Raw genomic sequence first — 57,671 nt, 5'->3', positions numbered from 1 at the left:
CTGATCGTCAGCGCGGATTCGGCGATCGTGGCGGATACGCTGGCGCGCGATCTGGGTTGGTCCGCGCCGCGGGGGGACGGGATCGTGGTGCTGGGGCCGGCACCGGCGCCGATGTCGCTGCTGCGCGGGCGGCACCGGCGGCGGCTGTTGCTGAAGGTGCGGCGGGATGTGGCGGTGCAGCCGATCCTGCGGGCCTGGCTGGGGACGGTGAAGGTGCCTCGGGGCGGACGGGTGGACGTGGATGTGGACCCGATTTCGTTTCTGTAAGCTGTTCGTATGTAGTGACCGAGATACGCGGGGGATATTCGCTGTTCTGGTATTTGGGGAACGGCGGAGGGCAGCGCCGGGCAGGCGACAGGCACGTCGTCTGCCCGGCCAGTATCAGGCCGCGCGCGTCAGTTCATTGATCGTTGCCAAACCGACAAGCGCATCGAGACAAGCTGTCGCCACCTCGGCGCCTTTGATCAGAAAGTGCTGGATGAAAAAATTGCGATGGTCCGCGTGCTCGTGGAACTGTTGTGGCGTCAGCACGCAGGAGAATACCGGGACCTCGGTTTCAAGCTGCACGGACATCAGGGCGTTGATGACCGCGCTCGCAACGAATTCATGGCGGTAAATCCCGCCATCGACAATGAAACCGCAGGCGACGATGGCGGCGTACCGTCCGGTTTTGGCCAGCAGCTTGGCGTGGAGAGGAATTTCGAACGCCCCCGGAACAGTGTAGATGTCGACGCTGGTGCGCGGCACGCTACGCCGAGCGATTTCCGCCAGGAAAGCGTCGCGGCCCTGATTGACGATGTCCTGGTGCCAGCCGGATTGGACGAACGCAATACGTTGCGTCTTCCGGTCGACATGGGTGGTTGTGGTGGTGGTGTCAGACTGATTCATGGCTTCCTCGTCAGCGGTTGAGACCAGAATCAGGGCGCACGATTCCCCGTCCGGCCCCTCGCGCGGGCGAGCGGGCATGGCGAAGCCTCGCGCTCTCTTCCATCCGGACTGTGACCGTCGGCCTCGGGATCGCACCGAGTCTGCTGACCCCGCATTCCCGAGGGAACGCGGGCGCTCGCGGGCTGATGCGATCGCTCGCAATCACCGCCGGTGGGGACTTTCACCCCGCCCTGAGAACGCTTGCCCCGGGACCATCCCAAGGCATCCCGACTATCCGTCCCGCTGTGGAAATATGCAAATCCGGTGCGGCTTTTTCGTCCCCGGAAAGGAGCGATTTCCTCCGGAGCTTGATTTTCCGACCGTCAGGCGCGGCGCCGCGCGTAAGGCCTTGGGCCGGAGGGCTTGCCGCGGAAGGGCGGCCGAGCGGGCATCGGACCGTCGCCGGCCTGGGTAATCCGCGGCTCATTCGACGGCAGATTGGCGGTCGCCGCGGCGAATGCGGCGCTCATGTCCCGGCTGATTTCGAACCGCGTATCGGTGTCGAAGACCCGGATGGCACCGATGTCGCGCTTGGTGACGCTGCCCAGCCGGCACAGCAGCGGCAGGATCCATTTCGGGTCCGCCCTGTTGTTGCGTCCGACCGAGATGCGAAACTGCACGAACTCGCCAGCCGGGACACCCGCCCGAGGCGCCGACCTTCTGACCGGATCCCGCTCGGCAACCGGCTGTGGCGGCGGACTGATCGTTTCGGGCGGGGGCAATTGCCGCCGATACAGCCGCAGCAACGCGGCGGCGATGGTAACCGGATCATGGGCGGCCAGCAGCGCCTCGGCATCCGCACGCTCCTGGTCCCGCGGCGCCTCCAGCATCGGGTCGGTCAGCAGACGTTCCCTGTCGCGGCCGTTGATGTCTTCGGCATTGGGTGCACCGGACCAGGCGACCCGCACGCGCGCCGCGCTCGTCACCTGTTCGGCCCGGCGGCGCTTGGCGTGCGGCACAATCAGCACGGACACCCCCTTGCGGCCCGCCCGTCCAGTGCGCCCACTGCGATGCAGCAGCGTTTCCGGGTTGGTGGGCAGGTCGGCGTGCACCACCAGGTCCAATGCGGGCAAGTCGAGCCCGCGTGCCGCCACATCCGTGCATACACCCACGCGGGCGCGCCCGGACCGCAACGAATCCAGCGCCGTGGTGCGTTCATGCTGGCTCAGTTCGCCGGACAGCATCACCGCGGAGAAGCCTCGTTCCACCAACGCGAGGTGCAGGCGGCGGGTGGTGTCGCGGGTCGCGCAGAATACCAGTGCGCCGGGGGCTTCATACCAGCGCAGGATGTTGACCAATGCCGCCTCGCTCTCGTGGCCGGCAGCGGTGATAGCGCGATATTCGATGTCGTCGTGCGGCTGCGTGCGGTCGATCGTGTCGATCCGCAGGGCGTCGCGCTGATATTTCCGAGCGAGCTTGGCGATGTCGTGCGGGATGGTGGCGGAGAACAGCATGGTGCGGCGGTCTTCGGGCGCCGCCTGGAGGATGAACTCCAACTCCTCCTGGAAGCCGAGGTCGAGCATCTCGTCGGCTTCGTCCAGCACCACGACTTTCAGGGCGGCGAGGTTCAGGTTGCCTCGGCGAAGATGGTCGCCCAGGCGGCCGGGGGTGCCGACGACGATGTGGCAGCCGGCGTGGAGTGCGCGCGCTTCCCGCCTGATGTCCATGCCGCCGACGCAGGACGCGATGCGCGCTCGGGCGTAAAGCCAGGCGAGTTCGGTCTGGACCTGCAGCGCGAGTTCACGGGTGGGGGCGACAACCAGGGCGATGGGTGCGCCGGGGGCGGGCATGTCGCCGTCCGGCATCAGGGTCGATGCGGCGGCCAGGCCGAAGGCGACGGTTTTGCCGGATCCGGTGCGGGCGGAGACCAGCAGATCGCGGCCTTCAGCCTCCGGCTGAAGCACCGCCGATTGCACTTCGGTGGGTTCGAGGTAGCCGCGCGTGACGAGTGCCGCGTCGAGCACTGGGTGGACTGGGGGGAATGACATGGGCGGGGCTTAGGCCGATTGCGCCGGGGGCGCCAGGGTTTTGGGGCTTCTGAGTGGCTATCCTCGATGCCGCATTGCACGAGGCGATCCGCGATGCCGCGCGTCTCGGTGCGTAGGACATCATTGATTGGGTCGAGGCGATTCGTGCCCACATCGCGATTGCCGCGACGAAGGAATACGCGCGGTATGATCTCGTGCGCGTAACGGGACCGAATTTGCACACTTCTGATTGAGTTGATCGAGACCCCAACCGCCCGCCGGCCGACCCTCTACCCCAAACTCATCGCCGCCCAACCATCGCCCCGGTATTCCGCCGTTCTTCCTCCGAACGTACCGTATCCAGCAGATATTCGGGCCCGAGCGCCTCGGGGGTCAGGGCGCCGATCTGCCCCATGACCAGGTCGATCTCGCGTTGCAGGATGGAAACCGCCTTCTTTACCCCTTCCAGCCCGCCCGCCGTCGCCCCATACAGCGTCGCCCGTCCGGTCAGCACGAAATCCGCCCCCATGCACAATGCTGCTACGATGTCGGAGCCCCGGCGCACCCCGCTGTCCAGCAGCAGCGGCACATCCGGACCCACAGCGGACCGGATCATCGGCAGCATCTCCAGCGACGACGGCATATTGTCCAACTGCCTGGCGCCGTGGTTGGACACCAGCAGACCGTCCACGCCCATGCCGACGGCGATGCGTGCGTCTTCCGGGTGCATCACGCCCTTCACCAGCAGCTTACCCGGCCAGGCGTTGCGGATCGCCTCCAGGTCCCGCCACGTCTGGCTGGGATCGGGCGTCTGCTTGGCGAACAGGTCGGCCACCTGGTCCGGCGTCGCATTCTGCGCCGCGTAGCGCTGCCAGTTGCCCAGCATCGGCAGCCCACCGGTGCGGTAGTAGTTGATTACCCACGCCGGGTGCAGCATCGCCTCCAGGATCGTCGGCAGCGTCATCTTCAGCGGCCGGACGAACCCGTTGCGGCGGTTGCGTTCCCGGTTCGACGACACCGGCACGTCGCAGGTCACCGCGATCGTGGTCAGTCCCAGGTCGATCGCCCGCTTCACCAGATCGAGCTGAAACGACCGCTCCCGCGACCCATAGATCTGATACCACAGGTTCTTGCCGGCCAGTTTCGCACCGTCTTCCATCGACGCATTGGACGCGCCGGACATCAGGTAGGGGATATCCGCCTCCGCCGCCGCCTGCGACAAATACAGTTCGGCATCCTTGCGGAAGGCCCCGGCCATGCCGGTGGGCGCGATGCCGAACGGGCTGGCATAGGTGCGGCCGAACAGTGTGGTCTTCTGATGACGCTTCGACGTATCGACGTAATAGCGAGGCACCAGGCGCAGATCGCGGAAGGCGTTGGCATTGGTGCGCAACCCGACCTCATCCTCCACGCCGCCTTCGATGAAGTCGTACATGATCTTTGGCAGGCGGCGCTTCGCCAGGCGTTTCAGGTCGTCAATGTTGATCGCGCTGTCGATACGGCTCATCTACGTTTCGTCCCCTCGGGTTGCGCCGAAACTATCATCCGTGCCGACGACTTGCCAAATGAGCGGGCCGATTCCTGGCCTTCGGGCGGCGACGCCGCTTGGATCGCCATGCGGTTGACCGTAAAGTTCCGGGTCGAAGGTCGGATAAAATACCCAACCATCCTGCTTCGCCCCGGGTCCCACGGATGAACATCTCGGCGCCTTTCATTGCGAGGCCAATCGCCACCTGGCTGCTGGCGATCGGAATCCTGCTGTCCGGTGCGCTGGGTTACCGCGCTCTTCCGGTTTCGGCACTGCCTGAGGTCGATTTCCCCACCATCCAGGTCGTCACCCAACTGCCCGGTGCCAGCCCCGAAACGACCGAGACGCTGATCACCGCGTCACTCGAACGCCAGTTCGGTCAAATCCCCGGCCTGCTGCTGATGACCTCCCAAAGCGCCGAGGGCACCAGTCAGATCACCCTGCAATTCGACCTGAACCGATCGATGGATTCAGCCGCACAGGATGTGCAGGCGGCTATCAACGCGGCAGCCGGGACGCTGCCGCTGAACCTGCCGTATCCGCCCACCTATTCGAAGGTGAACCCCGCCGATGCGCCGATCCTGACCCTGGCGCTGACCTCCGACGGCCTGCCGATCGACACCGTCAGCGACGCCGCCGATACCCTGCTGCAACCGAAATTATCCGAAATTGACGGGGTAGGGCGGGTCACCGTCCAGGGCGGCATGCGGCCCGCTGTCCGCGTCCGCGTCGATCCCGCCAGGCTGGCCGCCTACGGCCTGGCGATGGAGGATGTCCGCACCGCCGTCGCCGCTGCCAATGTCAACGGCGCCAAGGGCGGCTTCGACGGACCCCGCCTGGCCTTCGCGCTGGGTGCCAACGACCAGCTTGTCGATGCCGCTTCCTATCGAAACCTCGTCATCGCCTGGCGCAACGGCGCCCCGGTGCGTCTGTCCGCCGTCGGCAGCGTGATCGGCGGCGTCGAGAACGACCGCGTCGCGGCGGTGTATAACGGTACGCCGGCGGTGGTGCTGGACATCCAGCGCCAGCCCGGCGCCAACATCGTGCAGACCGTCCAGGCCATCAAAGAGGCGTTGCCGAGGCTGCGCCAGGCCATTCCGTCCGGGATCAGGATCGCCGTCGTGACCGACCGCACCCAGACGATCAAGGCCTCGGTCGCCGATGTCCAATACACCCTGATCATGTCCGTCGTGCTGGTCGTCCTGGTGATCTTCGTGTTCCTGCGCAGCGCTCGGGCGACGTTCATCCCGGCCGTCGCCCTGCCGCTGTCACTGATCGGCACCTTCGGCGTCATGCAACTACTGGGTTTCGGCCTGGATAACCTGTCGCTGATGGCGCTGACCGTGGCCACCGGCTTCGTCGTCGACGATGCCATCGTCATGATCGAGAACGTCGTGCGCTACATCGAACGCGGCGTGCCGCCGCTGGAGGCCGCCTTCCGAGGCGCTGCGCAGATCGGTTTCACCATCGTTTCGCTGACCGTTTCGCTGATCGCCGTTTTCATCCCGCTGCTGTTCATGACCGGCGTGGTCGGGCGGTTGTTCAAGGAGTTCTCGGTCACGCTCGCCGTGTCGGTGATCGTCTCGGCGATCGTCTCACTGACCCTAACGCCGATGATGTGCGGCCGCTTGCTGCGCCCCGCCAGTGACCGCACGCCCGGCTTGATCGCCCGCACCAGCGAAAGAGGCTTCGACGTGCTGCTGGCCGGCTACCGCCGCACCTTGGACTGGAGTTTCCGCCACCACGCCTTCGTCCTGGCCATCGGCGCCCTGACGTTGGTCGGCACGCTTTATCTTTACACGATCGTTCCCAAAGGCTTCCTGCCGCGCCAGGACACCGGCGTCATCCTGGCGGTGACCGAGGCCGCGCAAAGCGCCTCGATCCCCAAGCTGGTCGCCTTGCAGACCCGCATGGCCGCGATCATCCGCCGCGACCCGGCGGTGACCGGGGTTGTCGCGTTCGCCGGTGCCGGCACCATCAACACGACCCCCAACACCGGCCGGCTGACCCTCGCGCTGAAACCAATCGGCAGGCGCGACCCGATGGACGCCGTCATCGCCCGCATGCAGCGGCAGATCGCCGGCATTCCCGGCATCACCGCCTTCTTCCAGCCGGTCCAGGACATCCAGATCGGCAGCCGGGTCAGCCGGACCCAGTTCCAGTACACCTTGATCGACACCGACGCCGCGGAACTCGCCGCCTGGGCGCCGAAGCTGAAGGCCAAACTCGCCACCCTGCCGGACCTCCGCAATGTCGCCAGCGACCAGCAGGACGATGGTTTCCGAACCTTTATCCATGTCGACCGGGACGCCGCCATGCGCCTCGGCGTCTCCATGCAGGCCATCGAGGACACGCTCTACGACGGTTTCGGCCAGCGCCAGATTTCCACCATCTTCGGCCAGGCCAACCAGTACCGCGTGGTGCTGGAAGCCGATCCGCTGTGGCAAGCCGACCCCGACAGCCTGCGCCTGCTGCGCGTTCCGGGCCTCAACGACGTCCAGGTGCCGTTGTCCGCCATCGCGCGGATCGAGAAAGTCACCGCGCCTCTGGTGATCTCGCATCAAGAGCAATTCCCGGCCGTCACCCTGAGTTTCGACGTGGCGCGTGGTCATTCGCTCGGTCAGGCCGTCAAAGCGGTGGCCCGAGCCGAACAGGCCATCGCCATGCCGGAAACCATCACCGGCGGCTATGCCGGGGACGCGGCCGAGTTTCAGTCGTCGCTGTCCGCTGAACCCTGGCTGATCCTGGCGGCCGTGGTGGTGATCTACATTGTGCTTGGTGTGCTCTACGAAAGCTGGATCCACCCGCTCACCATCCTGTCCACGCTACCGTCGGCCGGGATCGGCGCCTTGCTGGCGCTGCTGGTGTGCGGCATCGACCTGTCGCTGGTCGCCCTGGTCGGCATCGTCCTGCTGATGGGGATCGTCAAGAAAAACGCCATCATGATGGTGGATTTCGCGATCGAGGCCGAACGCACCCGCGGCCTGGCGCCGCAGGACGCGATGCGGGAGGCCTGCCTGCTGCGCTTCCGTCCCATCATGATGACCACCATGGCCGCGCTTCTCGGCGCACTGCCGCTGGTTCTGGAACGCGGCGCCGGTTCGGAACTGCGCTACCCGCTGGGTGTGACCATCATCGGCGGCCTGCTGCTGTCCCAATTCCTGACGCTGTACACCACGCCCGCGATCTATCTGGCGTTCGAGCATCTGCGGGCACGCAAGTCAGGCCCAAGGTCATCTGCACCAGTGGTGGCGGAATAGGCGATGACGATCGCAATAAGCCAGATAATGACGCGGACTTACTCCATTGTGTCGTGGTCGGCTGTACGCACGCCTTGCGTTGCGCGTCCGTGCCGATGATCTGCTTCCCGATCCCGAGGCGTCGTAACGGCCCCGCCGCGATGGCGAACGCCAACGCCCGGCGCCCGCGGCCACCCGACCCATGAACTTCTCCACCCCCTTCATCCGCCGCCCCGTCGCCACCATCCTGCTGTCCGTCGGCCTGATGCTGTCCGGCATCGTCGCCTATCGCTTCCTGCCGGTCGCCGCGCTGCCCAGCATCGACATCCCCACCATCGTCGTCTTCGCCGCCCGCCCCGGCGCCGATCCGGAAACCATGGCCAACTCCATCGCCGCGCCGCTGGAACGCCACCTGGGCGAAATCGCCGGCGTGACGGAGATCACCTCCACCTCGGCGATCGGCAACACCTCCATCATCATCCAGTTCGACATCGACCGCGATATCAACGGCGCCGCGCACGACGTGCAGGCGGCGATCAACGCCGCGACGGTGGACCTGCCGTCCGACCTGCCCACCCGCCCGTTCTACCGCAAGTTCAACCCCGCCGACGCCCCGGTCATGGTGATCGCGCTGTCCTCGGCTACCTTGTCCACGGCGCAGATCTACGACGCCGCCGACACCGTGCTGGCGCAGCGCCTGTCGCAATCCCAGGGAGTCGCCCAGGTCACCGTCAACGGCGCAGAAAAACCCGCCGTCCGCATCCGCCTCGACCCGGTGCGGCTGGCCGCCGCCGGGCTGTCCGGCCAGGACGTCTACACTGCGGTCCGCAATGCCAACGTGCTGGAACCACTGGGCGGTTTCGAGGGCCCCGACCAGGCTGAGACGATCGGCACCAACGGCCAGATCTGGCAGGCCGCGCAATACCGCCCGCTGATCGTCAAATCCGCCAACGGCGCCATCCTGCGGCTATCCGACGTCGCCAGCGTTATCAACGCCACCGCCAACACCCGTCTGGCCGCCTGGGACGGCAAGCAGCCGGCGATCCTGCTGACCATCAGCAAGGAGGCCGGGGCCAACGTCATCCAGACCGCCGACGGTGTGCGCGCGTTGCTGCCGCAACTGATGCGATGGCTGCCGCCCGGCATCCAGGTCTCGGTCATCTCCGACCGCACCACGACGATCCGAGCCAGCGTGGACGATGTGCAATACACCATGCTGATCACCATCGTGCTGGTCCTGATGGTTGTGCTGATCTTCATGCGCCGGCTGATCCCGACCGTCGCCGCCGCCGTCACGGTACCGCTGTCGATCGCGGGCACGCTGGCCGGCATGTGGTTCATGGGTTACGCGATCGACAATTTCTCGCTGATGGCGCTGACGGTGTCGGTCGGCTTCGTGGTCGACGACGCCATCGTGATGATCGAGAACATCGTCCGCCACGCCGAACGCGGCACCCCGCCGCTGCAAGCCGCGATCCTCGGCGCGAGGCAGATCGGCTTCACCGTGATGTCGATCAGCATCTCCCTGGTCGCGGTGTTCATCCCGCTGATCTTCATGGGTGGCATCCTGGGCCGGCTGTTCCACGAGTTCGCCATGACTCTCACCATGGCGATCGCCGTGTCCGCCGTGGTGTCGCTGTCGCTGACGCCGATGCTGTGCGGCCGCTACATGACCGTCGAGCCACCACGGGACGGCCATGGCCTGCTGTGGCGCGCCATCGATCGTGCGCTGACCGGCGTCGAACGGTTCTACGCGCGCACCCTGGACTGGGCGCTGGCGCATCGTGTGTTCATGCTGCTGGTCACCCTGCTGACCGTGGTGCTGACGGTGCGGATGTACGGCCTGGTGCCGAAAGGTTTCATGCCGCAGCAGGACACCGGCATCATTATGGGCGCCACCCAGGCCGATCCGAACGTGTCGTTCCAGACCATGGAAGACCGGCAGCGCCAGGCGGTGGACGTTCTGCTGGCCGATCCGGCGATCGACACCGTGGCCTCCAACGTCGGCGTCGCCTCCGGTTGGTCGTCGATGAACCGTGGCTGGATGACCATCAGCCTGAAGCCGCTGAGCCAGCGCGGCATCGCCTCCGACGCTGTGATCGACCGGCTGCGCGACAAACTGGCCCGGGTGGACGGGATCCAGACCTTTCTGTTCTCCGCCCAGGACCTGCGCGGTGGCGGCCGGCAGGGCGGCTCGCAGTACCAATACGCCCTGGTCGCGCAGGATCTGGGTGAGATGCGGCACTGGGCGCTGGCGCTGGAGGAAAAGCTGAAGCAGACGCCGGGGATCGTCGACGTCGCCTCCGACCAGGACAAAGCCGGCCCGCAGATCAACGTGACGATCGACCGCGACGCTGCTGCTCGGCTGGGGGTGCAGACCACTGATATCGACAATGCACTGAACAACGCGTACTCGCAGCGGCAGGTCTCCACCATCTATGCGCAGCGCAACCAGTACAAGGTCGTGCTGGAAATCGATCCCAAGCTGCAGATCGATCCGTCCCTGCTGGACCGGCTCTACGTCGGCTCCGCCAGCGGCGCCCAGATCCCCCTGTCCGCCGTGGCTCGGTTTGAACGCGCAACGGCCCCGCTGGCGGTGCGCCACCAGGGCCAGTTCGCCGCTGCCACCATCAGCTTCAACCTGGCGCCGGGCATGGCGCTGGGCACTGCCGAAACCGCGGTGGAGGACGCCACCCGCGAGCTGCGCATGCCCGAGGACGTGCGCACCAACTTCGCCGGCAACGCGCAGTTCCTGCAAAAGTCGCTCGCCACCCAGCCGCTGCTGATCGGCGCCGCGCTGATCTCCATCTACATCGTGCTGGGCGTGCTGTACGAGAGCCTGCTGCACCCGTTGACGATCATCTCCACCTTGCCGTCGGCGGGCCTCGGCGCGCTGCTGGCGCTGTGGCTGACCGGTACCGAACTGTCGATCATGGGGATGATCGGCATCATCCTGCTGATGGGGATCGTCAAGAAGAACGCCATCATGATGGTCGATTTCGCGCTGGAGCAGGAGCGGCAGAACGGCCTGTCGCCGTTCGAGGCGATCCACGCCGCCTGCCTGGCGCGTTTCCGCCCGATCACCATGACGACCCTGGCGGCGCTGCTGGGCGCGCTGCCGCTGGCCTTCGCCTTCGGCACCGGGTCGGAGCTGCGACGGCCGCTGGGCATCGCCATCGTGGGCGGGCTGATCGTGTCCCAGATGCTGACGCTGTATACCACGCCGGTGGTCTATCTCGCGCTGGAACGGCTGGCCGGGCGGCGCCTGGCGATCCCGCGTGCGGGTCCGGTCAGCGCGGAATAGGTGCGCTTACATGATTATTTGGTAACTTGACTCTAGCAGCCGAATTCGCACCGAATTTTCGCCCGAGCCAAATCATAAACAAATAGAAACTAGTTTGCGCAATTAGTGCACATTGTAAAAATATCGCCACAAGCATCGAATATCGCGAGGTAAATAGATATTTCAAAGGCTTGGCGCCGCTGGATCGCTTCGCGTCCGATCACGGATCCGTGAGTCGTTCGCCTATGATTTCTTTCAAAAATAGGTGTTGCGACTTCACGTCCGCGTGACGCAGATAATCACATGTCCGTGAGTGCCGGTGATTGACCGTCAGCCGAGATGAGGAGGTTCCAGTGCAACTGCCCCGCGCAACCGTGAAGACTCCGACTGGCCTTTCTTTCGATATCCCCGATCTGCTGATGCTGCAGGGCTGGGCGAACTACCACGATCTTCGCATGTCGATCGAACTCGATATCTGCGTCGACGACGATGAGTATGACGAACTGATCGGCCTCTATGACGGTAACCGGGCGTTTCGCCGCTGGATGATCTGGCGGTCAGGCGATGGCATCGTCGTGCAGCCCGCCATGAAGCGGACGATGCTGTTCGACACCATGGCGGAGGTGCTGGATAGCCTGATTCCGGTGCGGGATTAGCGAGGGAAGGGTATCTCACCGTCACGATGCGCCGCCGCCCTGGGAGCAATCGTGACGGGGCCGCATGGACGTCTTGGCTGGCGTTGTGTCAGCCAATAAAAGGCTCGATCAGCACATCCCGCGTGACATCCACGCCGCCGGCGATGGAACCGAAAGAGCCTGCCATTGCACATCGTTTTGAAGGCGGCTCTCGCGCTGATATTGCCCAGCACGTTCCTGGTCATCTGTTGCGTCGCCGGGGCCGGATTGATCGTCGCGGGGCGGCGGACGCGACGGATACGCCACCTCGGAAAGCTGCTGGGGCCTAATACTCGCTCGCCGGATCATCCCCCTGGCTGCGCTGTGCTGCCGGGCCGGTGTGCGTATCCAGGTTCAACGCGGTGTTGATCAGCGCCAGATGGGAAAACGCCTGCGGAAAATTCCCGAGCTGACGGTGCCCCACCGGATCGTATTCCTCCGCCAGCAGCCCGACATCGTTCGCCAACGCCAGCAGGCGTTCGAACATCGCCCGCGCCTCCTCCTCGTGCCCCTGCAAGGCCAGGTTATCGACATACCAGAAGCTGCACGCCAGGAAGACGCCTTCGCCGCCTGTCAGCCCGTCGTCGGCTTCGTCCGTGTGATAGCGCCGGACCAGCCCGTCTACCATCAGGTCGCTGCCGATCGCCGCCACCGTGCCGATCACCCGCGGATCGGCCGCCGGCAGGAATCCCACAAGCGGGATCAGCAGCAGGCTGGCATCCAGTGTATCGCCTCCGAACGCCTGCACGAAGCTGTTGCGTGCCGCGTTGAACCCCTCGCGGCACACTCTCGCATGAACCTCGGTGCGGAGCGCTCGCCAGCGGTCCAGCGGCGCCGGCAGCCCGAACTGTTCAGCCCCGCGGATCGCCCGGTCCAGCGCCACCCACACCATGACCTTGGAAAAGGTGAAATGCCGAGCGTCGCCACGCACCTCCCAGATACTCTCATCCGGATCGGTCCAGATTTTCTCCAGATGGCCGACCAGGCTGCGTTGCAGCGGCCAACTCGCCGCCGGACGCGCCAGGCCCAGGACGGATTCCTGATACAACGCATCGATCAGTTCGCCGTAGACATCCAATTGTAGCTGGGCGCTGGCGGCGTTGCCGACGCGAACCGGCTTGGCGCCCTGATAACCGGACAGCCACGGCACTTCCCATTCTTGCGCCCAGCGCTCACCGCCCAGGCCATACAGCGTCTGCAACTGATCCGGTGAACCGGCGACGCCGCGGCGCAGCCAGGCACCCCAGGCCTGCGCTTCCTCTCGATACCCGGCATGCATCAGGGCCAGCAGCGTGAACGTCGCGTCCCGCAGCCAGCAAAACCGGTAATCCCAGTTCCGCGATCCGCCCAGCCGCTCGGGCAGGGACGTCGTCGGCGCCGCCACGATGCCGCCGGTGGGGTAGTAGCTCAGCGCCTTCAGCGTCAGCAGCGAGCGTTGCACCGCGTCCCGGTAAGTTCCGCGGTACGCGCCGCGTCCGGTCCAAGACGTCCAGGCGGCATCGGTGTCGTCCAGCGCCTGATCCGCGTGCGGCGGGATCGGCAGCGGCAGATGCGACGCGGCGTGGGTCAGCACGAACCGGGTCCGCTGGCCGGGCTCCGCCGTGAACGATGCCACCGTGGTCATCGACCGGCCGTGCAGCTTGACGTCGGACTGCAGCACCACCTGGTCGGGACCGGCGATCGCCCTGATTCCGCTGCCGTGGTTCAACCGAGTCACCCACGGCACCGCCGACCCGTATTCGAAGCGCATGCATAGGTCGAATTGCATCTCCACCGAACCGGTGCGGCCTTCAACGATGCGGACGACCGAGTCTTTCTCCACCGCCATGAAGTCGATCAACGCGGCCGATCCGGACGCCGTCTCGAACAGAGTTTCCAGGATCAGCGTGCCGGGCCAGTAGCGCCGGGTGACTTTCACCGGCGTCGCCACCGGGGCGATCCGCCAGCGTCCGTTGTCGGGCGACCCCAGCAGGGCGGCGAAACAGGCAGGGCTGTCGAAACGCGGCCAGCACAGCCAATCGATCGAGCCGTCCTTGCTGACCAGCGCCGCGGTACGGCAGTCGCCGATCAGGGCATAATCCTCGATCGCCGAGACGTGGGCCGGCGCCGCATCATCCGCTCGTTCCGGTGTGGAACCATCTGGACTGTTTGTCCGGTGCGGTGAGCGGGAGGGCCGGGCGCGGCCCGCCGGCATCAGTTTGCTCTACCCCATACCCGCGCGCCGCCATTGCCGGAACAATAGCAACTGGCGCCCGTCACGGTCGGACGTTCCATCGGACACACATAAGGACCGGCATAACATGTCTGGCCACTCGGCCCGGGGGCCTGGCTGTAAGCCTGCACCGGTGGTGCATAAACGACGGGTGGCGGCGCATAATAAACCGGCGGCGGCGGATAGTACACCGGCGGCGGATAGTAGGCCGGGCCGTAAAACGGAAAACCGAACCCGACAAACACCCTTGCTTGGGCGGGACTGCCCGCCAAACCAACCATCGCCGCGCACAATGCCACCGCGACCGTCGTCCGGCGCACCATCGATGAGACCGTTGACGATAAGACTGTTGACGTCATGGATGACACTCCACCAGCAGACTGTAACCACATTATGTCGGACGATAGCCGATCCCAATACCAGAATTACGCACGCCGAGGCTTAACAGATCAGAACGTCTCCGGTTTCATGGCCTTGTCCGCCGAACGCCGCCGGAACAGCCGGCCGAGACGCACCGCCAGGCGTGCCAGCGCCGGGGTGGTGGTCGGGCGCAGCAGGCGCAAGTCGTAGCCGGCGAAGCGACGATCGTTTTCGCTGAGGCAGATCACCATCAAATCGAGCGGATTGATGTCCACGTCACTCACAGCCTTGCTGCCGGTCAGGGTGAAGTTGTTGTCGACCGCCGGTTTCTTGGCGCTGCCGCCATCCATGTCCCGCGCCAGGCCGATCCGCTCCCACCCCAGGAAAATCCACGCCCTGGCCACCCGAAGTTCGAAACGGATCCGCCGCAAGGGTCCCAATCGCTTGCGGTGCCAGGCCAGCCAGTTGGCGAACAGCAGGATGTGACGCGCCTCCTCCTGGATCACCGGCTCGAACGTGTCCACCAGGGCAGGGGGGAAGTAGCCGGACCGGCGGGCGACCTCGAACAGGCCGAAGGCGAAGAAGCTGTCGATGCATTCGGAGTAGCCGGTAACCAGGTAGCCCCATTCCGGATCGGCCGGCAGCCGGTCGGGCGGTTCGGGCGCCAGCTTGATGCCGTAGCTGGAAACGAGGTTGGCCAGCACCTCCTTGTGCCGGCCCTCTTCCCAGCCATTGCGGCTGATCGCCTCCCGCCACGCCGCGTCGTCCACCGACTCGCCGTATGCGATCATACGTGCGCGGGCCTTCGTCTCGGTATTCACCGCGATGTCCCAGATCGGCAGGCTGGTCAGCCGTTCCAGCGCCTCCGGCTCCAGTTTCGGCCATTCGATGACTGATGGCTTGTACGGGTTGAACGTGTCGTGGAACATCCGGCAGGCGGCGTCGCGGTGCTGTTGCGTGCCGATGGGCAGCGGTTCCGCCGTTGGCCACTGCCACTCGCGCGCACGCCGATCGGCGGCTTCGATTTCATCGATAGTCGGTGACATGGCGATCCGTGTCGTTGAGGACCCATTAAGTTGGGTCGTGGCCGAGGATATCCAGCATCCTCACAAGAGCGTGGAGCAATGTGCCACGGCTTCGGTTCGGTGGCACTATGCCTTGAGTCGCGCGTGTTTGGCCAAGTCGTTTTCGCGCTGAACGCACCGGCGCCGATAACTGGTCTGGTTTTTGGTGCAGACCAGCCGACGCGGGTGGCCGCGCTTTTCCGTCTTCGTATCGACATCGCAGTGTGCGGAGCGGATTGTCGCCTCCACGTGGCGGCGCACGGGTTCCGCCGCGGCAAAAGTCCAGGCCGGTTGCCTGGCATCGTCCAGAAATCGCGCAAGCGTCCGGCAGTCGCAGTCCAGCGTGTTGTCGCGCCGCCAACCGGCATGTGCCTCCGGCGGCGGCGCGATGCGACCGCCAATCCGGGCGCCATGATCTATTCGATTCCGGCGACGTAGAACGCGCTGGGCCAGCGGACGGTGCCAGGGGTTTCGGCAATGGCGATGGTAATCGACGTCACGACAAGAGCGGCAAGCCCCGGCCTACACCGCCTCCTTGAGCTCCTTCGCCGGCCGGAAGGCGATCTTCTTGCTCGCCTTGATCTGAATGGCTTCACCCGTCGCCGGATTCCGTCCCATCCGCGCCTCCCGGTTCCTGACCTCGAGGACGCCAAGTCCGGTCAGGCGGATCTTGTTCCCCTTCTTGAGATGCTGGGCGGTGAGCGTCACCAATTCACTCAGCAGGCTCTCCGCCTGCTTCTTCGGCAGGTCGCGGCCTTCAGCCAACTCGGCGGCGATCTGCTTCAGCGTGACCGTGATCTGTGGCGCGGCTTTGGCGGCCGTTTTCGCCGCCGCGGCCTTCTTGGCGACAGGCGCGGCCTGTTTGACCGGAGCGGCCTTTTTGGCCGGGACGGCTGCCTTCTTGGCGGAGGCTGCTTTCTTGGCTGGTGGCATGACAATCTCCAGAGGGTACATGACCAGTCTGCGCGCATCGATCGGAGTCGGACAACTCCAACGATTCCATTTGATCGCTGGCTGGGCAATTATTTTGTGCCGATCGTGGTTTCGCCATTGGGGCCATCGAATCCGCGCCGGTGAGGTCATGCGTCAGGCCGAGGGCCGGTGTTCGCTTGCCGGCGGCGATCACTTCGTTTCGCTGCGTGCCCGCCAAGGTGATCGGCGATTGCCGGACATCGTCCGAAGTGATGCCCGTCACGATGCTTTTCCCCGTTTTTCGTGGGAACGTGCAGGTCGACAAGCAATGGAGGAAAATACGATGATCGAGGAGGTTGCGCGGCATTACGGCAAGGGTGGGCTGCTGGAGCGGATACTCGCGGCGCTCGCGCAGGCCGGCAAGGATATCGACCACCTGACAATCGACGACCTGGCGCCGGTGGATGAATTCCACTCCCGCCGCCGCCTTGCGACCGAGGAACTGGCGGGGCTGCTGGCCCCATCTCCCACCGACCGGGTTATCGACGTCGGCTCCGGGTTGGGCGGGCCGTCGCGCTATTTGGCGGCGACCCGATCCTGCCGGGTCAGCGGGGTCGACCTGACGCCGGAATTCGTCGAAACCGCCAAGGCCCTGACCGAGCGCGCCGGGCTGGCCGATCGAGTGGATTTCCGGGTCGGCTCCGCGCTGGATATTCCGTTTCCCGATGCCAGCTTCGATTGCGCATGGTCGCAGAACGTGGCGATGAATATCGCCGACCGGCCGCGCTATTACGCCGAGATGCACCGCGTGCTGCGCTCCGGCGGACGGCTGGCGATCCAGGACGTGGCGGTGGGCAACGGCGATCCGTTGCGGTTTCCGGTGATGTGGGCCGACCGGCCAGAGATCAGTTTTCTTCGTACCCCGGAAGAAACGAAGAGCCTGCTGGTGGCCGCTGGCTTTCAGATCAAGGAATGGGTGGACAACACCGAAACGGCGCTCGCGGAGGCGGCGGCCGAACGGAACCGCGCCGCGAGCAATCCCACCGATCCGCCGATCCTCGGCATTCATGTCGTGGTGGGACCGAGTTTCCGGGAAAAAATCCGGAATGCAGGGCAAGCGATGGCCGAGGGTCGCACCCGGTTGATCAACGCCGTTCTCATCAAGCCATGATATCCGGGCGGTTTGCGTGGACCAAAGCAGCGATCCTCCGGGTGCTATCCTCCGGGTGCTATCCTCCGGGTGCTATCCTCCGGGTGCTATCCTCCGGGTGCTATCCTCCGGGTGCTATCCTCCGGGTGCTATCCTCCGGGTGTTATCCCATCGCGACCAGCACCTCCCGCCGGCCGGTGAAGACTCCTCGGCCGTGTGCGGTCAACATGTTGTCCAACAGCAGCACATCGCCCGCTTCCCACGTGAAACGCACTTCCTCCCGCCTGTATGCCTCGCGCAGTGCCGCCACCGCTGCCTCGGGCACGGCCGAACCGTCACCAAAACGGGTGTCGTTCGGCAGATCCTCGGACGCAAGCCCGGCGAAGGCGGCCTGTGCTTCGGGAGCCAGCGAGGAGGGATGAAAGAACAGCATATGATTGAACCATATCGGTTCGCCGGTTCCAGGATGACGGTCCACCAGCGGCCGTACCGCTTCCGTCCGCAGCGCCCCATCGGCGCGCCACGAAAACCGCAAGCCCCGCGCCACGCATCGCCGTTCGGCTTCGTCGCGATCGGCAGTGCCCAGCACGTCCTGCCACGATAACCCCAATCGTCCGTCGAGGCATCGCCGGTACATCACACCGTGGGCGGCGAACCGGTCGACCAGGTCGGGCGGCAACCGGCCACGGACGCGCCTGGTATCCGCCAGAGGCGTCTCACCGCCGGTCTCCGCCGGAACACGGCAAAGAAACATCAGCAAGGTCGGCCACGATGCCTGATAACTATTCTCGCAATGTAACAGAATATCCGCATGCGCCGGATGCTCAGTGCTGGTGTAAACCCGTCCCCCCAGTTCCCGCCGCGGTGAGGACCGTTCGGTGTAGTCCAGCGGTTCCGCCCCTGTCGCGCGCAGCAGGGTGGCCAGCCCCTTCGCGTCCGCCATGCCGAAGCCGCGGAACAACACCGCGCCGTAGCGGTCGAGCCATAGGCGCGCCTGATCGCGATTTGCGCCGATCCACCCGGCCAGCGCCACATCGGCCGCCGCCGGCCGAACCAGCAGCGGCAACGAACGCCCATCCGCCGGCAGCTCGGCGGCAACCATCTCCCCAACCGGCACAACCCGTCGCCGAGCACCGCTAAGCTGCGACATCGCTCGGCTCCCACATATCCAGCGCTTCCTCGACCAGGTGCACGGCGGTGGCCAGGCCGTCGTCCTCGCGCATCGCCTGTCCCAGCGCCGCCGCCCGGGACCGGATGGCCGGGTCGTCCAGCGCCGCCCGCATCGCACCGGCCAGCCCCGGCGCGGTCAGCAGCATCGGGTCGATCGGCGGCGGCGCGACGCCCAGATCGTGCAGCCGCCAGGCCCAGAACGGTTCGTCCTGCAGGAACGGCACCGGGACATTGGGCGTGCCGGCCGCCAGCGCCGCCATCGCGGTGCCGACGCCACAGTGATGCACCACCGCACCCAGCCGAGGGAACAGCCAGTCGTGCGGCACCCCGTCGATGACCACAACCTTGTCCGGATCGGCGGCACCTTCCGTTTCCCGAGGCCAACGCAAGCCACCCCAGCCGGGCGCGATCACCGCGCGCACCCCGGATTGCCGCACCGCCGCGCCGACCATCTGCGACAGCCAGTTGAAATCGTCGCCCGAGGGCATGCATGGCACCGACCCGAAGCCGATGAACACCGGCGGCTCCCCACCGTCCAGCAGGCGTGCCAGGTCAGGCGGCGGCGTGTATGCTGCGGTCGGGGTCCGCCAAGTGCCGGTGAAGCGTTCGTGCTTGCGGGGCGGCAGCACGTGGTGGCTCAGGCCCACCATCTCCAGGATCGGCGGCACCGGGCGCTTCAGCCGAGCGCGTGCCGCGGGACTCGCCAGGGCCGTCAGGGCGGCGTGATGTCGCTTTTGCAGCCGCAGCAACTCACCGAAGCTGCGCCGTTCCTGCCACAGCAGGCTGATCCGGTCGGAGATCAGCCCGGCATGGCTCGCCAGGTTCAATGCCGCCACCGCGCCGGGCACCCGGCTCATGGCACGCCGCCGTCGCACCATCGCCCCGATGGCGGTGCCGACCGGCACACGCGGCAGGTCGGTCCGAGGCCCCTCACGCGGCAGGTTCGGCGCCAGCACGAACGGGATGTCCAGCAGCCGAGCAGCGTCGCCGATCCAGAGGATGCGGCTGACCACCACGTCGGCGCCGGTCAGCGCCTCGACCAGAGCCGGGTAGGCGGCGAACCAGGCGTCCCACAGCCCGGCGTCGAAAATCCCGGCTTCCTGCGCGTTCTGCCGCCGCTGCCAGGCCATCACGTGATCCAACGGCGGCAGCCCCGGGGTGAACCAGGGCACGCCCAATGCCTCCGCCGTCGCCGCGTAGCCGTCATTGGCGACCAGCCCGGCATCCCAGCCAGCACGAGCGAATGCCGCCGCCAGGACACCGTACGGCCGCACGTCACCCATCGAGCCGGATGCGACGATCGCAATGCGCCGCGGTTTCATGTCGGCACCGTCTCGTCTAGCAGCGCCGCCTCGATGAGCGGGATAAGGGTGGTCAGGCACGGCTCCTCCAGCAGGCTATCGTGAGTGGCGGTGATATCGCGAATACGCAGCCCGCCTTGCGCCAGTCGTCCCCATCCCCTTTCACCATCGCGGGCCTGGGTGCGGATCAGTTCGGCGGACAGGTCGGCAGGGGCGGGGCGCCAGTCGGACAAGGCGCGCTGATTTTCCATCATCACGGCCACCACGCGTTCGACGTCCTGACGTCCGAAACCTTCCGGGACCAGCCCGTCGGCTCGGGCGCGTGCCAGCATCGCCTCCGGTTCGGCCAAGCCCGGCAGGTCCGGACCGACCCGATCGGCCGATCCGTCCAGCAGCAGCAGTGTTCGGACCTGCCGCCCCAGGCGGCGGGCCATTTCGAACGCCACTGCGCAGCCCATCGAGTAGCCCGCCAGCGCCACCGGACCCGTCACCGCAGTGCTCAGGGCCTCACAGTAATCCCTGGCCATTGCATCGATGCCGGCGGCAGGGGCATCGCCCAACAGCCCACGTGCCTGCATGGCGAAGACCGGGCGGTCCAGTCTGGCGGCCAGGCGTAGGAAACAGGCGACGTCGCCGCCGATCGGATGCACCAGCACCAGCGGCAGACCGGTCCCACCACGCAACCGCACCAGCGGGCTGGGCCGCAGCTCCGCACCCATCAGCGCCGCGGCCAGCCCGGCCACGGTGCGAGCGCCATGCAGCGCCGCCAGTGGCGGTGCTGCACCCAGGTCTCGCCGCAGCAGGTTCAGCAGGCGTACCGCACCGAGGGAGTGCAGACCCAGCGCGACCAGATCCTCCAACGGTCCCGGCCGTCGGCCCAGTACCTCCGCCGCCAGCGTGGCGATCCGTGACTCCAGCGCGCCGCGCGGTAGGCTGGGTGTGGCAAGGCCAGCGTCCGGCAGGGTCAGCGTGCGCCGGTCCAGTTTCCCGCTGGCGGTCAGCGGCAGGCTTGGCTGTCCGATCACCCGGGATGGCCGCATCACCGCCGGCAGCCGGTCGGCGAGGAAACCGTCCAGGTCCGCCGGCAGGCCGGGTGCTACCCAGGCGATCAGGCGGTCGTCCAGCAGCCGTACCGCCGCCTCCCGCACCGCCGGATGCGACAGCAGCGCCGCCTCGATCTCGCCGATCTCGATCCGCACGCCGCGCAGCTTCACCTGTGCGTCGGAACGGCCGTGATACAGCAGCGCGCCATCGGCCCGCCATGCTGCCCGGTCGCCGGTGCGATAAAGCCGGGCGCCCGGGGGCCCGAACGGGTCTGGGCGGAACGCGTCGGCGGTCTGCGCCGGCGCGTTCACATAGCCCGAGGCAAGTTGCACGCCGCCCAGCCACAAATCCCCCGCCGGTCGCCGTCGCATCGCACCGTCCAGCACGCGGGTGACCACATTGTCCACCGGGCGGCCGATAGGAACTGTGCCGTCCGTCTCTGCCGCGCCGCAATCCCATGCGGTGACGTCCACCGCGGCCTCTGTCGGGCCATACAGGTTGTGCAATCTGGTCCGGAACCGGTCCCGCCAGGCGGCCACCAGATCGGGAGTCAGCGCCTCGCCACTGGTGAATACCAGGCGGGGATCGCCGCAGCGATGTTCGATGCCTGCCGTGTCGAGAAAGCCTCGCAGCATGGAGGGCACGAAATGCAGCACGCTGACCCGATGCCGCGCCATGACCGCCGCCATCGCATCCGGATCGCGCTGCACGCCGGGTGGTGCGACCAGGACCGAGGCGCCGGTCAGCAGCGGCCAGAACAACTCCCAGATACAGACGTCGAAGCCCAGGGGGGTCTTTTGCAGCACCACATCGCCCGGTCCGATCGGATAGGCCCGCTGCATCCAATCCAGCCGGTTGACGATCGCGCCATGCGGCATCGCGACTCCTTTCGGACGCCCGGTGGACCCCGATGTGAACAGCACATAAGCGGTATCGTCGCCGGTCAGCGCCGGGAAACGATCGTCCACATTCGCCACGGTGGCATCCAACGGCAGCCCGCCATCCCCGGTGACGCCCGGTCCGCACAGCGTCACCCGCACCCGGGCATCGCCGGCCATCGCCGCCAGCCGTTGCGGTGGCTGGTCCGGTTCCAGCGGGCACCAGGCGGCGCCGGCCAGCAACGTCCCCAGCAGGGCCGGCAGTAGGGCCTCGCAACGGTCCGTCTTCAGCCCGACGACGTCCCCACGCCTTATCCCGGCCGCCCGCAGCGCCGCAGCCACACCGCGCGCCCGGCTCACCAGGTCCGCGTAGCTGATGACGACATTGTCCCATAGCACTGCCGGCGCTTCTGGCGTGCGAGAGGCCTGCGCCAGCACCCGTTCGTGCAGCGGCGTTTCCACCGGATGCGCGATCGCCGGACCATTTTCAAAATCGCCGATCGCCGGCGCCGGCAGCACCGCGGCGAGGCGGTGGGCGGTGGTCAGTCCGTCGAGCGCTGCCGTCACACGGTCCAGCCGTTCCGTCGCACTGTTCGCATCGAAGCGCGCCGGATCGAACCGGAGAGACAAGACCATCTCATTTTCGTCCATCCCCGCCAGCAGCGCCAGGGGGGAGGACGATTGTTCCGCCGACTCGACCGCCAGGATTCGCGGTGCATCCGGCCGGGGTGCCGACAGCGCCGGATCGACCGGATAGTTCTCGTAAGTCAGCAGGCTGTTCGCCAGCGGTGTTCCGGGTGGTAGGGCCGCACAGGCCAGCATTGCCTCGGGGGGGTATTGTTCATGCGCCCGCGCCGCCGCCAGTTCCGCCTGCAATCCGCGCAAGAAGCCTGCGGGTTCCGCGTCCGGATCCAGCGTCACCCGCACCGGCAAAGTGGTCAGGAACAGGCCGACCGCCTGCTCCGCACCCGGCATGCCGGCGGATCGGCCGCTGCTTGTCATCGCGAAGACGGACTCCGCCCGCCCGGCATCGTGTGCCAGCACCAGCCCCCAGGACGCCGCCACCAAGGTCGCCGGGGTGACCCCGTTCAGTCGCGCGAACGCCAGCAGTTTGGCCGCATCCACCCGTCTGTCCACCCGAGACGTCGTTCGGATCGGCGTTGCCGGCTCCCGTCCCCCCAGCGGCGTTGGTTCGGCGCCTTTCAGCCGGCCTCGCCAGAATGCCTCGTCGGCCGCAACGTCTTGTGTGGCCAGGAAGTCCGAGGCAGCCACCGGATCGCCCGGCGGCGGCAATGTCCGGCCTTCTGCAAGCGCCAGCAACTCGGTCAGCAGCGGCGACAGCGACCAGCCATCGAGCAGCGCGTGATGCCGGGTCCACAGGAACCACCATTCCGCATCCGCCAGTCGCACCAGGCGGAACCGCAGCGGCGGTTCGGCCTGCGGATCGAACCCGCTCGCCCGGTCTTCGGCGACCAGGGACGCCAGCGCGGTATTCTGGTCCGGCTGCCCACGCCAGTCGGCGTCGATCCAGGCCGGTTCCGCCGAACGCAGCACGATCTGCGCCAGGTCACCGTCCTCGTCCGGACTGAAAAATGTCCGCAGCGCCGCGTGCCGCCGCATCAGCGCGGTCCAGGCCGCGCGCAGTGCCGCCGGGTCCAGCACGCCGTCCACCCGCATCACGGTCTGTTCGACGTAGGCGCCGCCCGCCGGGTCCAGTGCCGAGTGATACAGCATGCCGCGCTGCACCGGTGTTGCCGGCAACACCGCCTGCACCGGGCCGAGGCGCTGTTCGATCGCCTCCAGCGCCCCCGCCGGCAATGCGCGGCGCAGCACCGCCTTGGGGGCCGCGAGCGCCAGCAGATGCCGGTCAAACATCACCGCCAGCCGTTCCGCACTGACAAGACTCAGGCCGGCGACATGCCACGTGCAGTGCAACACATCGCCGATCTGCGCGGTGACCAGCTCGATCGTGTGGCTTGGCGGACGCAGCGGACTGCGGTCCGAACCGGTTGCGCGGCCGATTGACTCGAAATCACCGCCGATCAGGTCCATGCGGCCGAGGTGGTTCAACAGCACCTGGGGCGGTGGCGCGACCGGGGGTGTGAGCATCGCTGCCAGTCCACGTTCCGGCAGGGCGTCCAACGCCGCGCGGACGGTCGCCGGATCGACGTCGCCTCGCACCGGTACCGGCGCCAGGACGGTGAACCAGCCCACCGTTTCCGACATGTCGATACTGATACCCAGTGTGCGGGCGTCGCGACCGTGATGCTCTACCTCGATGGCGAACGGGGTGTCCTGGGGCAGTTCGGCCCAGCCCGGGATCGCCCGCGCCAGTGCCGTCAGTACCTCGGTTTGGGATGCCGGTGCCGGGATTGTCCGATCGAGCCGGCGGGCCGGTGCCTCGGGATCGTCCAGCGGCAGGGTCACCGGGGACACCGTCATGGTCTCGGGTGCCGGCACGGCGGTTCGCAGCGCGGCGACCCAGGTCGCAAACGCCGGCGGCGAAGGGTCGAGCGCTTCCCCGGCCAAAGCCCGCGCCAGGTCGTCCAGCAGCGGGCCCCACGACACCCGGTCGATCACCAGATGATGCGCCGCCAACAGCAGCGCCGGCCCGTCCGCCAGATCCAGCAGTGTCACCCGCCATAGCGGTCCGTGGATCAGGTCGAGGCTGCGTTTCAGCGCGGTCCCGATCCGCTCCAGCGATGCCCCGTCGGGCACGTCGTGCACCTCCAGCCGAGGCGCTTCGGCCGCCGGGTCCAGGTGCTGGTGCCATGTCCCGTCTTCGGTCTGGCCGAACCGGGCACGCAGCATGCCATGCCGGCGCTGCACCGCGGCCAAGGCGCATTCCAGCGCTGCCGGATCGGGCCGGGCGCGCGGACGCAGCAGCAGAGACTGAACCTCATGCCACGGCTCCGCGCCCGCCGATGCCAGAAACCGGGCCTGGATCGGATGCAGCGGGAACCAGGCACCGTCCTCGGCGGCTTCGGGTGCGGCCAGCACGCCCTGCACCGCCGCCGCCAGACGCGCGACGGTCGGATGGCGGAACACCGCGTCCGGCGGCAGGGACAGGCCGATCCGGCGTGCCCGGCCCACCACCTGCAACCCGCGGATACTGTCGCCGCCCAACTGGAAGAAATCGTCGAGCACCCCGACCGGCCGCCCCAGCACCCGTTCCCAGATCGCGGCCAGTGCTGCCTCCCTGGCATCGCGCGGCGCCAGATGTTCGGCCGTCGCTTCCGGCAGCGCCAGCAGCGCGGCGCGATCGGCTTTGCCGCTCGGTGCCAAGGGCAGGGATGGGATCAGTCGCAACCGCGCCGGCACCATCCATGGCGGCAGTATCGCGGCAAGGCCGTCACGCAACGATTCCGCTGTGACCGGGCCATCCGGCACGACGAAGCCGACCAACGAGTCACCCCGTTGCAGCACCGCCACCTGGTCGACGCCCGGCAGGCGCAGCAGGGCGGCCTCAATTTCCGCCGGCTCGATACGGTGGCCCGCCACCTTCAACTGATCGTCGGCGCGCCCGAGGTAATCCAGCCCGCCGTCCCAGCGATGCCGCACCAGATCGCCCGTCCGGTAGGCGCGGGCACCGGCCGGGCCGGCGGGATCGGGGCGAAACCGATCCGCCGTCAGGTCCGACCGCCCGAGGTAGCCGCGCGCCACCCCCGCACCGCCGATCCATGCCTCGCCCGCCACGCCCGGCGGCACCGGCTGACCCTGCCGGTCCAGCACCAGCATGGTCGTGTTGGCGATCGGCGACCCGATCGGCACCGGGCCGAACGGCAGGCTGCCCGCCGGCGCCTGATAGACGCAGCAACCGACCACCGTCTCCGTCGGGCCGTACTCGTTTACCACCGGCATCGCCGGGTCACAGGCAGCCCACGCCGTCAACTGCTCACCGAACAGTGCTTCGCCGCCGACCACCAACCGGCCGGTGCCGCCTGCACAAGGTTCGGTTCCCAATGCCTTCAGATGCGAGGGCGTCAGCTTGACCAGCGACCATTCCGCCACACCGGCAAACCCCGCCGCCAGGGCTGCCAACGTGTCGCTCTCCGGCAGCAGGTCCAGCCACTGGCCACGGGTCAGCGGCAGCAGCAACGCGGTGAGGGTCAGGTCGAAGGCTGGCGAGGTATGCACCGGCACGCCCCGGCCCAGTTCCGGCCGATAGGCGTCCCCGGCCCATAGCAGATAGTTGCTCAGACCCCGGTGTGTGACCGCGACACCTTTCGGCTGGCCGGTGGACCCGCTGGTGTGCAGCACATACGCCAGACTCTCGGGATGCGGGCGCAATCCTGGCCGTGCGGTGTCTTCGGCGCCGTCCAGGAGCAATGCCGGCACCCCCGGGGGCGGCGACAGATCGGCGGTATGCAGCACAGCGGCCAAGCCGGCGTCGGCGGCGATCCAGTCACGCCGCGCCGGCGGGTTGGCGGGATCGAGCGGCACGAAAGCCGCTCCGGCCTTCAAAATCCCCAGCATCCCGATGACCAGTGCCGGCGAGCGAGCCGTTGCCAGCCCGACCCGGCTCTCCGGACCCACACCGATTGCCGCGAGCCGGCGCGCCACGGCATTGGCCTGCACATCTACCGAACCGAACGATAGTTCGGCCCCTTCGTGACGCAGCGCTGGTGCCCCCGGATCGCGGTCGCACGCGGCTTCGAACAACGCGGCCGCGTCGGTCGCCGGAAAGTTGCGGTCGGTGGCGTTGAACTGAACGACCAATCGCGCCCGAAGGGCTTCCGGCATGATCGGCAGCGCGCCGGCCGATGTATCAGCGCGTGCCGCCATACCGGCCAGCAGCGCCAGCAGGGCATCCATTACGTAGTCCGCACCGATGCCCTCGATCGCCAGCCGATCGCTGGCGAGCACGAGGCGCAACGTGTGCGGGTCCTCCGGCACGACACAGCGCAGCAGCCGCACCCGATCGCCGACCAGCCCCGGTTCGACGCGGAAGCCGAACGTCGCACCATCGCCCGGGGTGTAGTCCTGCCAGCGCCGCCGCTGTTCGGTCGCTTCTGCCAGGACGGGTAACGCGGCGGAAAGCGGCAACGCCGGATCGACCTCCAGCGCGCCCGGCAACCACCGGGTCAGAGGTCCCAGGGCGTGCGTCAGCACAGACTGTGCCCGTCCATCGGCGGCGACGGCGACCCGGCTGGACGACTGGCCTGAAAGCCGCTGCAGCAGCAGGTGCCATGCCGCGAGCAACAGAAGATCCACCGTCGTGCCCCAATAGCTCGCCAAGGCGGTCACGGCGGATGGAAGCGTCGCGGAGGAGGCCGAATCGCTGGCCGGCGGAACAGGAATGTCGGCCGCATCCCATGGGTGCGATTCCCGACCCCAGAATTGCCGGCCGGCCTCGCCATCGGGGCCGGTCGCGAGGTCGTCCAGCCAGCCAGCGACGTCGGGATACTGCGGTCCGTCGAGCGGTTCGGCACCGGCCAGTTCAGCGGACAGCGCCTGCCCCAGCAAGGCGAACCCATGCCGGTCCATAGCGAGCCCAGGCAGGGTCAACCGAACACCACTGTCGGTTACCGTCGCGGTCCAGGACGGTCCTGTCCCGACATCCTGCACCGGCACGGCCAAGCCCGGTGGTACCGGGAACCGGGTCCGCAAAATCTCCCACCGCGCTGTCAGCGCATCCAGCGCCGTCAGCACAGCCTCGGGCGAAACCCCCGTCACCACATAGTCCGCGACCGCTTCGCCGGCGCCCAAATCCCACAACCGCCGCTGCACCGGGGAGATGGGATAAATCTCGCTCACAGCCGGATCCGTCGCCGCATGCCAGCCACATCCGCGACGACCGGATCAGGCTGGGCCAACAGACCGGATAACGGCGTATCCGCCGCCGCCGCCATCGCCGTCAGCAGCGCCGCAAACCGAGCCAGCAACCCACCGACGGCACTGGCTCGTAATGCCGCCGACCGGTACAGCACCGTGCCGGCCGCCCCATCCCCGGCACCGACTAGATTGACCAGAAGATCGAACGGAATCGCCCTTGGAGGCGATTCCGGCCATTCCACCGCACAGCCAGCCAGCGTAACCGGCACTGCCGGTGCCGGCTGCCACGTTATTTTCGCTCGGATCGGCGGCAATCCCGCCAGCACACGATCCGCCGAGGCATGCTGGTGCGCGAACACCCCCAGCGTTGCCGCCCGTACCCGCCCCATCAGTACCCGCGGCGTCGGATTCCCCGAGAGATCGAGCCGCAGCACCACCTGGTTGGCGAAAAACCCGATCAATCCCTCGGCCGCCGAGTGCCGCCGATCCGCTACATCAGTCCCAAGGCAGATATCGGTCTGTCCCGTTGCCTCATGCAGTGCCACCGCCAACCCCGCCGCCAACGCCATGAAACGCGTGGCCCCACAGTCCCGCGCCAGCCCTGCCGCCGCCCCATCCAACGCCACCGACACCGCCACGGCATCCCCGGTCGTCTGCTCCGGCCGAGGCCCATCCCCCGGCAGGCGCAGCCCCTCCATCCCTCCCAGGCGCCCGCGCCACCAGGCCAGCGCCATCCCTGTATCCTGGGCATCCATCCAGGCCGCCACCTCGGCATACCGAGGCACAGGGGGCAGGGCGGGGCGGTCATCCGCCAGCAGCGCCGACAACTCCCGCAGCAGCACTCCGATCGACCAGCCATCTGCCGCGATGTGGTGCATCGCCAGCGACAGCACCCAAACCCCCACGCCCGAACTCGCCAGTCGCGCTCGGAATGGCCGATCCATCGCCAGATCGAACGGTCGAGTCATGAACGTGGCGGCATCGGCCAACGCGTCTTCCAAGGTTCCTGCGTCCGTCTGCTCCAGTCGGAAATCCGGTGGGTCGATCACCTGCATCGGCCAGTCGATATCCTCGACAAACCGGGTCCTCAGCGGCTCGTGCCGCGCCGCGATGGCAGCCAACGCATCGGCGATAGCGCTGGCCTTCAGGGTCCCGCGCAACACCATCGGGCCACCCATGGTCCATCGCGAGTCACCCCCCGACAGCCGATCCGCCACCCATAACCGCCGTTGCGCCGCCCCCAGCGGTAACACCGCGCCCTTCCGCAACACGGGCAGTGGCGCCGCCACTGGCGCTCCGCCGAGCAGACGCGCCAATCCTGCCGGCGTAGGTGCCGCGAATAGCGCCGCCAACGGAATGTCCCGTCCGGTCGCATCCCGCAGCCGAGCGGCCAATTGCGCCGCCAACAGCGAGTGCCCACCCAGCGCAAAGAAATCCGCCTCGCGGCCTACCTCCTGCAAACCCAGCAGAGCCGCCATCGTCGCGGCAACCGTCTCCTTCAGCGGGTCCGCCGGTCCCGTATCCACGTCTTCCGGCAGACACAACGCCCGCCGATCCAGCTTCCCGTTTGGTAATTGCGGCAGCGCCGGCAGCAGCATCACCCGAGACGGCACCAGCGCTGCCGGCAGGCGCTCGCCCAATGCCGCCCGCAGTGCCGAGGCATCGACTCCGTCCGCCACCACCCAGGCCGCAAGCACTGGCCCCGCCGGACCCTCGACAATGCTCGCCGCCGCCTCGACGACACCGGGCAGACGCAGCAGGGCCGCCTCCACCTCCCCCGGTTCCACCCGCACGCCATGCAGTTTGGCCTGACGATCCGCTCGGCCCACCCACTCCAACATTCCGTCCGCCCCAAGCAGACGAGCAACATCGCCGGTGTCCAGTGCCCTGCTACCCGGAGGCCCGAACGGATCGGGACGAAAGCGTTCCGCCGTCTGCCCTGGCTGCCCGAGATAACCCCGAGCCAATGCCGGACCCGCCAGCCAGAGCTGCCCCGGTGTATCCGGCCCGACCGGCGCCCCCCAGCGATCGGCAAGCCAGGCCCGCACCCCCTCGATCGGCCGGCCAATCGGCATCGTCTGCCCCATGCCGTTCGCGGGCACCCCGTCCAGCACGATTGTGTCGATCGTTGCCTCGGCCGGCCCATACAGGTTGACCAGCCGACACGCCGGCAACCGCCGCGTCACATCCTCCACCAAGCCTCGAGGCACGGCCTCTCCGCCCAAACACAGCCGGCGCAGGCTGCCGCACGCTGCCTCGAACCCCGGCTCCCGCAACAACGCCGCCAGCACGCTGGGGACCAGTTGCAGTACCGTCGCGCGGGACTCCGACACCGCCCGCAGCAATGCCGCCGGATCCCGTTGCGCCCCTTCCGGCGCCACGTACAGCGTCGCCCCGGCGCGAAACGCCGCGAGATACTCCCAGACGCTGGCATCGAACCCCATCGGCGTCTTCAGCAGCAGCACATCGTCCGCTCGCAGCGGCAGCGCCCGATCCATCCACGCCATATGCCGAGCCAACGCGTCCCGAGGCACCACGACCGCCTTCGGCGTCCCCGTCGATCCCGAGGTGAACAGCGCATACGCCGCCGCCAGAGGATGCGGCTCCGCCCAGTCCCCGGTCTGACCCGTCAGCTCGCCACCATCCAGCGGCAATGGCCGCGCGTCCGTGGTCGCCAGTGCCTGCGTCCCACCGGCATCCGCCAAGATCAGCCCGGGACGCGCCGCCGCCAAAATATCCGCCAGACGGGAAGGCGGCAGCCCCGGCTCCAACGGCAGCCACGCCGCCCCGGCGCGTAGAATACCCAGCAGCGCCACCACCTGAGCCACGGACCGGCCGGCACACAGCCCCACCAGCGTCTCTGGCCCCGCCCCCCGAGCCATCAGCCGCGCTGCCACCGCATCCACGCGCCGCCGCAGTTCGGCCCCCGCCAACCTGCCATCCGCTCCCACCAAAACGCCACGATCGTCCGGATCCCAATGCAGTACCGGCGGCACCACACCAGGCGCGGCCCCAACCAGCACCGAGGGCCGCGTAACCACCGGCAAACCCGACAGCCGTGTGCCAGGTGCCGCTACGAATGCCGCCAGCACGCGATCAAAAGCCGCCAGCAGGTCCGCGGCCTCAGCCTCACCCATCCGGTCGGCGCGGTACTCCAGTGCCGCCTCGGACAACCCGGCATCCAGCGCCAGTGTCGTATCGGCTTTCGCAGCGGGCGCGGGCAGCACCACTTCCTCCGCCACCAGCCCTTGCAGCCCGCCGCTCGGCCATGGCTGGTTCTGCAACACGACCAGATGCGGCAGCAGCGCGTCCGCCCCGCCGCCAGCTTGCCCAGCCGCCCCCACGATCGCGTCGAATGGAGCACCACGATGGGCATGCGCTATCTCCAGCGCCGCCATCATCCGAGCAACCAGTGCCTCTCCTGCCGGATCGTCCCGTAGATCCAACCGCAGCGGCAGGGTCTGCACCAGCATTCCCACCAGCGCCTCGGTCTCCGGATGATCGCGCCCCGCCAGCACGGTGCCCAACAGCAGATCGGGGGCGTCCGCCCGCCGCGCCAACACCGCCGCCCAAGCCGCCGCCCCCAGCACGAACGGCGTCGCCCGTAACGCCCGTGCCGCCTCCGCCAACCCCGCCGGCAATCGCCGTCGCACCACGCCCGGACCACCACGCCCAACCGTCGGCAGCGCGGGCGGCACCGCCTGCGCCAGCCAGTCCCGCCAGAACGCGACATCCGCCGCCGAGTCCTGCTGCCGCACCGCCCGAGCCCAGTCGTATACCGTCAGCCCGATCGGCGGCAGGTCGTGTCCCGCATACAGTGCCGCCGCTTCCCGCAGCAGCACGCCCACCGACCAGCCGTCTGCCGCCGCGTGATGCAGCACCAGCAACAGCACATGCCGGTCGGGGCCCGTTCGCCACAGGACAACCCGCAGGAACGGACCCGCGGCAAGGTCGAACGGCCGGGCGGCTTCCTCGGCCAGTTCGGCCTCCAGGTCGGTGGGAGCCTCGCCAATGTCGAACGGCAACGATGGGAGCGGGTTCAGCACGGCGACCGGACGGCCGTCCTGTTCGACGATTCCGGTGCGCAGGGCGACGTGACGGAGCAGCAGCGCCTCGAACGCGCGCCGCAGGGCGGCCGGATCGAGGCGTCCACGCAGCCGCACCGCGATTGGAATGTGCCACGCCGCGCCGTTTCCCAGCCGGGTCAGCAGCCAGACCCGCTCCTGCGCCGGCAGCAGCGTCGGCGGCGTATCCCGGTCAAGCTGCAAACCCGGTCCTGCCGCCTTCGGCAACCATGTCGCCAATCCCGCGACCGTCGGGGTCTCGAATATCGCCCGCAGCGACAAATCCACACCGAACCGCGCGCGCAGCCGGGCCAGCAGCCGCATGGCGGACAGCGAGTGCGCACCCAGCGCAAACAGATCATCGTCTCGACCCACCGACGCCAGACCCAGTACGTCCCGCACCAACTCGGCAACCGCCTCTTCTATGGCACCAACGGGCGCCATCCTGGCCGACTCCGCCCCTGACTGCTCGTCCATCGGCAGCGCCGCCACATCGACCTTGCCGGTCGTCGTGACCGGCAACCGAACCACCCGCCATATCCGCGCCGGGATCATCGCCGCCGGCAACACGGCGCGCAGGCCGTCCAGCGCCGTGCCGGCATCGATGCCAACCACCCACCCGAACAGCCCCATCGTGCCATCGACACCTGCCCGAGCCGCGACATGCGCGGCAACCACCCCGGGCAGCCCACGCAGGGCCGCTTGAACCTCCCCGGGTTCCACGCGGAAGCCACGAATTTTCACCTGCTGGTCGATCCGCCCCAGCAGGTCCACGGTGCCGTCCGGCAGCAGCCGAGCCCGATCGCCACTGCGATAGATACGGCTGCCCGCCGGCCCGTGCGGATCGGGCAGGAACCGTTCGGCGGTCAGTCCCGGCTGGCCAAGATAGCCGCGTCCCAACGCATCGCCGCCGATGAACAACTCCCCCGGCGCGCCGATCGCGACCGGATGCATCCGCGCGTCCAGCACGCGCAGCACCGTCCCATGTACGGCGCCGCCCGGCGGTCCGGCCACCGGCACGCGCCGCATGGCCGCAACATCGGCCGGCACCGCGTGCCACCCCGCGAACGTGGCCGTCTCGGTCGGTCCATACGCGTTCAAAAACCGTTCCGGCCGCACGATCGCCGCACAGGCGACCGGATCGAGTGCCTCACCGCCGATGCTCAACGTCCGCAACCCGGCGAACGCATCCGGCCGCGCCGCCGCCACCGCGTCGAACAGCGTCTTGGTCAGGAACATGTGGCCGACACTCTGCTCGACCAGCACCGAGGCCAGCGCATCGGCATCCAGCACCGTATCGGTCTCCAGCACTGCCACGGTGGCACCGTTCAGCAGCGCGCCCCACACCTCCCAACTCGCCGCATCGAACGCGGCACTGCCGGCCTGCGCGACCACATCGTTCGGCTCAATCGAGGCAAACGCCCGGGACAGCGCCAGACGCGGAATCGCCCTATGCGGCACGCCGACTGCCTTGGGCCGACCGGTGCTGCCACTGGTGGCGAACACACAGGCCAATGCCAACGGATGCACCATCGGCGAGTGAAATCGGGCACGCACATCCGCCGCCGGCAGCATCGCCATATCCAGCACACGATCCGCCCCGGCGGCTGCCAAAGCGGCATCCAGCCGCGCGGATGGCCAGGCCGGATCAAGCGGCAGATACGCCGCACCCGCCTTCAGGCACCCCAGCCAGGCCGCGACCATGGCGACGCCGCGTGGCAAAGCAATCCCGATGACCGCATCCCGCACCGGCCCCAACCAGGCCGCGATCGCATCACTCCAATCGTCCAATTCCGCGTAAGTCAGGCTGCGCCGGCCATCCCGTACCGCCACAACTCCGCCGCTCGCCGCCGCACGGGCCGCAAACAGCCGATGGATCGTCGCCTCGCCTGCATCCGGCCAGACCGGCGTGAGGGCCGCATGCAACGCGGCGTGATCCGCCGGCATGGCGGCAAAAGTCCCTTCGCTAACCGCGACCAATTCTTCCATCAACGCCGCGGCAATGCCGTCGTCGACAACCGCGCGGTCCCACTCCAGGCTCAGGACCAGTCCGTCCAGCCCCTCGGCGCTCTCCAGCACCAGATCGGCTTTTGGCGCCCCGGGCGGCAGCGGCAAAGGCTCGCCGATCCCCCCGCCCCCACGCCGATGCGTGAACAACAGCCTAGGCCGAGCCGCTGCCGGCTCACGAGCCGCGATCTCTCCCAAAGCCATCCCGGCATGGCTCAGCAGTGCCGTTGCCGCTGCCGCCCCCCGGCGCAGGGCCTCGGCCAGGGAAGAAACGCCCCGCATATCCAACACCAGCGGCAGCAGGTTGGCGAAACACCCCACGCAACGCTCGAAACTCTCGCCCCGGACCGTGGCCGGCGTGTGCAGCAGCAGGCGTCCATCCGCCGCATGCCGACCCAGCACAACACCCAGTACGCCCAGCAGCGCCCCGAACGGAGTCGCCCCTTCGACGCGCCCCGCCGCCGTCAACGCGTCCCATGCCGTCCGAGGCAACGTCGCGACACGCCGCCCACCGCCGCTGGCCGCCCGCAACGGTTCCGCTCCCAGTGCCAGCGGCGGCACATCCCGCAACATGTCCTGCCACCAGCGCAGCCGGTCATCCTGTGCCGGGGCGACGCGTTCCAACGCCGCATGATCCAGCATATCCGGACCGGGCGGCGGCAGCGGCTGCCGATGCCTGGCCTTCGCCGGCTGATGCAGCAGCACGGCCAGATCATCGGCCAGCACGTCCAGCGACGCCGCATCGCACACGGCGTGGTGCAGGCTGAGTGCGAACACCCATTCCCCAGCCGCCACCCGCAGCAACAGCGCTCGGCAGGGCGGTGCCACTGTCGGGTCCAGCGGTACCGCCGCCCACGCGGCCGTCCGTTCCCGCGCGGCACCCATATCCGCAACCTGACCCGTTTCCAGCGGCAGCGAGGCATCGGGTTCCACCACTTGCGCCGGCTCTTCCCCGACCAGCAGCAACCGCGTGCGCAAAGCGGGATGCCGGGCGGCCAGCGCCCCCAGCGCCGTTGCGATCAGATCACCCGGCGCCGGCCCCAGATCCGCGGACCCCAACCGAGCAGCCGCCGTCACCGCATACCCACGCCCGGCGGCATCGGCCAGCCAGATGGCACGTTGCGCGGCGCTGGCCGGTCCGATCCGCCGTCCCGGACCCAGGAACGCCAGGATCTCCGCCTTCGCCGCCATCAAACCCGCCCGCACGTCAGCCGCGAGCGGCACCGGAGACCGCAAAGCCAGCCGCCCCCCCTCGGCGCGCAGGATCGCACCGGCCGCCAACGCCGCTTCCAGCGCCGCGATCACAGCATCTCCTCGGCGAAACCAGCGACCGGCGGTGCCTCGGCATCACCCAGCCGCTCGGCCAGCACCGCGATGGTCCGAGACTCCAGCAGCAGTCGCAGCGGCAGCACGACCCCCAGCCGGACCCGCGCCGTGCCGCAAACCCGCAAGGCGTTCAGCGAGTCGCCCCCGAGCGAGACGAAATCGTCGTCGACGCCGATAGGTGCGATCCCTAGTTCGTCCTCCCAAAGCGCCACCAGCGCCGCCTCCGACGCGTTGGTCGGTGCCACCGGCGCGGCCAATCCCACCGGGCGAGGCTGCCGGGCGGCCGGCGGTGCGACGGGTGCCACCGGTGCGGTTCCCTGCCGTTCGGCCACCAGCGTTGCGACCGGCCGAGACGTCGCCAGCAGCACCGCTTCCCCCAACGGCGCCGCCAGCACCCGATCGAACAGCGCCAGCGCGGCTTCCGGAGACAAGCCGCCGGGCAATGCCTCGCCCGTCATTGCCTGATGCCGAGCCTCCCCCTGGATCGCCATGCCGACGCCTTGCCAGCGGTCCCAGTGGATCGCCACGGCCTCTCTCCGTCCGGTTGCGCACAGCGCCTCCGCCACGCCCGCCAAAGCGGCATTGGCCGTCGCATAGCCGTACTGGCCGAACGCACCGAACGCCCCCGCGTGCGACCCGCAGAGGACAAAGCGATCCAGCGGCCGGCCCGCCAGTGCCTCCGCCAGCGCCAGCGCGGCCATCGGCTTCACCGCCTGATGAGCAACCACCGCGTCCGGCGTCAGTCCTTGCACCATGCCGCCCTCGGCGAGCCCTGCCGCGTGGATCACCCCATGAAGCGCACCGAACCGGTCCAACGCCAGCCGCACCAACCGATCGGCCGTCCCCGGCTGCGCCAGATCGGCTGCCACGACTTCGGCGGCACCTCCAAGAGCGGCGATCTCAGCCACCGCAGCCGCCACCGCCGGACGATCCGTGGATCGCCCCGTCAGCACCAGCCGCGCCTGCGCCCTGCGAGCAAGATGCCGGGCCAGCAACAGCCCAATCCCGCCGGTGCCGCCGGTAATCAGCCATACCCCGCCCTCACGCAGCGACACGGCCTTCGTCATAGGCAAAGGTTGCCAATCCCGGACCCAACGCCGGCCATGCCGCCACGCCACCAATGGCACTTCGGCGCCCGCCTCGGACAACAGACGAGCAGCGGCATCCTCCGACCCGCCCAAATCGACGCATACGCACCGCAACGCCGGATGCTCGGCCATCAACGTTGCCGGCGCCGCTGCCAACCCGGCATGTTCGGGGTACAACCGTCGCTCGCCGCCCACGGCCACCGCCTGGCCGGTGGCAATCAGCAGCGTGGCGCCCTCGAACCATCCCGCGAGCCCCAGCGCCTGCACCCAGGCCGGCAACCCAACCACCCCCTGATCCTGCGGCGGCGGAGGATCACCCAGCGCCATGGCATGCAGCAGGTGAGCCGGCCGGAACCCGCGCGCGGCCAGCGCCGGGACATCCTCCGGCCGTTCGACCACCTCGACATCCTGCCCGGCCCGCCTCAGTTCCTCCGCCAGCGAGGCACCACGCCGGCCAACCGCCATCACCAGCCAGGGACCACGCGATTCAGCCGCCGCAACAGGTTGATTGCGCCACCCCGCGACCAAAAGCCGATCCGCCTCGGCCAGCCGGTCCGGTGCAGCCTCCAGCCAATGCCGCACCCGCTCGAACGGTGTCGCCGGCGCGGAAATACGCCGCCCCGCCGGTGGGGCCGGCCATGTGGCATCCGCTGGTCGCTCCGGCAATGGCTCACCAAACCCCGCCATCGCTTCCGCTACCGTCGCCGCAACCACTACCTGGCGCCAAACCTGCGGCATCCGCCCCCGTGCCAAGGTATGGGCCAGATCGCCCAAATCGACCTCCGGCCGCGCCTGCAACCAATCCCGCATCGATGCACTGAGTTCCGCCAAACCCTGCCGAGTCCGCGCCGTCAACACCAACGGGTGCGGCCCAGCCATCTTCCGGCGCGGTGACAGCGGAGGTGCCTGCTCCAGCACCACATGCGCATTCGTCCCGCCCAGTCCGAACGCGGACACACCAGCGCGCCGTGGCCCGGAACGCGCCGGCCAGGCCCGCGCCGCCCCTGCCAGCACAAATCCACTCGCCGCGAGGTCCGGATGTGGAGGCCCGGAATGCAGGGCCGGCGGGATCATTCCGTCCCGCAGCGCCAGCACCGTCTTGATCAGCCCGGCGACACCCGCCGCCGCATCGAGATGCCCGATATGCGCCTTGGCCGCTCCTAGCACCGGAGGCTCCTCATCCCCCGAGCGTCGGCCAAACGTCTCTGCCAGCGCCCGCAACTCGATCGCATCGCCCACTTGCGTTGCGGTGCCGTGGCCCTCGATATAACCGATCTCGCCCGGCGCCACGCCGGCAAGCTGCAACGCCAGACGGACAACCCTAGCCTGTCCCGTCATCCCCGGCGCCGCGAACCCGGCCCGAGCCCGGCCATCGTTGGTGACCGCCGATCCCAGGATAACGGCGCGAATGTCGTCACCATCCGCCAGCGCATCCGCCAGCCGGCGCAGCACCACCACACCGGCGCCGTCGCCTTTCACGGTGCCCTCGCCGGCGGCGGTGAATGGCCGGCACGTCCCATCCGGACTGGAAACGCCGCCGGGCTGGTGCAGGTAGCCCATGCGCAGCGGCACGGTCACCGACACCCCGCCGGCCAATGCCATATCGCACTCCCCGGCGATGAGTGCCTGCACCGCCATGTGGACCGCAACCAAGCTGCTGCTGCACGCCGTCTGCACCCCAACCGTCGGCCCACCCAGCCCGAGGTGATACGCGACCCGCCCGGTCAACAGATCCTTGTCCACTGCCGCTACGCCGCCCAGCCCACAGAGGCCCGATCCGGCCGCTGCCGCCAGCCAGTGAGTCGCCATGCTTGCCGAGGCGAACAGCCCCGCCGTCGCGCAATCCGGCCCTTGCGGTGCCCGTCCCGCATCCTCCAGCGCCGTCCAGCAGCATTCCAGGAAGACGCGCTGTTGCGGGTCCAGCATCGCCGCATCGCGTGGAGCAATCCCGAACAGCGCCGCATCGAACAGATCGGCGCCCTGCAGCACGCCGCGTGCCGGAACATAGCCGAACTCCGCGGCCATCCGGGGATCGCCGTCCCCCGGCATCAGCCGTTGGATGCCGTGCTCACTCTCAAACAGCATGCGCCGGAACGCCGCGATGTTCGGCGCCCCTGGAAATCGTCCGGCCATCCCGACAATCGCGATCGCACCAGGATCGGCGCCATCCTGTAGGTGCGAGGTCCCATCCATCACGTCGTCACCCGCACACCGCGGCCACGCGCCAGGCGTGCCCGCCCCGCCCGCCGTGCTTCCCCATCATCCGCCCGCTCTGGTGCCGGCTCCGCCGCGCCGTCGCGCAGCATCCCGGCCAGCAACCGGACCGTCGGATAGCGGAACACATCAAGCACGGCGACCGGCCGCCCAGCCTGAACCGAACAAGCCTCGGCCAGCGCCGGCACCATCAGCGAGTGGCCACCAAGATCGAACAAATTGGCCTCGACCGGCACATTTCGCAGCCCGAGCGCCTCGGCCCAGGCGGTTGCCACTGCTGCTTCCAGGGCGTCCACCGCACCAGCACCCGCAACCGGGACAACAGCGGAATCCGGCAGCGACCGACTGTCGAGCTTCCCCTGTGTCGTCACCGGCAACCGATCCATCGGCACCACCCGAGCCGGGATCATGTAACCCGGCAGCCGGCCTCGCAGCCCGGTAATCACTGCCAGCGGATCGACCTGTCCTACCACCCACGCCACCAGCACCCCGTCGCGGGCCAGCACCGCCGCGTCGGCGATGTCCGGCAGGTCCAGCAGAGCTGTCCGCACGTCCCCCAACTCGATTCGATGCCCACGGATTTTCACCTGTGCGTCCAGCCGCCCCAGATAGCTGAGTTGGCCGTTCGGCGTTCGCCGCACCCGATCGCCGGTGCGATACAAACGGCTGCCCGGCGGCCCCCATGGGTCAGGCACGAAACGGTCGGCTGTCAGGCCGGGCTGCCCCAGATAGCCCCAGGCCACCCCCGATCCGGCGACATACAGTTCCCCCGGGAAACCCGGAGGCACCGGTCGTCCGTCCGTTCCCAGCACGTGGCCACCCAGGTCGGGCAAAACCCGGCCGATCCTGCTGTTTCCCGCCGCCGCATCCGCCGCCGTCACCCGCAGCCGCGTCACATGCACCGTGGTCTCGGTGATCCCATACATATTGGTCACCACCGGCACCGCATCCCCACGCCGCGCGAACCAGCCTCGCAGCGAGGCGAAATCCAAAGCCTCCCCACCGAACACAAGCGTGCGCAGGTGCAACGGCGGCGTCCTGGCCGCCGCATCGGCTGCATCTAGTTGTGCAAAGGCTGAGGGCGTCTGGCTCAGCACCGTCACCCCCGCATCGCGTACCAGCGCCAGGACATCGGGCGGCGACCGGCGGACCTCCTCGGAGGCAAGCACCAGGCTGCCGCCGTGCAGCAGCGCGCCCCATACCTCCCAGACCGAGAAATCGAACGCCAACGAGTGCAGGCACGCCCACACATCGCTCCGGTCCGGCACCAGCACATCCCGCGCCGCCGGGAACAGCCGCAATACCGCCGTATGCGGCACGCCAACCGGCTTGGGCACGCCGCTGGAGCCGGACGTGTGGATGACATAGGCCAGGTCGTCCGGCCCGGTTTCCACGGGTTCAGCCGAACCATCCATGGCCAGATCGGTCCGTAGCGCCGGCCCGTCCCAGGGCAACGGTCCCGAGGTCACGGTCAATATGGTGGACGCCAGCAACACGGCGGCGCGGGCAGGGGGCGTCGCCGGATCGACCGGCACATAGGCAGCGCCGGCCATCAGAATGCCGATCAGCCCGGCGATGCTGTCGACATCGCGCGCCGCCAGCAGACCGACAAGATCGCCCCGCCGCACACCGCGCATCGCCAGACCCCCCGCGATTGCCTGCGCCCGGTGCATCAGCGTGCCGTAGCTCGTCCAAGCAATGTCCCGGCGGCCGCGCACGCCCACCGCCGGGGCTTCAGGGCAGGCCGAGGCCATCGCGGCGAACCGGCCGTGCAGCGTCCCGGTCACCTCCAACACGCCCCGTGCCCGCCCGATGGCGACCGCCGCGGCGACCTCGGTGCGCGACAGCAGCGGCAGGCGGTGTAGTGCGGTATCGGGCGCCGCTACCGCGCCGGCCAGCAGCGTCGAGAATGCACCGGCGACGGCACGGACGGTGTCGGCGTCGAACAGCGCCGTAGCGTAGGTCAGGCTGCCGGCGAAACCACCGTCCTGCGCCCACAGGCTTGGTTCCAGCTCGAACCGAGCAGCGGCGGCGGCCAGGGGGAAGGGTTCCACGCCCAGCCCGTCGAAGCCGGCCGCATCATAGGGCGGCTGCAACGTCAGCGTGGTCTCCACCAGCGGCGTGCGAGACGGATCGCGGTCCGGCCGCACTGCTTCGACCAGACGCTCGAACGGCACCGAAGCGGCGATCGCCCCACGCGACGCCTCGGTCATCTGCCGCAGCAGCGCCCGAAAACTGGGCCGGCCGCTGCAATCGGCGGCAACGACAGCGGTGTCGATGAACAACCCGACCATCGCCTCGGCCCCCGCCGGCCGTCCGGCCACCGGCACCCCGACGGCGAGCCGATCCTGGCCGCACAGCCTGTGCAGCAGCGTCACCCATCCAGCCAGCAGCACCGCGAACGGTGTCGTCCCCTCAAGCCGAGCCAGGTCCCGCACCCCGGCCGAGACCGCCGGCGGCAGGGCCAGTGGCACCGACGCTCCAGTGGCGTCGCGCACCGCAGGCCGAGGTCGGTCCAGCGGCAAATCCAGCGGCGGCACGTCCTTTAACCGGGCCGCCTCGCGCAGCGGTGCCGTATGGCTCTCCGGCGCGGCTAGCTGAGCTCGCCGCACGGCGGCCAGGGCCCCGTAGGACGGTCCGGTGTGCGGTGGCAGCGGTTTACCGGCCAACGCGCGCCCGAGATCATTCAGCAGCACGCCCATGCTGATCCCGTCCGCCACCAGATGGTGAACCGTCAGCACGAGCATCGCATCGCCATCCGGCAACCGCACCAGGCACGCGCGCCAGAACGGTTCATTCGCTAGATCGAACGGAGCCAGCGCCAATCGCTGCACCAGCGCCGTATCACCCTCCAAAACCCGCAACACGAACGGGGCAGGCGGCGCCTTACGCAACACCGGCCCGTCAACCAACCGTCGGCGCAGCACCGGATGGCGCGCCTCCATATCTGCCAGTGCCGCCTCCACCCGGCCGGCCTCGACACCGCCCCGGAACCGTAGCGCCACCGGCATGACATACGCCGAACTGCCCGGCGCCAGCCGATCGAGGAACCAAAGCCGTTCCTGCGCCGGCGCCAGTGGCCAATCCGCCGCCTCATCCACCGGTTCCGCGACCAGCGCCGGCCCAGCCCCGCGCAGCCGTTCGGCCAGATCGGCCAGCCGAGGCGCCTCGAACAGTGCCTTCACCGGCAGTTCGACGCCGAAACGCGCCTGAATCCGCGCCATCAACCGCATGCCCAGCAGCGAATGACCGCCGAGGGCAAAGAAATCATCGTCCCCTCTTACCGACCCGCGCCCGAGCAACTCCGCCCACAGCGACGCCAGCGCCCGTTCCGTCGCATCCTTGGGTTGCGCGGCTGCTTCCTGCCGAGGCAGCGCCTCCACCACCCGCACGTCAGCCGCCAGACCCTGCTCGGTCAGTACGGCGGACAATTGTGCCGCCATCGCCAAGCGGCGCCGCGCCCGCAGCGGGTCATTGCAGGCAGCCGCACCCGGATCAGGCAGCCGCAGCAGGAACGGATCGACCACGCGCCCTGGCGGCACCAGCAGAGCATCGAAGCATCCGGGATCATCCCGCGCGAACCCGGCCTCCAACGACCACCCCGCTGCTTCCGCCTGTTTCCGCAGAGCGTCGAGGTCGACTCCATCGCCAAACCGCCCATTTGGAATGCCAGCCATGATCATCGCCGCATCGCCAACGAAGGGCAGCGTCCCGGTCCATGCTGCCCGACGCACCTCGCTGGAAGCAGACTTCAACCTCAGCAACGCATCAAAGCGCCAATCCGTCAGTTCGCAGCCTGCCGCGCCGTGCTTCAGCAGCGCCACCACGCCTTCGAACCCCTGCCCACCCAGCCAGGCCGGGTCCAGCAGCAGTTCCGTCTCGTCCTCCATCCGCCGCCCACCCCGTTCGGCGAGCCGCCCCGCCAGCCCGAGATGGCGCAGATCGCCCAGGAACACTGTCCCACCCGGCGCCAGCCGTTCCCGAACCCCGTCCAGCACCCGCCGCAGGTAATCCGCCGAGGGAAAATATTGCACGACCGAATTCAACAGGATCAGGTCGAAGTTGCCGCCCAGCCCCTCGAAATCGGCGGCATCCCGCCGCTCCAGCCTTACCCGGTCGGCAATATCCGGATCGAGCCTGGTCGCAATCCGGGCCAGCGCCGGCGCGCTGGTATCGGTCGCGACATACAATTCGGTATCAGCCGCCAGACCATGCAGGATCATGCCGGTCCCAGCACCGATCTCCAGTACCCGCCGCCGAGGCAAGCCCCGCAGCCGCTTCAGCGTCGCGTCCCGCCAGGCCGCCATGTGCTCAGCCGGAATAGGCTGCCCGGTCAGTGCGCTCCGCCACCCATGGAACGGGTCCTCGGCTGCTTCCGCCTCCCCATGCAGCGTTTCATGCAGCGTCCGCCACTCCGCCAGTTGAGCCGCCGCCAGTTGAGCGGTCTCGCGTTCCGGGGCCTCAGCCTCAGGCGGCTTCGCCACGACGAACGCCATCGGCGGCGTTCCCGCTTGCACCGCGACAGCCTCAACCGCCGGCATCGCCGTCAATGCCCGTCGCACCGCCGCCTCCGCTGGCAACCGGCCCGCCAGGGTTCGGCGAGCGACCTTTCCAGCCGGCGTCAACGGCAGGCTGGGCAGCAATTCGATCCGGGACGGCACCATCGGTTCGGGCAGGCGAGCCAACAATTGCCGCCGCAGCCCCTCGGGCGTCGGCGATTCGGGGGCCAGCGGCAGGTCAGTGCCGCCGAACAGCCGCCGGTGCAGCCGCGTGCCGCCGACGCCGGCGGGATCATGCGGACTGTCCAGGACGGCCTCGGCGACGGTGTTCCCATCGCGCAGCAACCGCAGTGTCACCCGATAATCCGGGTTCAGGCCGTTGGCGCAACGCTGCCAGTCGCAGCCCATCAGCAACTCATCGCCCGCCCGAACCGCAACCGGCCCGTCGGGCAGCGGCAGTAGCACCGGCAGCCAGCTAAACTCGCCGTCCAGGGTATCCAGGCTGACCGTGTCGTCCAGATCGAGCGTCAGCCACGCCAGCAATCCGGCCATGCGGCCATCGCGTTGGATCGCCAGCCGGGTTGTCGTCGAGCCCCGGCCCGGATCGGGCGTCATGAAGTCCAGATTTTCGAATGGCCCCGGTGGCGCCAGCAGGGCCGACCGGTCCACCCGCCGCAGGCAAAGCCGCAGGTCGAAGCGCCGCCCCGCCTGGGCGAAAATCCGTTCCGCGTAGTGCGCGCCGGTCGGGGCAAATCCGCCTTCGTCCAGCACCGCATCGGGCACTTCCACGGGCGCGGCCAGCGTCAGACCGCGGCGCGGCAGCATGCGGATGCCGGGGAAGCGGGACCGGACGGCGTCGAGGATCGCAGCCGCACCTTCGGCCCCGCCGAGTGATCCGACAATCTCACTGACACAGATTTCCGGGGCGCCGAAGGGCGAATCCGGCAGCGCCAGTTCGCGCGCATCGCCGTGCAGCAGGGTGATGCGGTCGGTCAGCCCCAAGCCAGCGATGGTCGCCCGAGCCTGTTGGTAGGACCGTTCCAGCAGCTCGACCGCGAACACGTGCCGGGCACCGGCGGCAACGCATTCGCGGGCCAGCACGGCCTCACCGCCGGTGCCGACATCCAGCACCACCCGCCCCTTGACCGCCGCCGCGATCGCCGTCCGATACGGTCCCGCCCGGCGGGTGTCGCTGGCGAGCGCGTGGTAGAGCAGTTCGTCGTAGACGAAGAACTCGGCCACCGAGGGCCACAATTCGATCCCCGGCGGTGCCGGCACCGCGTACCCGACCAGCGTGTCGTCAACCGCCACCACCGCCGCATCGGCGATGCCGGGCAGGGTGCGCAACGCCGCTTCCACCTCGGCTGGTTCCACCCGCATGCCGCGCAGCTTGACCTGCGCATCGAGCCGCCCCAGCACTTCGATCCGCCCACCCGCCCGCCAGCGCGCCGCATCCCCCGAACGATACAGCCGGTCCCCTGGCGCGCCGTAAGGATCGGGCCGGAATCGTTCGGCTGTCAGGTCGGGGCGCCCGTGGTAGCCGCGCGCAACGCCAACCCCGCCGATGCACAGGTCTCCGACCGCGCCCTGGGGCACCCGCCGCTCGGCATTGTCGAGCAGGCGGACGGTGACCCCCGGCATCGGCCGCCCGACGTCGGGTATTCCGCTCTCGGCGGCGATTTCACCCTGCGCAGCGCAGACCGAGGCCTCGGTCGGTCCATACGCGTTCAGCAGTCGGCGTCCGGGCGCCCAGGCGGCGACAATGTCCGGGGTGCAAGCCTCACCGGCGGAGATGACCGTCCTGAGGTCGGGGAATCCTTCGGGCGACATCTCGCGCAGCAAGGCCGGAGGCAAGGTCGCATGGGTGATGCGCCGCCCGCGCAGCGTCCCGATCAGGTCGGGCCCCGGCAGCAACAGCGGCCGGGGTGCCAGATGCAGTTCGGCACCGCCGGCCAGGGTGGCGAAAATCTCCGAGACGGACGCGTCGAAGCCGGGGTTGGCAAACTGCAGCACGCGCGTGTCCGGGCCGGTCCCGAAAAATGCCCCCTGCGCCAAAGCTAGGTTGGCGGCGCCGCCATGCGCGATGGCGACGCCTTTTGGCGTCCCGGTGGAGCCCGAGGTGAAGATCAGATAGGCTAAATCATCAGGGGCGGGCGCGTCCGAACCGGTCCAGTCGTCCCCATCCAGCAGTGCCTCGACCGCCAGGTCGTCGCCAACGACGAATTTCAGCCCGCCGCGCTGCCGCAATTCCGCCTGCCGAATGGCAGGCAGCGCGGGATCAATCGGCAGCCACGCAGCACCGGTTCGCAGAATACCCAGCAGCGCTGCCAGCATCGGCGCGGTTCGGTCGAAGCGCCATCCCACGATGTCGCCCCGCCGCACGCCAAGCGCCCGCAACCCCGAAGCCGCCCGCCCGGCGGCCTGCCACAGCGCCGCGTAGGTCATCCCGCCGCTGGCGTCGCGCACCGCGGGCAGGTCCGGCCAACGCCGTACCGCATGCCGCACCAGTGCGCATAACGTGGTCGGTGGCTCGCTGGCCGGTGCCGTCTCCCAGGCAGCAATCCGCTCAGCTTCGCCCGGCGTCAGCAACACCGGCGCATCCAACGGCAACGAAGGATCCGTCAGCAGTGCGTCCAACAGCCGGGCATAGCGCCCCAGCCATTCATCCACCGTCGCCGCCGAGAATCGCCCGGGGTCATACGCCGCGAGCAGCTCGATCGACCCATCGACGACCCGAGCATGCAGTTCCAGCTCGAACCGTGCGGCGACCGGCCCCGAGTCCAAGGGCTCCGCCACCAGCCCATCCAGCACCGGCGGCGCCCCCGCCGGCGGCAATAACGCAAAAACCTGCCTGAACAGACCCGCGCCACCGGCTACCCGCTGCGCCTGGACGATCTGCTCGAACGGCATGTCCTGATTGGCGAACGCATCCAGGCACACCGCCCGAGCCCGCTCCACTGCCTGGGCGAAACTCGGCCGCCCGGACAGGTCGAGCCGCAATGCCAGCGCATTGACGAAGAACCCCACCAGCCCCTCGGTTTCGCCGCGCGTGCGGTTCGCCACCGGTGATCCCAGCGTGACGTCGGTCACGCCGGTCAGCCGGGACAGCAGCGCCGCCCAGCCGGCGAACAGCACCATGAACGGCGTCGCGTCCAATTGCGCACAAACTGCCGCCAACCGGGGTACCGCGTGCCGCAGCCGTCGCCCCGCGCCGGGTCCGGCCTTGCCCGACCCATCGAGCGGCAGCACCAGCGCCCGGGCGCCATCCAGCCGCGCCATCCAATGCGCCAAACCCTGTTGCAACCGCTGTCCGGAGACACGTTGCCGCTGCCAGACCGCATAATCCCGGTACCGCACCGGCAAGCCCGGCAGAGCCGCCTTTCGCCCCGCCTTCGCCGCATCGTACAGCGTCGCCAGTTCGCCCAGCGCCACCCCAGCCGACCAACCATCGAAGGCGATGTGGTGAATGCTCAGCAGCAGCGCATGATCGTCGTCGGCCAGCCGCAGCAGCCGAACCCGCAGCGGTGGTTCCGACGTCAGGTCGAAGGTTCGCGCCGCCTCCGTCTCCACCGTCAGCCGCAACGCTGCCTCCGGATCGGCCCCGCCCGTCAAATCGTCGATCGGCAACGCCACCGGCGCTGAGGGCAGCACGATCTGCATTGTCCCGTCGGCATCCTCGGCGAACACCGTTCGCAGCGGCTCATGCCGAGCCGCCAGCCCGTCCAGCGCCACCTGTAATGCTGCCACATCCAACCGGCCCCGCAGCCGCGTGGCCAGCGGCACCACGTAACCCGCCCCGGCATCGCCGCGCCGCTCCAGGAACCACAGCCTGGCCTGGGCAAAGCTCGCCGGTGCGCGATCGCCTGGCGGCGCGCACTGGCCGATTGCATCCGTTGCCTCTGTCGCTTCGGCCAGGAATGCCAGCAGCGCGGGTTTTTGATCCACCAACTGCGCCCGCAGATCGGCCGTCAACGCCCCTTGCGGCCCGCTGACCGCCAACTGCCCATTCTGCGCCCGAATCCGCAGCCCACGCTCCCGCAGCGCCGCGATCAGCCCATCAAGCGAGGATCCAATACGAGCATCGCTCACAGCAGCACCGCCGTTTCATCGGCCGAGGCATCCTCGGCGGCCCATTGCCGCATCTCCACCGCCGCCGCGAGGGCCGCGACGGTCGGCTGCTCGAACACCGTCCGCAGCGGCAGGTCGACCCCCGTCGCCGTTCGCATCAGCGAAACCGCCCGGGTCGCCACCAGACTGTCCGCCCCATTGACGAACAGATCCGAATCGACCCCCAACTGCTCCGCATCCAGTAGCTTGGCCCAGATCGCCAGCAACTCGGCTTCCAGCGGCGTGCGGGGCGCCAGCCCCACTGCAACCGCCCGCCCAGGCGCCAGAGCCGCCAACGCCACCCGATCCAGCTTTCCGTTCGCAGACAGGGGCAACGCCGGCAGCACGATCACGGAGCGCGGCACCATGTGCTCCGGCAATCGCCGGCGCGCATGTTCCAGCACCACCGTCTCCGACAGTTCCCGGCTGGTATCAGACGCCTGCGCCAACAGCACATCGAACCCCAGCGCCTCGGGAATGCTGTCCGGCCGCGCCACCATGCGGGAAGCCGCAAAACCGGACCGCCCCAACACGTCCGCCCAGGCGGAACGCGACAGCAGTGGATGCTCCGGCCGCAGGTCGCGGTCGGTCATCCGGTCGAACCCCTGCTGCAGCCCCATCCCGAGGTCATAGGCCGGATGAAACACCGTCTCCTCGATCGCCAGCAGCACGCCGCCCGGCGCCAGGGTCGCCGCCAGATCGGTCAGCATCGGCTCGATCCGCCGAGCATCGTGCAGCACACTGGCCGCCACGATGATGTCGATCGACCCGGGTGGAACCCCCTGCGCCGCAGCCGGGCGATCCAGGTCGAGCAGCCCGAACGACAGCCCCGGAATGCCGGAAAACGTCTCTGTCGCCCGATCCAGGAAGAACCGCGATATGTCGGTGAACCGGTATTCTGCTCGCCCCGCCGGCAACAACGGCAGCAAGTGCCGTGTCGCCGTGCCGTACCCAGCGCCTACCTCCAGCACTCGCACCGGCCGATCCGGGGGCAACTGCCTCAGCAACACCGAGAACGCCGCCGCCAGCGCCTGATGGCAGCCGCCAAAAATCCGCTCATACAACTCCGGCACCGCTGGATCGGCATACAATTCCGCCGAGTGAACCCGCTCGGTCAGCACCGCGGCCAACTGTTTCCCTGCCGGGTCGTCCTTCAGCGGCCGCGACGCCACCCAAGCCGGCCCCCGCCGAACCAACACCCCTCGCGCCCCCAACTGGGCCAAAGCCCGCTCCAGCCACGCCGTGTAACGCCCGGCGATCCCGGTGCGGCCCAGCAGCGCCGGAACCTCCCACCGCTCATCCGAACTCTGGAATACACCCAACGAGGCCAGCGCCGCCTCGGCGGAGCGGGCATAACGATCCGCCTCCGCCGACCACAGGACCTGGGTCGCTGCCGTCACCGGTTCTTCCGGCGCCGCCTTCAACGCCACCGCCGCGGCGTCCGCCAACGCCTCCGCCGGCAGCACCGACACCGCCGCTTCCCCCAACCGAGGCACCACGAACCCACACAGCGCCCGCCCGCCCGCGGCATCCTGCGTCACCGCGGCTGCCGCATGCGCTACACCGGGCGCGCCCGCCAGCGCCGCCTCCACCTCGCCGAGTTCCACCCGGAACCCGTTTACCTTGACCTGCCCGTCGCGCCGGCCGAGGAATTCCACCAACCCACCCGGCCGGAACCGCCCCATATCGCCAGTCCGGTACAACCGAACCCCCGTCTCAGGATGCGTAACAAACGCCGCCGCCGTCCGTTCGGCATCCCCCAGGTACCCGCGCGCCAGCCCGGCGCCGCCGATATAGATTTCGCCCTCCGCCCAATCCGGCCGAGGCGCCATATTCGGCCCCAACACATCGATCGTCTGGTTCTCCATCGGCCGCCCGTAAGGCACCGACGGCCAGGCCGGCTCGGCCGGCTCGATCTCATGCAGGATCGACCAGATCGCCGCCTCGGTTGCCCCGCCAAGCGACACAAGCCGCGTCCCAGGCCACCGGCCCCGAGCCGCATCAACCAGCGACAGCGGAATCCAATCCCCCGACAGCATCACCACCCGGGGCACCGGCGCCTCGCCGTCCGCCGCATCGAACCGCATCTGCAAAAGCTGCGGCACACTGTTCCACAGCGTCACCCCATGCCGCGCCGTCAGTCGCGCCCAGGCCTGAGGGTCACGTTCCTCGTCGCCCACCGGGATCACCACCGCACCGCCAGCCCCCGGCACGCCGAACAAATCCCAAACCGAGAGATCGAACGACAGAGCCGACAACGCCAGCACCCGGTCGCCGGGCGACAATGCGAAGCGTCGCTCCAAATCAGTCAAAGTGTTGGCCGTCGCGGCATGCGTCATCGCCACGCCCTTCGGCCGCCCCGTCGACCCGCTGGTATAGATGACATACGCCAGGTCATCCGGAGCCGCCGGACACACCAGCGGCGCTCCCGGCTCCGGCAACGCCTGATCGACCGCCAGATGCACGACGTCGTCTGGCCAGGCACCGCGATCCAACGCCGAGTGCGTCAACGCCACCCGCACCCCCGCATCCGCCAGCAGCAAATGCAACCGCTCCGACGGCAATGCCGGGTCCATCGGCAGATACGCCGCGCCCGCCTGCAACGCGGCCAGTGTCGCCACCGCCTGTTCCCAGCCCTTGCGCAGCGCGACGGCGACGATATCGCCTTGTCCCACGCCCAGCGCCGTCAGCCGCCGCGCCACCCCGCGCGCCCGAGCCGCCAGTTCGCCGTGCGTCAGCACCCGATCGCCAGCAATCACCGCCACCCGCTCGGGATACGCCGCCGCCGCCCGCAGCAACCCGGCATGCAACAGAGCCGGTTCCCGCCGCACCGACGTCGCGTTGTAGCGCGCGCGCCCCGCCTGCTGTGCCGCCGGCAAATCCCTCGCCGCCGGCCGATCCCAGGCCGACTCCTCACCCGCCAACGCATGCAAAATCCGCAGATACGCCCCGAACATCGCCTCGACGACGCCGTCGGGGAAAGCTCCCTCCAGCACGTTCCAGGTCAGCGCCAGATCGCCCGCTATCTCTGCCACCCCATGATCCAGCCAAACCTGAGGCGTCTGTGCCGCTCGGTAGCTCACCGGCCCGAAGCGTTGCAGTGCATCTTCCCCAGCCGCTCCGCCGGGCAAACCAAGTAAACTGGTAAACACCACTGGAAACAGCATGTCAGGCGGCCGGCCCTGACGTCGCGAGATCTCCCGCGCCAACGCGATCGCACCCGGATGCGGATGCTCCAGGTCTTCCCAAAGCCGATGCTGCAAGTTCGCGGCAGCGACGGCGAACCCGACCCCCGACCGGCAAGACACCGCGAGCAACAGCAATTCGGTGAAATCGCCCACCAGCGACTGCATTTCCGGATGCAGCGGCGGCCGCTCGAACCGTGTCAGGTTCAACGTAAACTCCGGATCACGGCTCCATCCTGCCAGCGCCTCGGCAAACGCCGTCAGCACCACGCTGTTCGGACTCAGCCCCCGCGCCGCCGCCCGATCCCGGATACGCGCCCAGACCGCCGCCTCCAGCCGATGCGACAGCAGCACGAACCGAGGCGTCCCGTTCCGCCGAACCGGCGCCATCGGCAGCGCCGGCGCCGGTGGCAGCGAGTCCAGCCGCGCCATCCAATAATCCCGAGACCGCGCGTAAGCCGGGCTCTCCTGTGCCGCCAACCGAGCCAGCACCACATCGCGAAACGACAGCGTCAACCGAGGCAACCCCGCGCTGCCGTCGCTGGGCAACCGCACGGCGTAGTCGTACATCTGCCGCAGCTCGATGAACATCAGGTTCAGGCTGTGCGCATCCACCACCAGCGTGTCGATGCCGACGTGCAATCGCCAGCCGTCATCATTTGCCAGCCGAGACGCCTCCAACCGGAACAGCGGCCAACGGTTGGACGGCGGCACTTCCTCAGCGAGGCGTTCGCGCACGCCGTCCGCTTGCGCGTGGCGCGGAATGACATACAGCGGCACATCCGAGAGAATCCGCTGCGTGCCGTCGCCGGCCACCACCGCGCGCAACATCCCATGCCGCCGCACCAGCGCGTTCCACGCCGCCTCGAACCGCTCGATATCGAGGTCTTTGGCATCCACCTCGAAGTAGACATGCGCCGCGGTGCCGCCCACCGCGAAGGCGCCGTCGCGGCCGATCCAGTAGGCCTGCTGCACATCCGTCAGCGGAAATGGCAGATGCCGCGACAATGGGTCCGGTTGCAGCGCGACGGTCTCGGCGGCCTGCTCCAGCCCGCTCAACCGTTCCGCCAGCGCCGCGACCGTGGGAGCCTCGAAGAACAGCCGCAGCGGCACCTCGCGCCCCAGCCGCTGGCGCAACAGGGCGCTGATCCGCGCCGCCAACAGCGAGTGCCCGCCCAGCGCGAAGAAGTCATCGTCCCGTCCGACGCGTTGCAATCCCAGCGCCTGGGCGAACACCTCGGCGACCGCCTGTTCGGTGGCATTGCGCGGCGCGGCAAACGCCGCCGCCTGCCGTGAGGGCACCGGCAGCGCCGCCCGATCGATCTTGCCCGCGGGCGTCAACGGCAACCGAGGCAGTAACACGAACGCATCCGGGATCATCGGCGCCGGCAGCACGGCCGCCAATGCCTCCCGCAACGCCGGCACCAGTCCAGCCACCGTCCCCGCCGGCTGGTTGGCCAACAAATCGGGCAAAACCGCCGGCCGCCGCCAGGACGGCATCCAAGGCGCGGGCGTCCCCGGTTCGTGGAACCCCACATCAAAGCAATCCGGATCAGCGCTGGGCGCCAACACACACACCACCCCGAACCGAGCGGCCAACGCCAGCACATCGGCGGGATCGACCGCGTCGATGGTCTCCTGCGCCGCGACAGCTCGCAGGGCCGCCGCCGGCATCGACGGCGGGGCCCGTTCCAGCGCCGTCGCCACGGCGATATCAGCGGTCAGTCGCGCATTCGGCAGCCCCATCGCGATCACGGCCGCTCCGCTGTGCTGCCGCCCCTTCGTCACGACGGGAAATGGCGCGTGCCCCCCGGTGTCTGCCTCACAACGCCGCCCCAGCAACTCCTCCAACCCCGCCAGTGTCCGGACCGGCACCGTCTCCACCACCTGCCAATCCGGCACCATCGCATGCAGCACCGCCGTGAACCGATACCGGGTCAGCTCATTATGCGCCGACCCCGATTGCAGCCGCAGTTCCGCCGCCGCGACACCCGGCAAACTTGAAAACAGTGCCGGATAGACCAGCAGTTCGGCTTCCTGCGCCAACCGCCGCTCCGCCGCGTCGCGCAGCGCGCCCGCCGGCGTGGCGTCCTCCGCCCGCGCCACTTCCGAGGCCAGCGTCAGCCGGCGGTGGTGCCGCAGGTCGCGCAGATCGGCCAGATGCACCACACCACTGGCTCGCGCCGTCCGCAGCGCCCCGGTGATCACCTCCCGCAGATACGCGAGATCGGGAAAATACTGCACCACCGAACTGAGCAGCACGCAGTCCAGCGTGTTCGGTTCGATCCCGGAGAAATCTGCCGCGTCCCGCCGCCGCAGTTCCACCCCCGGCAGTGCCCCCAGCCGGTCGAGCGCCACCTGGGACGCATCCGTCCCGATATACCGTTCGGTGTGTGGCGCGATCCGCCGGAGAAGCAGACCGGTGCCGCACCCTGGCTCCAGCACCGCGGCAGGACGCCGTGCCAGCACCTGCGTCACGGTGTCCTCGACCCATGCCCGCATCTCGGCGGCGGGGATCGGTGCGCCGGTGTAGGTGCTGATCCAGCCGGTGGTGTCGAATGCGGCCTCCACCGGCGCCGCGTCGCCATAAATCCGCTGATCGAACAAATCGGCCCAGCCGCGCAGATGCCCGTCGCGATCGGCACCCACCGGCACCACCCAGGCGGTCAGCCGCCGTTCCCCATCCGCACCTGGCTGCGCCGCGACCACCGCCTGCGCCACGGACGGTTGCGCCAGCAACGCTGCCTCCACCTCGGCCGGTTCTACCCGGAAGCCGCGGATCTTTACCTGCCGGTCCATTCGCCCGAGGAACTCGATCGCGCCGTCCCAGCGCATGCGTCCCCGGTCGCCGGTGCGGTACAGTCGCCCGCCCGGTTCGACCGACAGCGGATCAGGTCGGAAGCGGTCGGCGGTCGCCCCCGGATGGCCGTGATACCCCCGCGCCACGCCTGCTCCGCCGACGCAAATCTCTCCCGGCACGCCCGGGGGCACCGGACGCCCCGCCGCATCCAGCAGATGCACGCGGGTTCCCGCCAGCGGCCGGCCGATCGGCACCCCACCGTCCAGTCCGGAGGCGTCGGTTACCGCGTGCGTCAGCGCGAATATGGTGGTTTCCGTCGGGCCGTAGCCGTTGCGGAACACCGCTCCGTCGCCCAGAACCGCTCGCACCGCCTCCGGTGCCACCACATCGCCACCCGCCAGGATTTGCCGCCGCTTCCGCAACGCCTCGGGCTGCGCCAGCGCCATTTCGCGGAACAGCCCGGCCGTCAGCCACAGCTGGGTCACTGCCTGGCGATCCAGAAACCCCGCCAGTTCCGCCAGCGTCAGCCGCTCGGGCGGAGCAATCGCCACGGTCCCGCCGTTCAGCAGCGGCCCCCAGATTTCGAGGGTCGAGGCATCAAATGCCAGCGGCGCATACTGCAGCACGACCTCTCCAGGACCGGCCGACATGAAGTCCGGCTCGACGCAGCGGGAGGCGATATTCCCATGCGTAACCGCCACGCCCTTGGGCACCCCGGTGGTGCCGCTGGTATAAATCAGGCACGCCAGCCGGTCGGGAGACAGGGGCAAAGTACTCTCCGCCATTGTCGTAAGCGCCGCCCTGTCCGTCTCTGTCCTATCCGTCATGGCCGGGACACGCCCGGCCATGACGGTGAAAGCACCGTCATCAGCACCCAACACCACGACTGCCCCGGCATCCGCCAGGACCGCCTCCCGCCGAACCTCCGGCATCCCCGGATCCAGCGGCAGATACGCAGCTCCCGCCTTCAGCGCCCCGAGCATGGCGACCACCGCCTCCGGCCCACGCTTCAGCGACAGCGCAACGACCGCCTCTGCTCCAACTCCGGCGACCACCAGCCGCCGCGCCAAATCCTCCGCCTGCCGATCCAGTTCCCCATACGTCAGCGCGAACCCATCCCCGACCAGCGCTAAGGCGCCAGGATCAGCAGCCACCATCGCCGCGAACCGCCCCGGCAGATCGCACCGCACCGCCGCCGGACCCTCCAGCGACGCCGCCCGCCCCCCGGGAGGCGTCAGCGGCAACGCCGACAACCGCGTTGCCGGAGCCGCCACGGCTCCCTCCAGCAGCGCCAGATATCCGGCGATCCAGGCCTCGATCGTCGCCCGCTCGAACAAGTCGCGGTTGTAGGCGAAGAAGCCGGTGAAACCGCCGTCCTGCGGCCACAGATGCAGCTCCATATCGAACCGCACGGTGATGTCGGGTGGCGGCACCACCTCCACCGCGATCCCCGGCAAGTCGAACCGAGGCACCATCGTGTCCCCGGCCTGCACCACGAAAATCGTGTTGAACACCGGGTTGGAGGACAGGTCGCGCCCTGGCGCCAGATCCTGCACCACCCGCTCGAATGGCAGGTCCTGATGTGCGAACGCCCCCAGGCAGACCTCCCGCACCCGCCCCAGATGCGTCGAGAACCCCGGATCGTCCCCGCAATCCGCATCCAGCCCCATGGCGTTGACGAAGAAGCCAACCAGCCCCTCCGTCTCGCCGCGATTGCGATTGGCGATCGGCGCCCCGACGACAAACCGAGCCTGCCCCGACAGCCGATGCAGCAACGCCTGGAACGCCGCCAGCAGCGTCATGAACGGCGTCGTCCCTTCCGCTCGTCCCAGCGCCGCGATCCGGGTCGCCAGGCCGGGATGCACCTGCACCGGCAGCGCCGTGCCCCGGAACGTCTCCCGCATTGGCCGAGGCCGATCCAGCGGCAGAACCAGCGGCGGCACGCCCGCAAGCCGTCCTCGCCAGTAGTCGAGTTGCCGGGCCTCCCGCGCGCCGCGCATCAGTTCCCGCTGCCAGCAGGCGAAATCGGCATAGCGCAGCGGTAACGCGGCCGGGGGTGCCGCTCCGAGCGCATGCTGTCGATACAGGCTGCCCAACTCTCGTACGATCACCTGCAACGACCAGCCATCGGCCGCGATGTGATGAATCGCCCCCAGCAGGACGAAATCGTCTGCCCCCAGCCGCAGCAACCGCATCCGGAACGGTCGCCCGTTGGCGAGGTCAAAAGGTGCCGCGATCTCTGCCGCCTGCAATCCCGGCAGATCGGCGTCGGCGGCGTCCTGCACATCCAGATGCGCGTCCGGTGGCGGCAACACAAACTGTCGAGGCTCGCTGTCGATCTCGCGGCAAGCCGTTCGCAGCGGTTCATGCCGCGTTACCAAATCGACCAGTGCCGCGGCCAGCGCCGGGATGTCCAACGCCCCGCGCAACCGCAGCGCCACCGGGATCGTGTAGGCGTATCCCGCCAACCCCAGCCGATCCAGCAGCCACAACCGAGCCTGGGCAAACGACAGCGGCGCCAAATCCGCCGGCGCCAGTCCGGCCCGCGGCGGCTCGGGTGGCGCGTCCGCCGCCTCGATCGCCGTCGCGACCGCCGCCACGCTGGGTGCCTCGAACAGCGTCCGCAGCGGCAGTTCCACGCCCAGCACCGCTCGAATCCGCGAAACCAGTTGCGTCGCCAGCAACGAGTGCCCGCCGGCACTGAAAAAGTCCTCATGAATGCCAACGGAGGGACGCCCGAGAACCTCCGCGAACAGACCGGCCAGTGCCTCTTCAATCGCAGACCGAGGCAAATCGATAGCCGCCTCCGGCGCCGGCAAGGCAAACCGATTGACCTTGCCGTTCGGCAGCAACGGCAGCGCTTGCAGCGGAATGATCGCTGCGGGTCGCATATAATCCGGCAGCCGCTCGCCAAGCCGCGCACGCACCGCGACCAAACCGTTCCCGGATGGGTCCGCCACCACAACATGCGCGACCAGCGCGCCGTTCATCAGCCCGACCGTGGCCGCCCGCAACTCTGGCCCATCCATCAGCGCGCGCTGGATTTCCGCGGGCTCGACCCTGAACCCGCGCAATTTGACCTGATGGTCGGACCGTCCGAGGTAGCGCAGCGTCCCGTCCGCCCCCAGCCGCCCGCGATCGCCGGTCAGGTAAATCCGCGTGCCCGGCGCGCCATTCGGGTCAGGCCGGAAGCGTTCGGCCGTCAGGTCCGGCCGCCGGCGATAGCCGCGCGCCAGTCCCTTTCCCCCAGCCGTGATTTCTCCCGTGGCACCAGGCGGGACGGGGCGCAGCATGGAGTCGACAATATGCACCCGCAGATTGGGCAGTGGCCGCCCGATCGGCACCGGGTCCTGATCGGGCGTGACGATGTGGCTGGTCGTGACGTAGGTCTCGGTCGGGCCGTAATGATTGACCAGGCGTATCCCGGGCAGATCGGCCAGGAACGCGCGCAGCACCGGCGTCGCCAACGTTGCTTCGCCGGCCGTGTGCAACTCGCGCAGGCTGTGGCCGGCATTGCGCCGGGTCAGCGCCTCCATGGTCTGGGACAGTGGCGTGAACGGCATGAAAATCCGCTCCACACCATTGCTCTCGATGAAATCGGCGAGTTGTTCGGGGTCGCGACGCTGCTCAGCGTCCACCAGCAACAAGGTGCCACCCAGCGCCCAGGTGGTGAATGCCTCCTGAAAGAACACGTCGAACGCCTGATGCGTGAAGCCCAGAGTGCGCCGGCCGCGATCACCCAACTGCGTCGCATGCCAATGCATGACGTTGGCAAACACGCGATGCGTGACCTCGACGCCCTTCGGCAGGCCGGTCGATCCCGAGGTAAAGATGATCGCCGCGATATTGTCCGGCAGCGGAGCCCGAATCCGTACCGGCGGCCCGTCCGCCGTAACCGGGTCCACCAACCGAAGCCCCCGCAAATGCTCGGCCAATCTGGGCTCCACGATCCCAAGCGTCGCGCCAGCCGCGGCCAACACCGCCGCATGCCGCGCCGGCGGATTTTCCGGGTCCAGCGGCACCACGCAGGCGCCCGCCTTCAGCACCCCCAGCATCGCCGCATGCAGCCACGGCCCGCGATCCAGAGCCAGCACCACGGGCACATCCGGCCCGGCGCCTTCGGCAACCAGTGTCCGAGCGATCCGTTCGGCTGTGGCATCCAGATCGGCGTAGGTCAGCCGCGTGCTGCCAGCCTCCAGTGCCGGCGCATCGGGCATGCGCGCCACCGTCGCCTCGAACATAAGATGCATCGGCGGTGGATCGTCGCCGGTATCGGTATCGTTCAGCGCCGCCAGCCGCGCCGCTTCCTCGGGCAACAATGATGCCAGCTGAGAAATCGGTGCGTCCGGCGAAGCCGCCGCCGCGCGCAGTACCGACGTCCAGCGCGCCAGCAGCCGCGTCACGTCGGCGGCGTCCAACGCCTCGACATCGCGCACCGCGATCCCGGCACACCGGTCGCCATCCAGCCAGCAATGCACCTCCAGGTCGAACCGCGCCGCCAGCCCGGCCAGATCGAGCGGCGTCACCGCCAGACCCGGCAGATGCACCCGAGGCTCTACCGCCGCCGTGTCCTGCACCGCGAACATCGTCGCGAACAGCGGCGTCCGGCTCAGCGCGCGCGTCGGCTGCAACGCCTCCACCACCCGATCGAACGGCACGTCCTGATGCGCCAGCACCGAGGTCCAGGCTGCCCGCATCCGCCGCAGCAGCACGCGGAACGACGGATCGCCGGTCAGGTCCGCCCGCACGACAAGCGTGTTCACCAGGAACCCGATCAGCGCCTCGCTGCCCGGTTCGGTGCGGTTGGCGACCGGAATCCCGACCGAGGGATCTTCCTGCCCTGCCTCCCGCCCCAGGGTCAGCAGAAACGCCGTCAGCAGCACGACAAACGCCGTCG

General features: G+C 68.7%; 19 protein-coding genes and 1 riboswitch (1 of these 20 running past the window's edge). Of the genes, 5 read left to right on the top strand and 14 right to left on the bottom strand.

What is annotated here, in order from left to right:
- Window positions 1-267, top strand: partial view of a primosomal protein N' gene (locus GSQ89_RS23245; RefSeq protein WP_158929706.1) — the final stretch only. Its footprint begins 1,929 nt before the window's first position; only the last 267 of its 2,196 coding nucleotides appear in the window; the start codon falls outside the window, past its left edge; the stop codon is at window positions 265-267.
- Between the two features lie 114 nt (window positions 268-381).
- On the opposite strand, the gene GSQ89_RS23240 is transcribed toward GSQ89_RS23245, so the two are convergent.
- The 3 genes from GSQ89_RS23240 to GSQ89_RS23230 all read right to left on the bottom strand — a co-directional run bounded on the left by GSQ89_RS23240 (window position 382) and on the right by GSQ89_RS23230 (window position 4,401).
- The gene (locus GSQ89_RS23240) at window positions 382-888 is read right to left on the bottom strand and encodes a 6,7-dimethyl-8-ribityllumazine synthase (protein ID WP_158929704.1); all 507 of its coding nucleotides are present in this window, start codon (window positions 886-888) and stop codon (window positions 382-384) included.
- Window positions 889-975: 87 nt separating this feature from the next.
- Window positions 976-1,130, bottom strand: a riboswitch (FMN riboswitch).
- Window positions 1,131-1,250: 120 nt separating this feature from the next.
- Complete coding sequence (locus GSQ89_RS23235) at window positions 1,251-2,915, bottom strand: DEAD/DEAH box helicase (protein ID WP_158929702.1); 1,665 nt, start codon at window positions 2,913-2,915, stop codon at window positions 1,251-1,253.
- 280 nt (window positions 2,916-3,195) lie between these two features.
- Window positions 3,196-4,401 (bottom strand): alpha-hydroxy acid oxidase, encoded by a 1,206-nt coding sequence (locus GSQ89_RS23230; protein WP_158929700.1) that lies wholly within the window; start codon window positions 4,399-4,401, stop codon window positions 3,196-3,198.
- Between the two features lie 185 nt (window positions 4,402-4,586).
- On the opposite strand from GSQ89_RS23230, the gene GSQ89_RS23225 reads away from it, so the two are divergent.
- The 3 genes from GSQ89_RS23225 to GSQ89_RS23215 all read left to right on the top strand — a co-directional run bounded on the left by GSQ89_RS23225 (window position 4,587) and on the right by GSQ89_RS23215 (window position 11,600).
- Window positions 4,587-7,682 carry an efflux RND transporter permease subunit gene (locus tag GSQ89_RS23225; protein ID WP_158929698.1) on the top strand — a complete coding sequence of 1,032 codons (3,096 nt, stop codon included), beginning with the start codon at window positions 4,587-4,589 and terminating at the stop codon, window positions 7,680-7,682.
- Between the two features lie 181 nt (window positions 7,683-7,863).
- Window positions 7,864-10,965, top strand: a complete 3,102-nt coding sequence (locus GSQ89_RS23220; RefSeq protein WP_158929696.1) for an efflux RND transporter permease subunit — start codon at window positions 7,864-7,866, stop codon at window positions 10,963-10,965.
- A 332-nt stretch (window positions 10,966-11,297) separates the two neighbouring features.
- On the top strand, window positions 11,298-11,600 hold the full coding sequence (locus GSQ89_RS23215; protein ID WP_158929694.1) for a hypothetical protein: 303 nt from the start codon (window positions 11,298-11,300) through the stop codon (window positions 11,598-11,600).
- A 304-nt stretch (window positions 11,601-11,904) separates the two neighbouring features.
- On the opposite strand, the gene GSQ89_RS23210 is transcribed toward GSQ89_RS23215, so the two are convergent.
- The 4 genes from GSQ89_RS23210 to GSQ89_RS23195 all read right to left on the bottom strand — a co-directional run bounded on the left by GSQ89_RS23210 (window position 11,905) and on the right by GSQ89_RS23195 (window position 16,187).
- Window positions 11,905-13,812, bottom strand: a complete 1,908-nt coding sequence (locus GSQ89_RS23210) for a glycoside hydrolase family 15 protein (RefSeq protein WP_158929692.1) — start codon at window positions 13,810-13,812, stop codon at window positions 11,905-11,907.
- A complete protein-coding gene (locus tag GSQ89_RS23205; RefSeq protein ID WP_158929690.1) occupies window positions 13,812-14,189 on the bottom strand; it encodes a hypothetical protein in 378 nt (125 codons plus the stop codon). The genes GSQ89_RS23210 and GSQ89_RS23205 overlap by 1 nt, the downstream gene beginning before the upstream one ends.
- 90 nt (window positions 14,190-14,279) lie before the next feature.
- Entirely contained in the window at window positions 14,280-15,236 is a 957-nt protein-coding gene (locus GSQ89_RS23200) for a ferritin-like domain-containing protein (RefSeq protein ID WP_158929688.1), read from the bottom strand.
- A 540-nt stretch (window positions 15,237-15,776) separates the two neighbouring features.
- Window positions 15,777-16,187, bottom strand: a complete 411-nt coding sequence (locus tag GSQ89_RS23195) for an HU family DNA-binding protein (RefSeq protein ID WP_216856344.1) — start codon at window positions 16,185-16,187, stop codon at window positions 15,777-15,779.
- Between the two features lie 322 nt (window positions 16,188-16,509).
- Here GSQ89_RS23195 and GSQ89_RS23190 point away from each other — a divergent pair, with 322 nt between their 5' ends.
- Window positions 16,510-17,337 (top strand): class I SAM-dependent methyltransferase, encoded by an 828-nt coding sequence (locus GSQ89_RS23190; RefSeq protein WP_216856343.1) that lies wholly within the window; start codon window positions 16,510-16,512, stop codon window positions 17,335-17,337.
- A 142-nt stretch (window positions 17,338-17,479) separates the two neighbouring features.
- Here the strand turns inward: GSQ89_RS23190 and GSQ89_RS23185 are convergent, their stop codons facing one another.
- From GSQ89_RS23185 to GSQ89_RS23155, 7 genes are read right to left on the bottom strand one after another with little or no spacing between them, the layout of a single operon-like run.
- Window positions 17,480-18,466, bottom strand: coding sequence for a TauD/TfdA family dioxygenase (locus GSQ89_RS23185; RefSeq protein ID WP_158929682.1), 987 nt, complete (start codon window positions 18,464-18,466; stop codon window positions 17,480-17,482).
- Window positions 18,453-19,808: a glycosyltransferase gene (locus tag GSQ89_RS23180; RefSeq protein ID WP_158929680.1), complete on the bottom strand. Its 1,356-nt coding sequence runs from the start codon at window positions 19,806-19,808 to the stop codon at window positions 18,453-18,455. Before GSQ89_RS23180 ends, GSQ89_RS23185 begins: the two co-directional genes overlap by 14 nt.
- On the bottom strand, window positions 19,805-27,466 hold the full coding sequence (locus GSQ89_RS23175) for a non-ribosomal peptide synthetase (RefSeq protein WP_158929678.1): 7,662 nt from the start codon (window positions 27,464-27,466) through the stop codon (window positions 19,805-19,807). The genes GSQ89_RS23180 and GSQ89_RS23175 overlap by 4 nt, the downstream gene beginning before the upstream one ends.
- Window positions 27,463-34,860, bottom strand: coding sequence for a non-ribosomal peptide synthetase (locus GSQ89_RS23170; protein WP_158929676.1), 7,398 nt, complete (start codon window positions 34,858-34,860; stop codon window positions 27,463-27,465). The genes GSQ89_RS23175 and GSQ89_RS23170 overlap by 4 nt, the downstream gene beginning before the upstream one ends.
- The gene (locus GSQ89_RS23165) at window positions 34,857-38,162 is read right to left on the bottom strand and encodes an SDR family NAD(P)-dependent oxidoreductase (protein WP_158929674.1); all 3,306 of its coding nucleotides are present in this window, start codon (window positions 38,160-38,162) and stop codon (window positions 34,857-34,859) included. Before GSQ89_RS23165 ends, GSQ89_RS23170 begins: the two co-directional genes overlap by 4 nt.
- Window positions 38,162-46,771 carry a non-ribosomal peptide synthetase gene (locus GSQ89_RS23160; protein WP_158929672.1) on the bottom strand — a complete coding sequence of 2,870 codons (8,610 nt, stop codon included), beginning with the start codon at window positions 46,769-46,771 and terminating at the stop codon, window positions 38,162-38,164. Before GSQ89_RS23160 ends, GSQ89_RS23165 begins: the two co-directional genes overlap by 1 nt.
- The gene (locus GSQ89_RS23155; RefSeq protein WP_254073322.1) at window positions 46,768-57,657 is read right to left on the bottom strand and encodes a non-ribosomal peptide synthetase; all 10,890 of its coding nucleotides are present in this window, start codon (window positions 57,655-57,657) and stop codon (window positions 46,768-46,770) included. Before GSQ89_RS23155 ends, GSQ89_RS23160 begins: the two co-directional genes overlap by 4 nt.
- Window positions 57,658-57,671: the final 14 nt, after the last annotated feature.

It is taken from the genome of Acidisphaera sp. S103 (assembly GCF_009765975.1).
Taxonomy (GTDB): domain Bacteria; phylum Pseudomonadota; class Alphaproteobacteria; order Acetobacterales; family Acetobacteraceae; genus Rhodopila.
Note: the sequence above shows the minus strand (reverse complement) of the source record. Positions and strands in the feature narration are given on the sequence as shown.

Excerpts from the sequence above, each read along its gene's own strand:
- GSQ89_RS23220 (WP_158929696.1), top strand. The coding sequence starts at position 7,864 with ATGAACTTCTCCACCCCCTTCATCCGCCGCCCCGTCGCCACCATCCTG.
- GSQ89_RS23235 (WP_158929702.1), bottom strand. The coding sequence starts at position 2,915 with ATGTCATTCCCCCCAGTCCACCCAGTGCTCGACGCGGCACTCGTCACG.
- GSQ89_RS23205 (WP_158929690.1), bottom strand. The coding sequence starts at position 14,189 with ATGACGTCAACAGTCTTATCGTCAACGGTCTCATCGATGGTGCGCCGG.
- GSQ89_RS23195 (WP_216856344.1), bottom strand. The coding sequence starts at position 16,187 with ATGCCACCAGCCAAGAAAGCAGCCTCCGCCAAGAAGGCAGCCGTCCCG.
- GSQ89_RS23185 (WP_158929682.1), bottom strand. The coding sequence starts at position 18,466 with ATGTCGCAGCTTAGCGGTGCTCGGCGACGGGTTGTGCCGGTTGGGGAG.
- GSQ89_RS23180 (WP_158929680.1), bottom strand. The coding sequence starts at position 19,808 with ATGAAACCGCGGCGCATTGCGATCGTCGCATCCGGCTCGATGGGTGAC.
- GSQ89_RS23240 (WP_158929704.1), bottom strand. The coding sequence starts at position 888 with ATGAATCAGTCTGACACCACCACCACAACCACCCATGTCGACCGGAAG.
- GSQ89_RS23190 (WP_216856343.1), top strand. The coding sequence starts at position 16,510 with ATGATCGAGGAGGTTGCGCGGCATTACGGCAAGGGTGGGCTGCTGGAG.
- GSQ89_RS23230 (WP_158929700.1), bottom strand. The coding sequence starts at position 4,401 with ATGAGCCGTATCGACAGCGCGATCAACATTGACGACCTGAAACGCCTG.
- GSQ89_RS23165 (WP_158929674.1), bottom strand. The coding sequence starts at position 38,162 with ATGGATGGGACCTCGCACCTACAGGATGGCGCCGATCCTGGTGCGATC.
- GSQ89_RS23210 (WP_158929692.1), bottom strand. The coding sequence starts at position 13,812 with ATGCCGGCGGGCCGCGCCCGGCCCTCCCGCTCACCGCACCGGACAAAC.
- GSQ89_RS23225 (WP_158929698.1), top strand. The coding sequence starts at position 4,587 with ATGAACATCTCGGCGCCTTTCATTGCGAGGCCAATCGCCACCTGGCTG.
- GSQ89_RS23200 (WP_158929688.1), bottom strand. The coding sequence starts at position 15,236 with ATGTCACCGACTATCGATGAAATCGAAGCCGCCGATCGGCGTGCGCGC.